We start from the raw sequence: 55455 nt of genomic DNA on the forward strand, positions 1-55455 counted from the left end.
CGACGGCGGTTCGCAGGTCACGTGCGATCATTTCACCCGCTCATCCCGGCGGACGTCGGGATCCAGTGCTTTGGCTTCATCGCGCAACCCTATATTGATCCCGCAGGCTGTAGGGTCAGTGCCTGTGGCTCTCACTGGATCCCGGCGTCCGCCGGGATGAGCGGAAAGATTGATGGCGAAGTCCAAGACGCATTCCTTCCACGCCCCGCGCAGCCACGGCTTCGTGCGCGTCGCCGCCGCGACCCCGGTGGTTCATGTCGCCGACCCGGCCGCCAACGCCGAAGAGCACGAACGGCTGATCCGTCAGGCGGGCGAGAAGGGCGTGGACCTGCTGGTCTTCCCCGAGCTGTCGCTGAGCGCCTACGCCATCGACGACCTGCATATGCAGGCGGCCCTGCTGGAAGAGGTCGAGCGCCAGATCGCGCGGCTGTCCGAGGTCGCGGACGAGGCTGGCGTCATCGCCGTGATCGGCGCGCCGATCCGCAACGGCGACGCCCTGTTCAACTGCGCCGTGGTGCTGGGCGGCGGCGAGGTGCTGGGCGTGGTCCCCAAGACCTATCTGCCCAACTATCGCGAATACTATGAGAAGCGCTGGTTCGCGCCCGCCGCCAGCCGTAGCGAGGACGCTGTCGTCCTGAACGGCGAAAGCATCGATTTCGCGCCGGGCCTGATATTCGAGGCGACCAACCGCCCCGGCTTCGTCTTCGCGGTCGAGATCTGCGAGGACTTCTGGGCGCCGCAGCCGCCGTCGACGCGGGCGGCGCTCGCGGGGGCGCGCATCCTGTGCAACCTGTCGGCCTCCAACATCGTCATCGGCAAGGCGGACGAGCGCGCCCTGCTGTGCGCCAGCCAGTCGGCGCGCACCCTGTCGGCCTATGTCTTCGCCGCCTCGGGCTGGGGCGAAAGCACGACCGATCTGGCATGGGACGGTCAGGCGACGATCCACGAACTGGGCGCCCGTCTGGCCGAGGGCGAGCGCTTCGCCCTGCACAGCCATCTGACGATCGCCGACGTGGACGTGGACCGCATCGGGCTGGATCGACTGCGCAACGGCACCTTCGCTGACTGCGCCCGGCTGGAAGGCGAGGCCGCGACGGTGGTTCCGTTCGAGGCGGGACAGGGGCCGACCGACGCCCTGATCCGTCCGCTGGACCGCTTCCCCTTTGTGCCGGACGATGCGGCACGCCTGGATCAGGACTGTTTTGAGGCCTTCAACATTCAGGTTCAGGGCCTGATGCGGCGGATGACGGCGACCGGGTCGAAGACGCTGGTGATCGGCGTCTCGGGGGGGCTGGATTCGACGCAGGCCCTGCTGGTCGCCTGTCGCGCCTTCGACCGGCTGGAGCTGCCGCGCACCGGCATCCTGGCCTTCACCATGCCGGGGTTCGCCACTTCGGACGGCACCAAGTCGAATGCCTGGGCGCTGATGGATGCGGTGGGCGTCACTGGCGCCGAGATCGACATCCGTCCCGCTGCCGAACAGATGTTGCGCGACATCGGCCACCCCTTTGCCGATGGCCAACCGGTCCACGACATCACCTTCGAGAATGTGCAGGCGGGTCTTCGGACCGACTATCTGTTCCGTCTGGCCAATCAGAACAACGGCTTCGTTCTGGGCACCGGCGACCTGTCGGAACTGGCGCTGGGGTGGTGCACCTATGGCGTCGGCGATCACATGAGCCACTACAACGTCAATGGCGGGGTGGCGAAGACCCTGATCCAGCACCTGATCCGCTGGGTGGCCGGGCGCGGTCTGGTGGGGGAGACGGCGACCCCGACCCTTCACGCCATTCTGGCGACGGAGATTTCGCCCGAACTGGTTCCTGCGGGCGCCGACGGAGCGATCCAGTCGACGCAGAGCATTGTCGGCCCCTATGCGCTGAACGACTTCTTCCTGTTCTACATCAGCCGGTTCGGCCTGAAGCCGTCCAAGGTCGCCTATCTGGCCCATCAGGCCTGGGGCGATGCGGCGACGGGAAGCTGGCCGCAAGGCCTGCCGCAGGGCGAACGGGTCGCCTATGACCTGCCGACCATCAAGGGCTGGTTGCGGAAGTTCCTGATCCGCTTCTTCCAGACCAGCCAGTTCAAACGCTCGGCCGTGCCGAACGGGCCGAAGGTGGTCACGGGCGGGTCGCTGTCGCCGCGCGGCGACTGGCGGGCGCCGTCGGATTCCTCGGCGCGGGTGTGGCTGGACGAACTGGACGCCAATACGCCGGACTGATGCGCGCGAGGGTTGAAACGACTCGCCTGGGGTTTACGCGTCTGCGGGACGCGGGTTAGCGTTTCGACCTCCCCGCCCTCTGTGAGCCTGACACACCCGGTCGTGCGGGAGAGCCCGGATCTGTCCGGGTCAGCCTTGGGCTGAGCGTTCGGGGTTGAAGAAGGATACGCCATGCGTTTTGCAACGGCCGCCGCCCCGACCGCCATTCTGGCCGCCCTGTTCCTGACCGCCGCGCCCGCTCTGGCGCAGGACGCCGCTCCAGCGCCCGCCGCCGCCCCTGCCGCAGCCGGTGAACCGACCGACGCCGAACTGAGCCAGTTCGCCGCCGCCATGAAGACGGTCCAGAGCGTGGCCGCGACCGTCCAGAACGGAACCCCGACCGAGGACCAGCAGGCCCAGATGGCCGCCGCCGTGCAGAACTCGGGTCTGGCCGTTGAACGCTTCAACGCCATTTCGGCGGCCGTTTCGGCTGACCCGGTGCTGCAGGCTCGGGCGGCTGTGGCGGGCGCGACGCCGTCCGCGCCCGGCTCGGTCGGGGCCGGCGTCACCGACGCCGAAGCCGGTCAGTTCGCCGCCGCCATGGGCGAAATCTCGGGCATCGCCCGCGCCCTGAACGGCGCCCAGCCGAACGCCGAACAGCAGGCTCAGATGGCCGCCGCCATCCAGAACTCGGGCCTTGAGATCGAGCGCTTCAACGCTATTTCCGCCGCCACGGCGCAGGACGAGCATCTGCAGGCGCGCATCGCCCTTGCCCAGACGCGTCAGGGCGAATAGGCCCATGGGAGGCGGGCTGTCGCGGAAGCGGCGGCCCTCTCTCTCTTTCAGGCAGGATCGACCATGACCGACGACGTGACCAAGGACTCCAACGGCAACCTCCTGGCCGACGGCGACAGCGTGACCCTGATCAAGGATCTGAAGGTCAAGGGCTCGGGCGGGGTGACGCTGAAGCGTGGAACCCTGGTCAAGAACATCCGTCTGACCGGCGACCCCGACGAGATCGAGGCCAACGTCGAGAAGGTGCGCGGCCTGGTCCTGCGCACGGAGTTCGTGAAGAAGGCTTGATGCTGAGCCTACCGCGCTTCGCGCTGCTTGAGGCTCATTTAAGCGGGCCTATCGCGCTTCACGCTACTTGAGGCCGTGAGCGGGTCGACCGGGCCTTGTGCTGCTTGGGCCCCGGAGGGCTGCCTCAGCCCACGCTCGCCAGGAATTCGAAGATGGCGGCGCGCGCCTCGGGCTCGTCCAGCATGGGGGCGTGGCCGACGCCGGGAACCTCGACATAGGCCATGGCAGGGGCGGCCTTCTTCATCTTGTCGGCGATGGCGGGGCTGAGCAGGTCGGATGTTCCGCCGCGCACCAGCAGGGTCGGCTTCTTCCGCGCCAGCGCCCGGAACGCGGGCCACAGGTTGGGAACCAGGGCCTTGGACCCCGCCGCCTTGATCGGCGCGGAGATATCCGGGTCATAGTCCAGCACCGGCGCGCCCTCGGTCCCCTCGCGGAAGACGCGGCGGGCGAAGGCGGCCCAGTCGGCGTCCGTATAGTCGGGGAAGGCCGCCTCATTGATGCGCCGGGCGTAGGCCGTGGCGTCATCCCAGCTCTCGATCACGACGGGCTGGCCGGTATAGGCGGCGATGCGGGCCAGACCTTCGGTCGCGACCTCGGGGCCGACGTCGTTCAGGATGGCGGCGGCGATGGCCTTGGGCTTGATGGCGGTCAGCGCCAGGGTGATCAGCCCGCCCATGGAGGTGCCGAGGAAGACCGCCTTCTCGATCCCTGCCTGCTCCATCAGGGCCACGACGTCCTTCGCATAGACGTCCGGCGTATAGGTCATGGGGTCGGGCGCACGATCCGACCGGCCGCGCCCGCGCACGTCGATCGCCAGGACGCGGCGACCGCTGTGGGCGATCAGACCCGCGATGACGCCGAAATCGGCGCTGTTGCGCGTCAGGCCGTGGATGGCGATGACCGGCAAGCGCGCCGGCCCCTCGGCCGGGGCGTAGTCGCGGGCGTAGAGGCTGAGGCCGTCCGGCGAGGTCCAGCGCCGCTCGACAAAGCGGTCGGCCAGCGGGGTGGTCATCGGCATGGATCGTCTCCGAACAGCAGTTCCGTTCGAGCGACGTTAATTCATCGATTGCGGAATAGCGATCAGCCGGGCGGCAGATCGCGGATGAATTGATCGAGATCGCCCTGGGTGAAGCGATGGCCCGCCACGCCCGCGCGCCGCGCCGCCTCCATGTCCGAAGGCTGGTCGCCGATCATCAGCGAGCGGGAAAGGTCCAGGTCGTGCTCGGCGGCGGCCCTCAGCAACATGCCGGGGTTGGGCTTGCGGTCGGGGTGGTCGGGGTGGCGATAGCGTTCGTCCGCCGCTTCTGAATGGAAGGGACAGGCGTAGACGGCGTCGATGCGCCCGCCGCCTTCGGCCAGCCGCTCGATCAGCCGACGGTTGAAGGCGTGCATGGTCTCTTCGCTGAACATGCCGCGCGCCACGCCCGACTGGTTGGTGACGATGACGGTCATGTAGCCCGCCTCGTTCAGCCGCTTCACCGCCTCGGCGGCGCCGGGAATCAGCACCAGTTGATCGGGCCGGTGCGGATAGCCGCTGTCGACGATCAGCACGCCGTCGCGGTCGAGGAAGGCGGCGGGGCGCTGGGTCATGCGGGCTCCGTCAGCAGGGCCGAGAAGGCCGTCATCAGATGGTAGAGGCTGGAGGCGGGAACGGCGGCGTCCTGGGGCCGTCCCTCGGCGTCAAAGGCGTCGATCCACAGGCCTTGTGTCTCTGTCGCCAGATGGGTCTCGAACAGGCGCTCGATCAGCCTGGCCGCCCTGACGTGTTCGCCGCGCGCATGCAGGGCGCGCAGAAGCTCGGTCTGGGCCCACAGGCGCACGCCGCCGTCGCGGATCTGGCCGATCCGGTTGATCTCGCGCACGGCCAGTCCATCTGCGCGGACCCCGCAGGTCAGGGCGCTGGTGTAGAGGGCGCGCGCGGGGGAACTCAGGTCCGGCAGGCCTAGGCGGGCGGCTTCGCCCAGCAGCCAGACCCATTCCATGTGGTGTCCCGGCTCGATGCATTGGCCTTCGGAGCCGGGGCGCGGGCTCCAGTCGGTCTCGTAGAACTCGCCCAGCATCAGATGTTCGCGGTCGAAGAAACGTCGGTTGAACAGCTCCAGCACCGACCGGGCCGCCGCCTCGAAGGCCGGGTCGGGCGCCGTCGCCTGCCAGGCCAGCAGGGCCTCCAGCATGTGCATGTGCGGGTTCTGGCGACGCGGCAAGACCGGGGGCAGGGCCTCCTGCCAGCCGCCGTGAACGGGATCGGCCATCTGCGCCTGGATGGCGGCCAGGGTCTCGAGCGCCAGCGGCCGCGCCCGTTCGTCCTTCAGCACGCGGTGCGCGCCGGCCAGGGCGAACAGGACGAAGGCCAGGTCGTAGAGATCAGGCGTGGCGTCGCTCACGGTTCCCGCGTCGTCCGTGGCGCGCACCCACAGGCCGTCGTTCCGGCGGTTGCTGCGGATCAGGGCGTCCAGCGCGGCGCGGGCGACGGGTTCGGCCTCGATCCAGCCCAGCGCGGCGGCCTGGATGAAGACATAGGTCTGTCGCGCCTGCACGCGGGTGCGGCGGGGGACGCCTGTGACTGGCCGTCCATCGAGGTCCAGCTTCTCGAAGAAGCGGCCATCGCCGTCGATTCCCGCCGCCGCCCACAGCGGCAGGGCCTGGCCGAACAGCCAGTCATGGACCCGGTTCCTGGCGGCGGCGTCGAAGCTCATGGGTCCGGCTTAGGCGGCGCTCCGGCCTTTGCCAAGTCGCCGTTTCGTTGCATCCGGCAACGCGAAGTGACTCGGGGGGGTTTGTTCAGCACCCCGCCGCTTTGCTAGGACGCAGACTGACACAGACGACCCGCCTTCGCGTCCGCGCCCCGGAGCCTTGGACTTCCGCCCGCGCCGGCCCCATCGAGAGAGCGACATCGCAATGACCATTCCCTTCATCGACCTTCAGGCTCAGCGCCTGCGCCTCGGCGGCAAGATCGAGGCCGCCGTTCAGGAGGCCGTCGTCGGCGGCGCCTGGGTCATGGGCCCGCAGGTGCGCCAGTTCGAGGCCGACCTGGCCGCGTTCGGCAAGGCCAAGCACGCCCTGGGCTGCGCCAACGGCACCGACGCCCTGGCCCTGCCGCTGATGGCCTGGGGGATCGGGCGCGGCGACGCCGTCTTCGTCCCCAGCTTCACCTTCGCCGCCACCGCCGAGGTCGTGCCTTGGTTCGACGCCGAGCCGGTCTTCGTCGATGTGGACGCGGACACCTACAACATGGACCCGGCCGCGCTGGAGCGCGCCATCGAGGGAATCAAGGCCGAGGGTCGCCTGACCCCGCGCGTGGTCATCGCCGTCGACCTGTTCGGCCAGCCCGCCGACTATCCGGCCATCAAGGCGGTCTGTGACAAACATGGCCTGAAGCTGATCTCGGACTCGGCCCAGGGCTTCGGCTGCACCATCGACGGCGCGCATCCGCTGAAATGGGCCGATGTGACCACCACCAGCTTCTTCCCGGCTAAGCCGCTGGGCTGCTACGGCGATGGCGGGGCGGTGCTGACCAATGACGACGAACTGGCCCAGCTGATGGATTCCATCCGCGTCCACGGCAAGGCGGTCGGCGTCGACCTGAAGGACCGGACCTTCGACCACGACCCCAAATATCTGAATATGCGCGTCGGCCTGAACAGCCGTCTGGACACCATCCAGGCCGCCGTCCTGATCGAGAAGCTGAAGGTCTTTGCGCAGGAGATCGAGTGGCGCAACGCCGCCGCCGCCCGCTATAACGAGGGCCTGAGCCCCCACGTCGCCAAGGTGCCGGACGTCCCGGCGGGCAATGTCTCCAACTGGGCGCAATACACGGTCGAGCATTCGGACCGCGACGCCTTGGCCGCGCATCTGAAGGATCAGGGCGTGCCGACGGCGGTCTATTATCCGATCCCGCTGCACCTTCAGCCCGCCTATGAGCACTATCCGCGCGGCGCGGGCGGCTTGCCCGTCACCGAGCGGCTGAAGGACGTGGTCGTCAGCCTGCCGATGCACGCCGATCTGGACGCCCAGACGCAAGACCGCATCATCGCCGCCGTCGCCAGCTTTAAGGCCTGATCCGCATGACCCTCCAGCAGACCCCTCTCAAGATCGGCGTCGCGGGCGCCGGCGTCATGGGCCGCAACCACGCCCGTGTCCTGGCCGAACTGCGCGACGTCGAGCTGACGACCGTCTTCGATCCCGACGCCGTGACGGCCGAGGGCGTGGCCGCCGCCTATGGCGCGACCGCCGTGACGACCGCCGAGGCCTTCGTCGCCGCCGGCCTGGACGCCGCCGTCATCGCCACGCCGAACCGCTATCACGCCGAACTGGGCGTGGCCCTGCTGAACGCTGGCGTCCATGTGCTGGTTGAGAAGCCGATCGCGGCCACAGTGGCCGACGCTCAGGCCATGATCGACGCCGCCAAGGCCAATGACCGAGTGCTGATGGTCGGCCATGTCGAGCGCTTCAACCCGGCGGTCGAGACGGTCAAGCGCGCCATCGACGGCGACGAGATCATCTCCATCCAGATCACCCGCGTCGGCCCCTTCCCGCCGCGCATGGGCGAGGTCGGGGTGGTCATCGATCTGGCGGTGCACGACATCGACATCATCCGCCATCTGACGGGGTCGGAGATGACCGAGGTCCAGTCGCTGTTAGGCCACACCCACGCCTCGCGCGAGGACTCGGCCCTGCTGCAGTTCCGCATGGACAATGGGGTGATCGCCCACATCACCACCAACTGGGTCACGCCCTACAAGACCCGCGTCCTGCAGGTGGCGACCAAGAACCGCTTCATCGTCGCCGACCTGATCACCCGCCAGGTGACGGAATTCTTCGGCCAGCAGCCGGACGGCTCCTATTCGACGCGGATGCTGAACGCCTGGCCCGCCGAGCCGCTCAAGAAGGAGCACGAGGCCTTCGTCCACGCCATCCGCACCGGCGAGACGGCGGCCGTCAGCGGCGAAGACGGCCTGCGCAATCTGGAAGTGGCGCTGAGGTGTCTGGGGGAGTGAGCGAGAGGCTCTAGGCCTTCACCACCTGCATTGTCAGCCATTCGGCGATCAGGGCGGGCTTGTCGCCGCCTTCGATCTCGACGGTCAGTTCGTGCTTCAGCAGCCACCGGCCGCCACCCTTGTCCTCAGCCGACAACAGCTTGAAGCGGCCGCGCACGCGCGACCCGGACGACGCCGGGGCGAGGAAGCGCAGGCGGTCGAAGCCGTAGTTCACCCCCATGACCAGATCGTCCAGCGGGGCGACGGCGTCCATGCTCATGGCCGAGGCGAGGCTGAGGGTCAGGAAGCCGTGCGCAATGGTTCCGCCGAAGGGCGTCGCCTTGGCGCGCTCGGGATCGACGTGGATGAACTGCTCATCCTCGGTCAGTCCGGTGAAGGCGTCGATGCGCGCCTGGTCCAGCGCAAACCAGCGGCTGACGCCGACCTCCTGACCGATCTGGGACTGTAGTTCGCTGGCCTTGCTCATGTGACGCCCTCCCGTTCGCGCCAGCCTTGCGCGGGGAGGGGGTGGAAGCAAGACCTACCCCTCGAAGCGTCCCTCGATGATGGCGCTGAACAGGCCGGGGTCGACGTTGCCGCCCGACAGGACGATGCCGGTGGTCAGCCCCCTGGCCTCGACCTTGCCTGACAGCAGCGCCGCCAGGGACACGGCGCCGCCCGGCTCGATAACCAGCTTCAGCCAGCGGAAGGCGAAGCGCATGGCCTCGGCCACTTCGGCGTCGGTGACGGTGGCGGCGCCCACCAGACGCCGGTTGATGGGCCAGGTCAGTTCGCCCGGCATGGGCGCCATCAGGGCGTCGCAGATGGAGGGCGCACCCTGCGGATGGCCGATGCGCGCACCTGCTTCCAGCGAGCGGCGGGTGTCGTCGAAGGCGTCCGGCTCGACCACGATGACGCGGGTGGCGGGGCTCTGTTCGGCCATGACCAGATTGATCCCGGCGATCAGCCCGCCGCCCGAGGCGCCGCACAGCAGCTGATCCATCGGCACGCCCGCCTGTTCCAGCATCTCCAGCCCGACGGTGCCTTGGCCCTCGATGATGAAGGGATCGTCGAACGGCGGGACCAGCACCGAGCCGCGCTCGGCCGCAATCTCGGCGCCGATGGCCTCGCGGCTCTCGGTCCAGCGGTCGTAGAAGCGCACCTCGCCGCCGAAGGCGCGCACGCCCTCGACCTTCACCGCCGGGCTGTCGGACGGCATGACGATCAGGGCGGGCGTCCCGACGGCCCTGGCTGCGGCGGCCACCCCCTGCGCGTGGTTGCCGGAGGAATAGGCCACGACGCCGCGCGTCTTCTCTTCGTCCGTCAGGCGGCTGATGCGGTTATAGGCGCCGCGGAACTTGAAGGCGCCCGCCACCTGAAACGTCTCGGCCTTTATCAGCACCCGACCGCCGACAGCCTCGTTCAGGGCCGTATGCTCGATCAGCGGCGTGCGGACGGCGGCGGGGGCGATCTGACGGGTGGCGTCGACGACGCCTTGGAAACTGGGCGTATGCATGGCTTCCCTCTTACGTCGCGGCGCAGGCTCTGCATAACTCACATCATGCAAGCAAATATGATCCTCGCCATCGACCAGGGCACGACCTCGACGCGCGCGATCGCGTTTGAAGTCTCGTCTGAGGGTGATTTCCACGCTGTCGCCGTCAGTCAGATCGAGCTGGCGCAGCACTTCCCGCAGTCGGGCTGGGTCGAGCATGACGCGGCCGAGGTCTGGCGCGCGACGCTGCAGACCTGTCGCGAGGTGGTGCGCAAGGCGGGCGGCGTCGGGCGCTTCGCCGCCATCGGCATCACCAACCAGCGCGAGACCTCGGTGATCTGGGACGCGGCGACCGGCGAGCCGCTGCACCGCGCTATCGTCTGGCAGGACCGGCGCACGGCTGAGGCGACGGGCAAGCTGGCGGCGCAGGGGCATGAGGCGAAGGTTCAGGCGGCGACGGGCCTGATCCTCGATCCCTATTTCTCGGCGTCGAAATACGCCTGGCTGCTGGACGCCGTGCCTGGCGCGCGAGAGCGGGCGGCGCGCGGCGAGGTGAAGCTGGGCACGATCGACGCCTGGCTGATCTGGAAGCTGACGGGCGGCCAAAGCCACGTCACCGACGCCACCAACGCCAGCCGCACCAGTCTGATGGACCTGACGACCCGCGCCTGGCGGCCGGACCTGTGCGACCTGTTCGGCGTGCCGATTGAGGCCCTGCCGGAGATCCGCGACTGCGACGCCCTGCTGGGGACGGCGGATCCGTCGCTGTTGGGGCGCGCCCTGCCCATTCACGGCTCGGCGGGGGATCAGCACGCGGCCCTGGTCGGCCACGGGGCGCTGACGGCGGGGGACGCCAAGATCACCTATGGCACCGGGGCCTTCCTGGTGGCCAATGTCGGTGGGGCGCCGGTGACCTCGACCTCGCGCCTGCTGGGAACGCTGGGCTATGCGGCGGGCGGCGAGGCGGCCTATGCGCTGGAGGGGTCCATCTTCTCGGCCGGGTCGGCGATTCAGTGGCTGCGCGACGGGCTGAAGGTGCTGTCGGATTCGCGCCAGTCCGAGGCCATGGCCCAGACGCTGAAGGACAACGGCGGGGTCTATCTGGTTCCCGGCTTCACCGGACTGGGCGCGCCGTGGTGGGAGCCGGAGGCGCGGGGCACGGTCGTCGGCCTGACCCGCGACAGCGGACCGGCGCACATGGTCCGCGCCGCGCTGGAGAGCTTGGCCTATCAGACCCGCGACCTGCTGGACGCCCTGACGAAGGACGGGGCGCCGCCGCTGAAACGGCTCAAGGTCGATGGCGGCGTCACCGCCAACGCCTTCGCCATGCAGTTCATCGCCGACATCTGCGAGGTCGAGGTCGAACGTCCCGCCTTTCAGGAGATGACCGCCATGGGGGCGGCGCGGCTGGCGGCCTATGGCGTCGGTCTGACCGAGGCCCTGTGGACGGCGCCGGCCGAGGCGCCCGCCGTCTGGACCCCGCGCATGGGGGCCGAGGAGCGGACGCGGCTGCTCAAGGGCTGGCGCGGCGCGGTCAGGGCCGCCATCATCGCCGCTCAGCCGGAGGAGGGGGAATGACCGAGGCCGTGGATTCACAGGCACTGGACGCTCAGGCCGCGTTTTCGGGCACGCGCGAGGTGGACGACCGTCATCGGCTGGATGAGGCGGCGCTGGACGCCTGGCTGGCGGCCAACGTCGAGGGCTACGCCGGGCCGCTGACGATCCGCCAGTTCAAGGGCGGCCAGTCCAACCCGACCTATGAGCTGACCACGCCGGGCCGGACCTATGTGCTGCGCCGCAAGCCGCCGGGCGCGCTGCTGGCCAGCGCCCACGCCGTGGACCGGGAGTTCGCGGTCATCTCGGCCCTGCACGCCGAGGGTTTTCCGGTCGCGCGGCCCTATGCTCTGTGCGCGGACGATAACGTCATCGGTTCGATCTTCTATGTCATGGAGAAGGTCGAGGGCCGCATCTTCTGGGACTTGAAGCTGCCCGGCCTGACGCCGCCGGAGCGCCGCGCCATCTATGACGCCCAGGTCGATACGCTGGCGGCCCTGCACCGGCTGGAGCCGGAGGCCGCAGGCCTGGCCGACTACGGCAAGGCGGGGAACTATTTCGCGCGCCAGGTGGGGCGCTGGAGCAAGCAGTATCGCGCCTCCGAGATCGCGCCGATCGCGGCCATGGACCGGCTGATCGCCTTCCTGCCCGACAGCCTGCCGCCGGAGGGGCCGACGCGGATCGTGCATGGGGACTTCCGCCTCGACAATCTGATCCTCGATCCGGCCGAGGCGAAGGTGCGCGCGGTGCTGGATTGGGAGCTGTCGACCCTGGGCGACCCGATGGCGGACTTTTCCTATCTGCTGATCGCCTGGGTGATCCCGGCGTCCCTGCGCAACGGCCTGGCGGGGGCGGACCTGAAGGCGCTGGGCATTCCCTCGGTCGAGGAGACGGTCGCCCGCTATGCGCAGAAGACCGGCACGGCGGCGCCGGAGAACCTGGACTGGCTGTTCGCCTATAATCTGTTCCGGCTGGCGGCCATCTGTCAGGGCATCGCCGGACGGGTGCGCGACGGCACCGCCGCCAGCGCCCACGCCAAGGCCATGGCGGCCCAGGTCGGTCCGCTTTCGGACGCGGCCTGGAGCTTTGCGTGCAAGGCGGGCGCCTAGCGGAGCTGTACGGAAACAGTTTTTGTTACGGATCGATTTGTGAAACGCTCTCGGAAGGCCTACCTTCCCATCAGGAGCAAGAACCCTGATGTCTGACAGCCAACGTTTCCCCGTCGCCGCCCACGCCCTGGCCTATCTGGCCCACAAGGGCGCCTATGCGGCGACCGAGGCCGAGCCGAGCGCCGTCCTGGCGGCCTCGGTGCCGACCAATCCGGTGGTGATCCGCCGGGTTACGGCCCTGCTGGCCAAGGCGGGCCTGATCGCCACGCGCCCCGGCGCGTCGGGCGGATCGTGGCTGCTGCGGCGGCCCGAGGATATTCGCCTGGATGAGGTGCTGAAGGCCGTGAACGGCTGCGCTCAGCTGGGCTCGCCGCCCGCCGGGGCCAAGGGGTGCCCGGTCGGCGAACACATTCCGCGCCAGGTGGCCAAGGCCCTGACGGCGGCGGATCAGGCGGCGGGTGCGGCCCTGTCGAAGATCACCATCGCCGACCTGCTGGCCGAAGACCCGGAAGTGCTGCGCCCGTTCGCGCCGCATCCGTGCTGCCCCAACGCCGACGCGGCCTGACGAGGCGTCCTTGGGGGAGGGGCGCCGCACCGTTCTGATCACCGGGGCTTCGGCGGGCATCGGCGCCGCCCTGGCGCGCGTCTGCGCGGCGCGAGGCCATGACCTGATCCTGACCGCCCGGCGCGAGGCGCCGCTTCACGCCCTGGCCGAGGCGCTGGCCGCCGCCCACGGCGTCGCCGCGAGCGTCGTCGTGGCCGATCTGGCCGAGCCGGAAGCGCCCGCGCGTCTGGTCGAGGCGATCGCGGCGCGCGATCTGAGCGTCGACGGCCTGATCAACAATGCGGGCTTCAGCCGCACCACGGGCTTTCTGACGACCGATCCGGCCGATCACGCCGCCATGATCCGGGTCATGCTGACGGCGCCGGTCGAGCTGTCGCGCCTGGTGCTGCCGGGCATGGTCGCGCGCGGCTGGGGCCGTGTGCTGAACGTGGCCTCTCTGGCCGGACAGATGCCGGCGACCGGCGGCGACACGCTTTACGGCCCGATCAAGAGCTTCCTGATCAAGGCGTCGCAAGGGTTGTGGCTGGAGACGCAAGGGACCGGCGTGCACGTCACCGCCCTGTGTCCCGGCTACACCTATACCGAGTTCCACGACGTCAACGGTTCGCGCGATCAGGTCTCGGCCGCCTATCCCAAGTGGATGTGGATGGACGCCGACCGCGTGGCCCGCATCGGCTGGGATGCGGTCGAGGCCAATCGGCCGCGCGTGACGCCGGGCGCAGCCAACAATGTGCTGGCGGCGCTGGGCGGACTGCTGCCCGACGCCCTGGCGCTGAAGATGGTCGGCGGCCACGCCAAACGGCTGGACCGCCTCTGAAGCTCTAGTGTCCGCCGGAAGGGTAGGGGGTGGTGACGCCTGCGCTGAACATCCCCGGCAGGGCCTCGCCCAGACCCATCAGGATGAACTGGATCGCCAGGGCGCACAGGATCAGGCCCAGCACGCGGACTACGATGGCCATGCCGACATCGCCCAGGATGCGGCTGATCGGGCCGGTGGCGGCGAAGCACATGAAGGTGACGACGCAGGCGGCGACCATGGCGGTCAGCGACGCCGCCGTGCCCGCCGCGCCCAGTTTCTGGGCCTCGCCCGCCTGGATGATGATGGCCGAGATGGCGCCCGGTCCGATCATCAGGGGAATGGCGAAGGGCACGATCAGGCGCTTGAACCGGCGCTTGGCGTAGCCGCGCACGTCCTGGGCGTCGGTCGCGGCGTCGGCGTCGGCGAAGATCTTGAGGAAGTCCTCGCGCGCCATGTCCAGGCCCAGCAGCAGCAGCAGGATGCCGCCCGCGATGCGGAAAGCGGCCAGAGAAATGCCGAAGAACTGCAGCAGGCCAAGGCCCGTGAAGAAGAAGAAGCCGAGGAAGACCGCCGCGAAGGCGCAGATCATGGCCGAGACGGTGATGCGCTGACGCAGGGAGGCGCCCGCCGTGGCCGCTGCGAAGATCGGCACATTGCCGATGGGGTCCAGCAGGGCGAACAGCGCCACGAACAGGTTGACCCCCAGATCGACCGCGTTCATTGCTTCATCCCGCCCTTAAAACCCGCCGCGCGACCGCGACCCCTTGTCTCACCTATCGGGGCATCCGCGCGCGCCTGCAAGCCGCCGAGAGCCGGAAATGTCGCAAGATCGCCCTAATCGCCCCTTCGACCCGCGCGTCATCTGCGCCCTGGACGTGCCGACGACCGATGAGGCCCGCGCCCTGGTCGCGCGGATCGGCGATGCGGTGGGCTTCTACAAGGTGGGGCTGCAGCTGTTCGCTTCGGACGGCATGGGTCTGGCGCGCGAGTTGAAGGCGTCCGGCGCCCAGGTGTTTCTGGACTGGAAGCTGCACGACATCGGCGCGACGGTGGAGAAGGCGACGGCGGTGCTGGCCAATGCGGGCTGCGACCTGCTGACCGTTCACGCCCGGCCCCAGGTGATGGCGGCGGCGGCGCGCGGCGCGGCGGGCTCGGATCTGAAGATTCTGGGCGTCACCGTCCTGACCAGTCTGACCGACGAGGATCTGAAGGCGGACGATCACAGCCTGTCGGCGGCGGAACTGGTAGAGCAGCGGGTGCGTCAGGCGCTGGAGGCGGGCATCCACGGCGTCGTCTCCAGCCCGCATGAGGCGGGCCGGGCGCGCGAGATCGCGGCGGCGGCGGGACGCGAGGACTTCCTGATCGTGACGCCGGGCGTGCGGCCCGCCGGGGCGGCCCTGGATGATCAGGCGCGCGCTGCGACGCCGGCCAGCGCGCTTGCGGCGGGGGCGACCCATCTGGTCATCGGCCGTCCGATCACCGCCGTCGCCGATCCGCGTGCGGCGGCCCAGGCGATCACCCAGGAGATCGCCCTGGTCTGAGGCCTATGGGCTTGATCCTGAAGGGGATCGTGCTTCACGTGAAACAAGAAGGGCGGCGTCTGCGGGACGCCGCCCTTTTTCGTATTAGCCGCGTTCGCCGCGTTCCTGGCGGTAGGGCCGCTCGGTCGGAGACGGCGGCGCAGGCGGGGCGGGCGGAACGGCGTAATAGCCCTGGTCGAAGTTCACGACCGGCGGGGCGGTTTCGACGCGCGGCGGCTCGACGTAGACGTTGGGGCGGGCCACCTCGACCTGGGCCGGGGCGACGCGCACGTCGGCGGCGGCCACATGGACCGGCGGCGGCGCCACGTGGACGCGGGCCGGTTCGACGTAGACCGGGGCCGGCTGCACATAGACTGGCGGCGATTCCACATAGACGGGCGGCTGCGAGACGTAGACCGGAGGCTGGCTGACGTAGATCGGCTCGGCGCGATAGTGCACCGGCTGCATGGGCGGGGGAGGCGGGCCGCAGCGACCGCAGTCGTATCCGCCCTGGTAATAGCCCTGCTGGTAGCCGCCCTGATACTGACCTTGATATTGGCCGCCGTAGCCGCCATAGCCGGCGCGCGCCCAGGGGTAGCGGCCGTAGCCGTCGACCGGATAGCCGAAGGGCATGGAGCGGGTGACGCCGGAATAGGCGTAGCCGCCATGCTGGATCGGCGGCTGCGACGGGGCGATCACGACCGGCGGACGAACCCCGGCGCCGCCGTAGCCGTAACCATAGCCGTAGCTTTCGATCGGGCCGTAGCCGCCCTGCCAGCCGGTGTCGCTATACCAGGTCTGGGCGCGGGTCTGGACGACGGGGCCGCGGGCGTAGCCGGCGGCGGCGTTATATCGGGCGCCGGCCTGATGGGCCTCGGCCGCTCCGGCGATGAGGACCGCCGCGCCTGCGGCGGCGTAGAATAGAGCCTTCATGGCTGCGCTCCTTGTTTCGGCCGCAAAGGTTAATGCGGATCTCGCCAGAGCGTTCACTATTCTCCCATCAAGGGAACCGGGGCTCTTTCCTCCCCATGCAATGGGGAGGGGGACCGCGTAGCGGTGGAGGGGCTGGGGCGGCGGAGGTCGACTGCATTTCAAGGTCGACGACAGTGGCGCCCAGCGGCCCCTCCGTCTCGTCGGCTACGCCGCCGATCCACCTCCCCACGCTGTGGGAAGGTGGATCGGCGCAGCGAGCGGTAGCGGCGAAACCAGCTCAAGCAGCGAGCCGCCGCGCGGCGAGCGGTAGCGCTCTAAAAGTCCACCGCCAGGCCCTTCTTCTCCCAGTCGCCGAAACGGGTCGGCTCCGGCCCCTTGCGGCCGCCGACCTCGTTCGGAAGCGCAGCGGCTTCCTCGGCGGCGCGGCGTTCGGCGGCTTCCAGCAGGGCGCGACGGGCGGCCTCGTTCAGGGGGCGTTCGGGCGTGGCGTGGGGCACGTCGGCGTTGAAGGCTTCCTCGGGGGAAGGTTCGAGCTGATGTTCGGTCGGGGGGGTGGGCTGTTCGGTCACAGGTCGCCTGCCTTGAGAGCGGGGATACTGCGGCTCAAATAGACGTTCCGGCTGAACACGCCACCCCTTGAAGTCCGATAGCGCGACCGAAACCCCGCATGAACCATCTGAAGACATTCGCCCTGCTGGCCGTGATGACCGCCCTGTTCATGGGGATCGGCTATCTGATCGGCAAAGGGCCCGGCATGGTCATCGCCCTGGTCGTGGCGGCGGGGATGAATCTGTTTTCCTATTGGAACGCGGATAAGATCGTCCTGAAGATGTACCGCGCCGAGCCGGTGGACGAGACCCACCCCAACGCCGTGGTGCGCGCCTATGTCGCCGACGTGAAGCAGATGGCGAAGGATGCGGGGATGCCTCTGCCCAACATCACCATCATCCCGAACGATCAGCCCAACGCCTTCGCCACGGGCCGCAACCCCCAGAACGCGGCGGTGGCGGCGACGACGGGTCTGCTGGACATGCTGACGCGCGAAGAGATTCGCGGCGTGATGGCGCACGAACTGGCCCATGTGAAGAACCGCGACACCCTGACCATGACGGTCACGGCGACGGTGGCGGGCGCCATCGCCATGCTGGCCAACTTCGCCCTATTCTTCGGCGGCGGCGACGACCGCGAACGGCCGGGCGGCATGATCGGAACCATCGCCCTGATGCTGCTGGCGCCGATGGCGGCGGGGCTGGTGCAGATGGTCATCAGCCGCACCCGAGAATACGAAGCCGACCGCGTCGGCGCCGAGATCGCCAACGACCCGCAGGCCCTGGCTTCGGCCCTGCAGAAGATCGAGGCCTATGCGCGCGGGGCGGTCAACGCCCCGGCCGAGCGTAACCCCGCCACGGCCCATATGTTCATCATCAATCCGCTGAACGGGAAGGGGGCGGACAATCTGTTCTCGACCCACCCGGCTACCGGCAACCGCGTGCGCGCCCTGATGGAGCTGGGGGCCAAGATGGGCATGGGCGGGCGCGTGCGGTCTGCGCCGGCCTTTGTCGCGCCTGCGCCCGCTTCGTCCGGCCTTTCCGCCGCGCCGATCCGAGGGACCAGCGTGCCGACGACCGACGACGCCCCCGCCGCGCCGCCGCGCGGGCCGTGGGGCTGAGCTTTCCGCGAAAGCGGCCCTTTGCGTGCGCGGGCTTAAGCCGCTAGAGCGAAATCGGTTCAGTTGGACGAGTGTCCAACTGAACACAGATATTCGCTCCAAGCATAATTCTGGACCATTGTTCTGGGTTCAGTCGATTTCGACTGAACCGAAAATGGTCTAGAGCGCGCGCCATGACCGACGAGACCGACCCCAAACCGTCCGACGCCGATCGTCCCGAATGGGCCAAGGCGCATGGCCCGCTGCGCTCTTTCGGACGCATCAAGTCGCGGCCGATCAAGGCGAAGCAGGCGGCCCTGTTCGACACCCTGATGCCGCGTATCGCCGTGCCGGACCCGGCCAAGGGGCCGATCGACCCGCTGGCCCTGATGCCGGAGGCGAAAGCCGCCTGGCTGGAGATCGGTTTCGGCGGGGGCGAGCATCTGGCGGCCCAGGCGGCGCGTCACCCCGAGGCGGTGATGATCGGCTGCGAGCCCTTTTTGAACGGCGTGGCTTCGGCCCTGCGTCACGTCGAGGAAGGCGGGCTTGAGAACGTGCGCCTGCACGCCGACGACGCCCGCGCGGTGATGGCGGCCCTGCCGGACGCCAGTCTGGACCGGGTGATGATCCTGTTCCCCGATCCCTGGCACAAGGCGCGCCACAACAAGCGCCGCTTTCTGCAGGACGAGACGGCGGTCGAGATCGCCCGCCTGCTCAAGCCGGGGGGCCGCGTGCGCTTCGTCACCGACTGGCTGGACTACGCCGACTGGGCGCTGGAGCGGCTGGCGCGCACGCCGGGCCTGACGCGCGTTGAAATGGGCGCCGACTGGTTCGCCCCGCCCGAAGACCACGTCGTCACCCGCTATGAGGAAAAGAAGTTGGGCGACACCGACCCGATCTTCCTCGAGTTCGTGCGGAACTGAGACGATGGACGAGCGGCGGTCAGTGTCTGAAACGGCCGACCCTCGCTGGCCCCAGCTTCTTCTTTGCGTCGTGCTCGCGCCGGTGTTGTCGGCGATTTTTTACGGCCTGGCGGGGCGTCTGGCTAATGGCTCAGATACATTGATGATGCTGTCGCCGTTCGTGTGGATGTTCGTGCTGTTTTATGGCCTTGTCCCGTCCCTGCTGTTCGGGAGCCTGGGCTGCATTCTGGCCGAGCGCTTCCTGTCGACGGCGTCCGTGACCGCATGGAGCGTGGCGGGCGCTCTGGCCGCTTCGGCCTATGTGGCGGCGTCGCTGGGGGCGACGGGCCTGGGTCTTGAGGCGGTGGGCTTTTTCGCGCCCTGGCAGATTGTCGAAGACGGCAAGGATGCACTGGGCATGGGCGGCTGGGCCGCGCCGCTCTGCATCATCCTGGCGGGGTTCGCCGCCGGGGCGCTCTATCGCCGGCTGTCCAGGCCGCGAACGGCGAGGGCGTCGGCAGGGGGCTGACACGGCCCCTGCTTTGGCCTATATGACCGCTCACATCGTTAGACCGACGTCCAACGGCGTCGTATCAAGCGGCGGCCCGGACGGACCGTCGCTTTTGTTTTTGGAGTAGCCGTTTGCGGGCCAAGACCGCCGAAGACCGTGCTCTGCTTGAGCTGATCGACCCCGTGGCCGAGAGCCTGGGGCTGGCGGTCGTGCGCGTGCGCCTGATGGGCGGCACCCTGCGTCGCCGTCTGCAGATCATGGCTGAGCGCAATCTCGATCACGACATCTCGGTCGAGGAATGCGCCCGCCTGTCGCGCGCCGTGTCCGAGGTGCTGGACGCCGCCGACCCGATCTCGGGCGAATATCTGCTGGAAGTCTCGTCGCCCGGCATCGACCGGCCGCTGACGCGCTTGATCGATTTCAGCCTGTTCGAAGGCCTGGAAGCCCGCCTGGAAACCGACCGCATGGTCGAGGGCCGCAAGCGCTTCAAGGGCATTGTCGCCGGCGTCGAGGGCGAGAACATCGCTATCGATCTGGACGGCGAGGACGAGACCGCCCTGATCCCCTTCGCCTGGCTGGCCGACGCCAAGCTGGTGCTGACCGATGAATTGCTGAAACGCGGCGCGGCCCTGCGCGCGGCGCGCGGCGAACCCGAAGACGACGGCCTGCCTGAGGGTGCGCCCGACGCTGAACAATCCAACTCCGACTCCACTAAGGACGACGCCTGATGGCCGTGACCGGAATCTCCGCCAACCGCCTGGAACTGCTCTCTATCGCTGACGCCGTCGCGCGCGAGAAGAACATCGACCGGGAGATCGTCATCGAGGCGATCGAGGAAGCGATCCAGAAGGGCGCCAAGTCGCGCTATGGCGCTCACCACGACATCCGCGCCAAGATCGACCACAAGACCGGCGAGCTGAGCCTGACCCGTCACGTCACCATCGTCGCCGACGACTGGCAGCCGGAAGACGAGCTGGAAGAGTTCAACGACAGCGCCATGGTGCGTCTGCGCGACGCGCTGAAGCGCGACGCCGAGGCCGAGGTCGGCAAGGAATACGTCGAGATCCTGCCGCCGTTCGAGTTCGGCCGCGTCCAGACGCAGATGGCCCGCCAGGTCGTGACCGGAAAGGTCCGCGAGGCCGAGCGCGCCAATCAGTACGAAGAGTTCAAGGATCGCGTCGGCGAGATCGTCAACGGCACGGTCAAGCGCGTCGAATACGGCAACACCATCGTCGATCTGGGCCGCGGCGAAGGCATCATGCGCCGCGACCAGTCGATCCCGCGCGAAGTGTTCAACGTCGGCGACCGCGTCCGCACCTACATCTATGACGTGCGCCCGGAAGCCAAGGGCCCGCAGGTCATGCTGTCGCGCGCCCATCCGGGCTTCATGGCCAAGCTGTTCGCCCAGGAAGTGCCCGAAGTCTATGACGGCGTGATCGAGATCCGCGCCGCCGCCCGCGACGCCGGTTCGCGCGCCAAGATGGCCGTCCTGTCGAACGACAGCTCGATCGATCCCGTCGGCGCCTGCGTCGGCATGCGCGGCTCGCGCGTTCAGGCGGTCGTCGCCGAACTGCAGGGCGAGAAGATCGACATCATCCAGTGGAACGACGACGAGCCCACCTTCATCGTCAACGCTCTGGCCCCGGCTGAAGTGGCCAAGGTGGTGCTGGACGAAGAAGCCGACCGCGTCGAAGTGGTGGTCCCGGACGAGCAGCTGTCGCTGGCCATCGGCCGTCGCGGCCAGAACGTCCGCCTGGCCTCGCAGCTGACCGGCTGGCAGATCGACATCATCACCGAGTCTCAGGACTCCGAGCGTCGCCAGCGCGAGTTCGCCGAGCGCACCGCCCTGTTCCAGGAAGCCCTGGACGTGGACGAGACCATCGCCCAGCTGCTGGTCACCGAAGGCTTCGCCACGGTCGAGGATCTGGCCTTCGTCGAGCCCTATGAGATCTCCGAGATCGAAGGCTTCGACGAGGATACGGCCGAAGAGCTGCAGACCCGCGCCCGCGAGCACCTGGACCGTCAGGCGGCCGAGCTGGACGCCAAGCGCGTGGCTCTGGGCGTCGAGGACGGCGTGCTGGAAATTCCGGGCGTGACCGCCGCCATCGCCGTCGCCCTGGGCGAAGGCGGGGTGAAGACGGTCGAGGATCTGGCCGACCTGGCCACCGACGAAATCCGCGGCGGCTATGAAGTGCGCGGCGGCGAGCGGGTCAAGGTTCCGGGCGTGCTGGAAAGCTTCAACCTGAGCCAGGAAGACGCCGAAATGCTGATCCTGCAGGCGCGCGTGGCCGCCGGCTGGATCGACGCCTCGGAACTGCCTCAGCCGGAATACGTCGAGGAAGAGACGCTGGAAGGCGACGTCGAGTTCGACGGCGAAGGCGAAGGCCAGGAAGAAACCCCGGCGGATGACGCCGACGCCGACGCTGATGCTGATGCAGAGGTCGTTTCCGACGACCTCGACGATCAGTCCCGCGACATGTGATGGGAGCCGCAGCTGTCCATGAGGTCGTCCGAGACGTTGATCGATAGAGATCGTCAGGACCTGGCGTCACGCCAGGTCCTCGATGAATCTCGCCTGATCCGTTTTGTCGGCGGCCCGGACGGCGCAGTGGCGCCCGATCTGGGGCGTAAGCTTCCGGGGCGCGGCCTGTGGGTCGCGGCCGACCGCGCCTCGCTTGAGGCTGCGATCAAGAAAAACCTGTTCGCGCGGGCCGCCAAGGCGCCGCTGAAGCCCGCCGCCGACCTGCCTGATCTGGTCGAAAGCCTGTTGGTTCGGCGCTGTCTGGACCAGCTGGGGCTTGCCCGGCGCGAAGGCGTGCTTATCTCTGGCTTCGAGAAATGCGCTGCGGCGATCCGCAGCGGCCGCGCCGCCTGGCTGATCGAAGCCGCTGACGGCTCGGCCGATGGGCGCGGCAAGCTTCTGGGCCTCACCAGACACGCCTCGCCCGCCCCCGAAATCTGCGGGGCTTTCAGCGCGGACGATTTGAGTTTGGCCCTTGGGCTGGAAAATGCGATACACGCCGTCCTGCTGCGAGGCGGGCGGGCTGATCGTTGGACCCAGGAGGTTCAGCGGTTGGCGGGATTTCGACCTCTCTGTCCCCAGAGCTGGAACCGGGCGGGGCCCGAAAACGGCGCAGAGGACGACCGGGGCGGCGCCCCGGATGGAGAGCCTTAGGGTTTCGGCGGTTGCGGGCCTGTTTCCGATATGACGGAGGCGGGGCCGCATTCTGCTATGGGTGCACAAGATAGAGACGAAGGCGGAATTCTCCGCCCTGAGTAAAGCGACCGGATGAGCGACGAAAACAACAATTCCAACGACGGCAAGACTCCTGCCAACACGCCTTCGCAAACGGGGCCGCGCGCTCCGTTGAGCCTGAAGCCGCGTGCGGCGGGTTCGGTCTCGACCGGCACGGTGAAACAGAGCTTCAGCCACGGCCGTTCCAAGACCGTCGTCGTCGAGACCAAGCGCCGCGCCGGCCCGCAGGGCGGGCATCAACGTCCGCAGGGCTTCGACGTCGCACGTCCGCGCTCCGAAGGCGGCGCGCCGCGTTCGTCTGCGCCGCGTCAACCGGCCGGCGGCGCCCTGTCGCCCGAGGAACAGGAGGCGCGTCGCCGCGCCATCGCCCTGGCCACGCAACAGGCCGCCGAACGCGAGCGCAACGCTGTCGCCGCCAAGGCCGCGGCCGAAGCCGCCGAGCGCCAACAGGCCGCCGCCGCCGAAGCCGCTGCGGCCAAGGCTGCTGCCGAAGCCGCCGCCGCCAAGGCCGCCGCTGAAGCTGCCCGCGTCGAGGCCGCCAAGCTGAGCGCCACGGCTCCGGCTCCCGCTGCGGCCAAGCCGGTCGCGCCCAAGGCGGAAGCGCCCAAGGTCGAGGCTCCGAAGGTCGAAGCCAAGCCTGAGCCGGCCAAGCCTGCCGCCCCGGCCGCTCCTGCGGCTCCGGCCGCGCCCAAGCGCCCGGCCGTCAACTTCGGCCAACGCGCGCCCAAGATCCCGACCGGCCGCGCGCCGTTGGAGCGTCCCGCCTTTGGCGGCCGTTCGGCGCGCGAACAGGCCATGGGCGACGGCGAGCGTCCGCAGACCCGTGAACAGGCGCCGCGTGAAGGCGGCCGCGAGGGCGCCGAGCGTCCTGCACGTCCGGCCCAGACTGTTCGCTATTCGGCGCTGAACCCGCGTCCGGCGCCCGGCGCCCGCGCCGGCGCGCCCGGCGCGGCGCGTCCTGGCGCCCGCCCGGCTCCGAACCAGCCTCCGGCCCAGCCCGAAGTGGCGCGTCCCAGCCGCGCCGGCGGCGGCTTCGCCCGCCCGGCGACCGGTCGCGAGGACGATCGCGAGAAGCGTTTCGCCGACAATGCGCCCGGCAAGGCCGTCAGCCGCACGCGCGGCGAGCCCAAGCGCCGCGAAGGCCGCCTGACCATCCATTCGGTGGCGGGAGGCGACGAGGACGCCGTCGAGCGCATGCGCTCGCTGGCCTCGGTGCGCCGCGCTCGCGAACGCGAGAAGGAGAAGCGCCGCGGCGGTTCGACCGAAACGCCCAACCGTCCGCGTGAAGTGGTCATTCCCGACACCATCACTGTCGGCGAACTGGCCAACCGGATGGCCGTGCGCGGCGTCGACATCATCAAGTTCCTGATGCGTCAGGGCCTGATGATGAAGATCAACGACGTGATCGATTCCGACACCGCCGAACTGGTGGCCGAGGAATACGGCATGGCCGTCAAGCGCGTGTCCGAATCCGACGTTGAAGAAGGCTTCATCGCCGACGCCGACGACGCCGATGCGGGCGAGATCCGCGCCCCGGTCGTGGCCATCATGGGTCACGTCGACCACGGCAAGACCTCGCTTCTGGACGCGCTGCGCACCACGGACGTGGCGGGCGGCGAGGCCGGCGGCATCACCCAGCACATCGGCGCCTATCAGGTCCGCCTGGGCGACGGTCAGCGCATCACCTTCCTGGACACGCCGGGCCACGCGGCCTTCTCGGCGATGCGGGCGCGCGGCGCCAACGTCACCGACATCGTCGTCCTGGTCGTGGCGGCCGACGACGGCGTCATGCCGCAGACGGTCGAGGCCATCCAGCACGCCAAGGCGGCGGGTTCGCCGATCATCGTGGCGGTCAACAAGATCGACAAGCCGGACGCCAATTCCCAGAAGATCGTCAACGAGCTGCTTCAATATGAAGTCATCTCCGAGAGCCTGGGTGGCGACACGCAGATCATCGAGCTGTCGGCCAAGGAAAAGATCAACCTCAACGGTCTGACCGACGCCATCCTGCTGCAGGCCGAAGTCATGGACCTGCGCGCCAACGCCGATCGTTCGGCCGAGGGCGTGGTCATCGAGGCCAAGCTGGACAAGGGCCGCGGCCCGGTTGCGACCGTCCTGGTCAAGCGCGGCACGCTGAAGCGCGGCGATATCGTCGTGGCCGGTTCGGCCTGGGGCAAGGTTCGCGCCCTGCTGAACGAGCGCAACGAACAGCTGCCTGAAGCCGGTCCGTCGGTTCCGGTCGAGATCCTCGGCCTGGACGAGGCGCCGTCGCCGGGCGACGTCTTCGCCGTGGTGGAAACCGAGGCCCGCGCCCGCGAACTGACGGAATACCGTCAGCGCGTGAAGCGCGAGAAGACCCAGGTCTCGGGCGGTTCGCTGTCGCTGGTCGACATGATGTCCAAGCTGCAGTCCAAGAAGGTCTCGGAACTGCCGGTCCTCATCAAGGCCGACGTGCAGGGCACGGCGGAAGCCATCGTCAGCTCGCTGGACAAGATGGGCAACGACGAAGTCCGCGCCCGCACCGTCTATTCGGGCGCCGGCGGCATCACCGAGAGCGACGTCAATCTGGCCAAGTCGGCCGGCGCGCCGATCCTGGGCTTCAACGTCCGTGCGTCGAAGCAGGCCCGCGATCTGGCCGAGCGTGAAGGCGTCGAGATCCGCTACTACTCGATCATCTACGACCTGCTGGACGACATTAAGGGCGTGCTCTCGGGCATGCTGGCGCCGCTCCAGCGCGAAACCTTCCTCGGCAACGCCAAGGTTCTGCAGGCCTTCGACATCACCAAGGTCGGCCGGGTCGCAGGCTGCCGCGTCACCGAGGGCGTGGTCCGCAAGGGCGCGCGCGTCCGCATCATCCGCGACGACGTGGTGGTGCTGGAACTGGGCGTGCTCAACACGCTCAAGCGCTTCAAGGACGAGGTCAACGAAGTGCCTTCGGGTCAGGAATGCGGCATGCAGTTCGCCGGCTTCCAGGACATCAAGGAAGGCGACTACATCGAGTGCTTCACCGTCGAAGAGATCAAGCGCACCCTGGACTAGGACGCTTGAGCCTCACGGCTTGAAACAGAGAAGGGCGCGGTTTCTACGGAAGCCGCGCCCTTTGTCTTTGGGTGCTGCGGCCAATTTCCGCTCATCCCGGCGGATGCCGGGACCCAGTTCTTTGGCTACGAACGCGCGGTGGACCCCAAGCTTTGGCAAGGGTGAGTGTGCGGCTCTCACTGGATCCCGGCATCCGCCGGGATGAGCGGGGAAAGGGCTCAGCCCTCGACGGCGGACCGCAGCGCGCCGTCGGCGAAGGTCAGGATGAAACGCAGGACCGGCGCGGCGTCGTCGGCCTGAAGCTCGACTTCGAGCCGTTCGCCGCTCAGTTCGGCCGTCAGCTTCACCTCGTCCTCGCCCAGCCAGGCGCGGCCGGAGACCTTCTGATAGGTCTGCTCCAACTCCAGGCGGCACGGCGTTCCATCGGCGCGGGTCCAGTCCCATCGACCCGCGACGGGGGCCGGAACCGTCCATTTGTAGATATAGCCGTCGATAACTTTGACCCGCTCATCAGCCTGCCAGTCGCCCATGTCGAAGGCGTGGGAGACGATGCGGGCGCCGGGCTTCAGCTGGCTGAGCAGGCGCGGACGAAGCTCCACATTGATCGATTGCAGCAGATAGAGGCTGACCACGGTGGCCGGACGGATATCGACGGCGAAGAGGTCTTCCTCGATGAAGTCGACCAGATGCTCGACCCCGGCCCAACCGGCGTACTCTATGGCGTCGGCGATCCGCACCGGGTCGATGTCGACGCCGACGCCGCGCGCGTCGCGATCACGAGCGGCGGCGATGACGATGCGCCCGTCGCCTGAACCGAGGTCGTACAGCCGGTCATTGGGGCCGACGCCCGCCAGGCTCAGCATGGCCTCGACCGTATCCTCCTCGGTCGGGACGAAGGGCACGGCGAGATAGTGGTCCGGGTCCAGGGCGTAGTTGTCGATGTCGAAGGGGTCTCTGAACACGGTCTTGGATCATGCAGCGGGGGAGGGGGCGCCATCATGACGGATCGACCGCCGTCTTTCCACTGGATGGGACCGGGCGGATGGGGCCGGGTGGATGGGATTGGGCCGGTCGTGCGCCTGGGCCGCATTGGAGGCTTCATCTGAAGCCCGCTTGGCCTTAGGGTTCGGCCCAATCGCGTCGGGGGGCGCTAATGAATGGGCCGCCATGCCTCGTCCTAGTCTGTCTATGCTTCTGATCGTCGCCAGCCTGGGCGCCCTCGCGACGCCGGCGCTGGCCGACACCCGGTTCCTGTCCTTCGACGCACGCGACCGCGCCACCCAGACCCTGACGCGCGGGGTGACGCTGGAGGTCGAGCGCGGCTGGTTCGGCGCCACCTCGGTGAAGAACCTGTTCTCCTCGACCTCGCGCGGATCGGCCCGGTTCGCGCGCGGCGGACCGGACCAGGTGCGGCGCGTCCTGCCGCAAGGGGCGGCGGACGGCGGAGTCTACAGCATCACGACCGACGGCGACGGCCGCGCCCTGTCGCGCGCCCTGTGCCCCGGTTCCGAGGAAGCCTTCATCGTCGTCGGACGGGTGCGCGCCGGTCACCCCCTGACGATCGAGACGGTCGGGCGTTGGGCTGACGGCCAGTACCGTCACTGCGTGACCCTGAACTACGACTATCGCGGCGAGTGGGCGACGATGCAGGGCTCTTCGCCGGCTCGCGACGTTCCCGCCGCTTTCGGGACCAACTAGGGGAGCGGCGCAGGGGTGTTGATCCGCTGGAGCCTCGCTGTCCTGATCGGCCTGCTGGCCGGGGTATGGACGGCCGAGCGGCCGGGCGACCCCGCCCTGTTCCCCGCCGGAGCGTCGGAGGCGACGGTCGTCGTCCACCTGCTGGACAACGGATTTCACACCGACCTGGCCGTGCCGCGCGCGGCGCTGGCGGAGGGCGACGACGCCCTGGCGCGGGCGGTGCGCGCCCTGCCGTCGGGCGACTGGGTGCGGGTCGGCTGGGGCGACTCCGTCTTCTATGTCGAGCAGGGACCGATCAGCGCCCGATTGCCCGACGGGGCGCGGGCCTTCTTCAAGCCGGGCGGCAATCCGTCCGTGGTCATGCTGGACCCTGACCCGATCGATCCGGCGCTGTTTCCCGAGCCGGGGCGGGCGACGATGCGCCTGTCGCCCCAGGGCTTCGCCGCCTTGCGGGCGCGAGTGGCGGCGTCGTTGCGGCTGGATGACGGAGGCCAGGCTGTGGTTTCGGCGCAGAGAGACGGCGACGACGCCGTCTTCTACGCCAGCCGCGAGACTTTCTGGGCCGGACATCTGTGCAACCACTGGACGGCCGAGGTGCTGAACGCGGGCGGCCTGTCCATGCCGATGGCCCGCAGCCTGACATCGAGCGCGGTGATGCGGGCGGCGCGCACCGCCGAACAGCGCGCGGCGGAACTGGACTTGAACGACGCAGGCGACTAGACCCCGCCCCTTCGCGTTCAAGAGCCGGCGTCCGATCCCCGGCGGCGCGAGCAGGAGGAGCCTACGATGGCCCGCAAGCAACACACCCGCAACGCCAGCGGCCCGATGGGGCCGTCGCAGCGCCAGCTGCGCGCCGGCGAACTGATCCGCCACGCCCTGGTCGACGTCATGCGCGAGCATGAGATCCACGACGAGGCCCTGGTCGGCGTCTCCGTCACCGTGACCGAGGTGCGGATGAGCCCGGACCTGCGCCACGCCACCTGTTTCGTCGAGCCCCTGGGCGCCGGCGTCGACGCGGCCGAGACGGCCGGGCAGGAGAGCGCCATCATTAAGGCGCTGAACGAACACGCCAAATTCCTGCGCGGTCAGCTGGGCCGCCGCATCGACATGAAGTTCACGCCCGACCTGAAGTTCCGCCACGACGAGAGCTTCGATACGGCCAGCCACATGGACCGGCTGTTCGCCGATCCGCGCGTGCGCGCGGATATCGAACAGGCTGACGATCAGGGCGAAGACTGAGTTATGGCGCGACGCAAGAAGGGCGACCTCGTCAACGGCTGGGTCTGCCTCGACAAGCCCTATGAGATGGGCTCGACCGAGGCGGTGACGAAGATCCGCCGCCTGTTCAACGCCCAGAAGGCGGGCCATGCGGGGACGCTGGACCCGCTGGCCTCGGGCATTCTGCCCATTGCGCTGGGCGAGGCGACCAAGACCGTGCCCTTCATGATGGAGGCGCAGAAGGTCTATCGCTTCACCATCCACTGGGGCATTTCGACCGACAGCATCGACCGCGAGGGCGAGATCATCGCCCGTTCGGAGGTGCGTCCCTCGGTCGAGGCGGTGACGGCGGCACTGCCGTCCTTCGTCGGCGAAATCGACCAGACGCCGCCGGCCTTCTCCGCCGTGCGGGTCAACGGCGAGCGCGCCTATGATCTGGCGCGGGCGGGCGTGGAGGTCGAACTTCAGTCGCGCCGCGTGACCATTCATGAGGCGGCGGTGACGGGCGCGCCCGACGCCGATCATGTCGAGATCACCATGCGGACCGGCAAGGGCGTCTATGTGCGTTCACTGGCGCGCGACCTGGCGATCATGCTGGGTGCGGAAGGGCATGTCTCGGACCTGCGGCGCGAGCGCGTGGGGCCGTTCTCGATCGAGAACGCCGTAACGCTGGATTTTCTGGAAGACTTGGCGCATAAGGGCGCCGCCTTTGAGGGCTTGCTGCCCGTTTCGACCGCTCTGGACGACATCCCGGAGTTGGCCGTGACGGATCAGGACGCCCTCTCTCTGAGGCAGGGACGGCCGATCGTTCTGCTCCCCCGACAGATTGAAACGCTCAAGGCCCGGCTCACCGCCGGCTCGCGGCTGGTTTCGGTCTTCGAGGGCAAGACATTGGTCGCGCTCGGCAATCTCAGGGCCGGTCGGCTTGAACCCGACCGTGTTTTCAACCTCCCCTGACGCAGGCTTACACGCTTGCCGATAGGACACCCAACGCCCTCAAACAGCGAGCCTCCGCGAGGCGAGCGATAGGGCAAGAAAGGACTCTCGATGTCGATTACGGCTGAACGTAAAGCTGAAGTCATCGCCGATAACGCTCGCTCGACGGGCGACACTGGTTCGGCTGAAGTGCAGGTCGCGATCCTGACGGAACGCATCGCCAACCTGACCGAGCACTTCAAGACCCACAAGAAGGACAACCACTCGCGTCGTGGCCTGCTGAAGCAGGTTTCGCAGCGTCGTCGCCTTCTGGACCACCTGAACAAGACCGACAGCGCCCGCTATCAGGCGCTGATCGCCAAGCTGGGTCTGCGTCGCTAAGGCGCGCCCGGTTGCGGATCGGATAATTCCACGAGGCGCGGGCGGACACGTCCGCGCCTCGTTCCGCTCCTAGACTATGCTTTCCCGTGCGCCGCGGGTCTTACCGGCGCAACCGACGCGAGGGCCTGAAATCCGGTCCTCAATCACCCGTCCGGCCGCGATGATGCGGCCTGGCTAATGGGGACCGCAGGACTGAACGGCCTGCCGCTCCGCACACCCCCGACGGGAATACGCCCGCGGGAGACGAAAGAAGAATAATGTTCGACATCAAACGCAAGACGATCGAGTGGGCCGGACGCCCGCTGACGCTGGAAACCGGCCGCATCGCCCGTCAGGCTGACGGCGCCGTGCTGGCGACCTACGGCGAGACCGTGGTTCTGGCCACCGTCGTCTATGGCCGCCAGCCCAAGCCGGGCCTGGATTTCTTCCCGCTGACCGTCAACTACCAAGAGAAGACGTTCGCCGCCGGCAAGATCCCGGGCGGCTACTTCAAGCGTGAAGGCCGCCCGACCGAGAAGGAGACCCTGGTCTCCCGCCTGATCGACCGCCCGATCCGCCCCCTGTTCGTCAAGGGCTTCAAGAACGAGACCCAGGTCATCGTCACCGTGCTGCAGCACGACCTTGAGAACGATCCCGACATCCTGGGCATGGTCGCCGCCTCGGCCGCCCTGACCATTTCGGGCGTGCCCTTCATGGGTCCGATCGGCGCCGCGCGCGTCGGCATGATCGACGGCGAGCTGGTGCTGAACCCCGCCATCGACACCCTGGGCGAAAGCGCCCTGGACCTGGTCGTCGCCGGCACGCAAGACGCCATCATGATGGTCGAATCCGAAGCCAAGGAGCTTTCGGAAGAGAAGATGCTCGAGGCCCTGATGTTCGCGCACGCGGGCATGCAGCCGGTGATCGACGCCATCATCGAACTGGCCGAGCACGCCGCCAAGGAGCCGTTCGACTTCCAGGCTGAAGACCACTCGGACGTCGTCGCCTCGATCAAGAAACTGGTCGGCGAAGACATCAAGGCCGCCTACGCCCATCCGGGCAAGTACGAGCGCCGCTCGGGCGTCGACGCGGCCAAGAAGACCGCCGCCGCCGCCCTGGTGAAGACCGACGAAAACCCCGACGGCGTCGACTCGTCGAAGTTCTCGGCTGCGTTCAAGGAATGTGAAGCCGACGTCCTGCGTCGCGACATCATCGAGAACAGCCACCGCGTCGACGGCCGCGCCCTGGACAAGGTCCGCGCCATCGTCTCGGAAGTCGGCGTCCTGCCGCGCACCCACGGTTCGTCGCTGTTCACGCGCGGCGAAACGCAAGCCCTGGTCGTCGCCACGCTCGGCACCGGCGAGGACGAGCAGTACATCGACAGCCTGACCGGGACCTATAAAGAGTCCTTCCTGCTGCACTACAACTTCCCGCCCTATTCGGTCGGTGAAGCGGGCCGCATGGGCTCGCCGGGCCGTCGCGAAATCGGTCACGGCAAGCTGGCCTGGCGCGCCATCCGTCCGATGCTGCCGACCCGCGAGGACTTCCCCTACACCATCCGTCTGGTGTCGGAGATCACCGAGTCGAACGGCTCGTCCTCGATGGCCACGGTCTGTGGTTCGTCGCTGGCCCTGATGGACGCCGGCGTGCCGCTGGTCCGTCCGGTCTCGGGCATCGCCATGGGTCTGATCCTGGAGCCGTCGGGCGAGTTCGCCATCCTGTCGGACATTCTGGGTGACGAAGATCACCTGGGCGACATGGACTTCAAGGTCGCGGGCACCTCGGAAGGCATCACCAGCCTTCAGATGGACATCAAGGTCGCCGGCATCACCAAGGAGATCATGCAGCAGGCCCTGACGCAGGCTTCGGCCGGTCGTCTGCACATCCTCGACGAAATGTCGAAGGCGATGGAAGCGCCGCGCGCCGAACTGGGCGAGTTCGCGCCCAAGATCGAATCCATCAAGATTGCGGTCGACAAGATCCGTGAAGTGATCGGTTCGGGCGGCAAGGTCATCCGCGAGATCGTCGAGAAGACCGGCGCCAAGGTCGACATCGGCGACGACGGCACCATCAAGATCGCCGCCAACGAGCAAGAGAAGATCGAAGCCGCCAAGGCCTGGATCCAATCGATCGCCTCGGAGCCGGAAGTCGGCACCATCTACACCGGCAAGGTCGTGAAGGTCGTCGACTTCGGCGCCTTCGTGAACTTCTTCGGCGCCAAGGACGGCCTGGTCCACGTGTCCCAGATCGCTCTGGAGCGCGTCGCCAACCCGGCCGACGTCCTGTCGGAAGGCCAAGAGGTCAAGGTCAAGTTCCTGGGCTTCGACGATCGCGGCAAGACCAAGCTGTCGATGAAGGTCGTCGATCAGGAAACCGGCGAGGACATCACCGACAAGATCAACGCCGAGCGCGCTGAACGCGGTGAAGCCCCGCTGTCGGAAGACACCGGCGGCCGTCCCAAGGGCGACCGCAACGGCGGCGACCGCGGCCGTCGCCGTCGCGACTAAGCCTCGACGTCATCGCTGAACTGAAGAAGGCCCCGGCGGAGCGATCCGCCGGGGTTTTCTTTTGGGCGCTATCGCTTGCCGCGGGGCGGCTCGCTGCTGGAGCGTGTCTTCTCCCTCCCCGTCCCGGGGAGGGTGGCCGAGCCCGTCTGGGCGAGGTCGGGTGGGGGCGACGAGGCTGTTCAAACGCTGAGGCCAGGATCGCCAAGCCCTCCCCATCCGGTCTCCGCTTCGCTCCGACCACCCTCCCCGGGACGGGGAGGGAGAGGCGCGGCGTGTCGAGTCAGCCCTGGCACTCTTTCGGCGGGGTTTCGCCGTCGCGGGTCCACATCGCGCAGGAACGGTCGATCTCGCCCTGGATCAGGTCGCAGGGGTTGGAGGCGTGGCAGGGCGGGCGTGTGGCGGGGCTGACGGCGATACAGCGCTGGACAAGACGGGCGGAGGCCGCTTCGCCCAGGGCCTCAACGCAGGGGCGTTCGTCGAGCGGAACCGATTGGGGCGCCATGTCCGGGCCTTCGGGCAGGCGGGCCTCGGGTTCGCGGGCCGGGGAGGGCGCTGGCGTCGGGACCGGCGCGGGGGCTGGCGGTTCAGGCCGCGGCTGGCAGGCGACTAAAAGCCCGCTCAGGATCAGGCAGGCCAGAAGGGACGGTCGGGTCATGTGCGAGCTTTCGGATCGGGGTTCGCCTTAGCAACGACGATGGTCCCGATCCGGCTCCAGCAAAAGCCTTATCGGCGCGCGGCCTCCACGGCGGCGCGCTGTAGGGCGAACAGTTCGGTGCAGCCGATCTCGGCCAGTTCGAACAGGCGGTCGAACTCGGCCCGGCTGAAGCCGCGCTTCTCGCCGGTGGCCTGGATCTCGACGATCTGACCGGCGCCGGTCAGGACGAAGTTGCTGTCGGCCTCTGCGGTGGAGTCTTCCTCATAATCGAGGTCCAGCACCGGCAGATCCTTGAACACGCCGCAGGACACGGCCGCCACCTGGTCCAGAATGGGGTCGGTCGTCAGCACGCCCTCGTCCTTGAGGTAGTTGAGGGCCGAGGCCATCGCCACCCAGGCGCCGGTGATGGAGGCGGTGCGCGTGCCGCCGTCAGCCTGGATCACGTCGCAGTCGATCAGCACCTGGCGCTCGCCCAGCGCCTTCAGGTCGACCACGGCGCGCAAGGAGCGGCCGATCAGGCGCTGGATTTCCTGGGTGCGGCCCGACTGTTTGCCGGCGGCGGCTTCGCGGCGGCCGCGGGTGTGGGTGGCGCGGGGCAGCATGCCGTATTCGGCCGTGACCCAGCCCTGGCCGGTGTTGCGCATCCAGCCCGGCACCTTTTCCTCGATCGAGGCCGTCACCAGCACCTTGGTATGGCCGAAGGACACCAGGCACGAGCCCTCGGCGTAGCGGTTGACGCCGGTTTCCAGCGTGACGGTGCGGAGTTGTTCGGGGGTGCGTTCGGACGGGCGCATGGGAATTCCTTGGAAGCGGGATGGCGCGTGCTTATCCTGAAACCATGAGCCTGTCCCGCCCTGACCCGTTCGTGGTGTGTCTTCGGTCCGTCCTGACGGGGCGGAGGGCGGCGCCATGAGCCTGCTGCACCCTTCGCCGGGCCTGGCGACGCTGGATGCGCGGGCGCGCGACATCTTCCGGCGCGTGGTTGAGACCTATCTGGAGACGGGCGAGCCGGTGGGGTCGCACACCCTGTCGCGCGCCGGACTGGACCTGTCGCCCGCCTCGATCCGCAACACCATGCAGACGCTGACGCAGGCGGGGTTGCTGGCCTCGCCGCATTCCTCGGCCGGGCGGGCGCCGACCCATGCGGGGCTGCGGCTGTTCGTGGACGGCCTCTTGGAAGTCGGGGACATCGGTCAGGAGGAGCGGCGCGAGATCGACGCCCGGCTGGCGGTGCTGGGCGCCAAGGGCGGCGGCCGCAATGTCGAGGAGGCGCTGGATGCGGCCTCGTCCCTGCTGTCGGGTCTGGCGGGCGGGGCGGGCATCGTCGCCAGCCCGGTGCGCGAGGCGGGGGTGCGCCATGTCGAGTTCGTGGCTCTGGGCGGCGGGCAGGCGCTGGCGGTGCTGGTCGCCGACGACGGGGTGGTCGAGAATCGGCTGATGAACCTGGCGCCCGGCGTCACCCCCTCGACCCTGCAGGAAGCGTCCAACTTCCTCAGCGCGCGGCTGAAGGGGCGCCCGCTGGCCGAGGCCCGGCATGAGATGAAGGCCGAGATGGAGGTCGCCCGGCGCGACCTGGACGCCGCCGCCGCGCGCCTGGTCGAGGACGGGCTGGCCGCCTGGAGCGGCGGCGCAGGCGGCGCGGGCCATGACCGCAACCTGATTGTGCGGGGGCGCGGCAATCTGTTGCAGGACGCCCGCGCGGCGGAGGATCTGGAGCGGGTGCGCGTCCTGTTTGACGATCTGGAGCAGAAGGAACAGCTGATCGGCCTGCTGGACGACGTCGGCGCGGCCCAGGGCGTACGCATCTATATCGGCGCGGAAACGCGACTCTTTTCGCTTTCGGGTTCCGCCGTGATCGCGGCGCCCTATATGTCGGGCCGGCAGCGGGTGCTGGGCGCCATCGGCGTCATCGGGCCCGCGCGGTTGAACTACGCCCGTGTCATACCGTTGGTGGACTATACCGCCCGGGTGCTGGGCCGGATTCTGGACGGACAAGAGACGTGAACGACATCAACGACGAGACGCGGGATCAACTCGAGCAGGACATCCACGAGGCTGACCTCGCACCTGAAGGCGACGAGACCGCCGTGGTCGACGCCCTGATCGCCGAGCGCGATCAGTGGAAGGATCGCGCCCTGCGCGCCGTGGCCGAGGCCGAGAACGTCAAGCGCCGCGCCGAGACGCAGCAGAACGACGCCCGCGCCTACGCCATCCAGCGCTTCGCCAAGGATCTGCTGGGCGTGGCCGACACGCTGGAACGCGGCCTGGCGACGGCACCCAAGGACGCCGACGGCCCGGCGGTCGCCATGCTCACGGGGCTGGAGCTGACGCAAAAATCCCTGCTGTCGGCCTTTGAGGCCAACGGCCTGACCCGCGTCGATCCGGCGCCGGGCGACGCCTTCGATCCGCACCTGCATCAGGCGATGATGGAGCAGCCTTCGGACACCGTGCCGGGCGGCGCTGTCATCCAGACGCTGCAGCCGGGCTACGCCCTGTTCGGCCGCACCGTGCGCGCGGCCATGGTGGTGGTCGCGGCTAAGGGTTCGGGCCCGGCGGCGGGCGGCGCCTATGCCGACCCCAATACGACCGGCGGGAATTTCGACGCCAAGGCCTGAGCGGCTTTTACGCGCTGAAACGACGACGGCCCGGCGCAGACGCGCCGGGCCGTTTTCTGTTTGCCTGTATAGACCGCTCGCCGGCCGGGGGTGAGCGGGTGGAGAGGTCAGCCTTTCAATCTCGAGTTGAACAGTTCGAGCAGCCGCCGCCAGCCGTCCTTCGCGTCCGCCTCGCGGTAGGAGGCGCGATAGTCGGCGTGGAAGCCGTGCGGGGCGTCGTCGTAGAGGATGATCTGGCTGTCGGTCCGGCCGGCGGCCTTCAGGGCGTCGTTCATCGCCTTGACCGTATCGTTGGGGATGCCGCTGTCCGCGCCGCCGTAGAGGCCCAGCACGGGGGCCTTCAGCTCGCTCGCCAGGTCGATGGGCCAGGGGCGGCCGGCCGCCTTCTGTTCGTCGGTCGCCGTGGCGGCGGGGGACAGGCGGCCGTACCAGGCGACCCCCGCGTCCAGCGCCGGGAAGCGGGCCATGGCCTGCCACACCACTTTGCCGCCCCAGCAGAAGCCGGTGATCCCGACCCTGTCGGCCTTCGCCCAGGATTGCGCGCCGATCCAGTCCAGCCCGGCGCCGATGTCGCCCATGACCTGGTCGTAACGGGCCGCGCTGACGATGCGCATGATGGCCTGCATGTCGCTGAGCGGGGCTGGGTCCTGGACGCGGACGAAGAAGGCGGGCGCCACGGCCGCATAGCCGGCCTTGGCCAGGCGGCGGCAGACATCGCGGATGTACTCGTGCACGCCGAAAATCTCGGACACCACGATCACGACGGGAAAGGGGCCAGAGCCAGCGGGGCGGGCGACATAGGCGGGCAGGGCGAAGCCGTCGGGCGCGGGATAGGTCACGTCCTGCGTGACCAGGTCCGTCGCATCGGTCGCGATCGGCTGGGCCGACTGGCTGAGGGCGGCGGGGGCGTAGGCGGCGAAGAACAGCCCGCCCGCTGTCGCCACGCCCAGGCTGCGGCGGCTGGGGGCGATCTGGTCGGGGCTCAGGCCCTCGGGCCGGGTGATCAGGGTCATCGCGGGTCTCCGGTCGGCGCTGTGGAAGGCGTGACAGTGCCCCGGCTTTTTGCGCGCCGTCGAGTCTTTCCGCCTAACCTGCGACCCGCAGGGTCAGGTTGACCCGTCCCCCGCCCGGCAGCAGCCGCGACGAGCCCGCCAGAAGCCGGTCGACGCCGTGGCGCGCCAGCCGCGCGGGTCCGGTCAGGGCGCAGATGTCGCCGGAAGCCAGGCGCACGCTGCGGGTCGCGCCGCCTTCGGCCGGGCCGATGCGGAACACCGCCGTGTCGCCCAAGGAGATCGACAGCACGGGCGCTGTCAGATCGCGCTCGTCCCTGTCCTGATGCAGGCCCATCTTCGCTTCGCCCTGATAGAGGTTGACCAGGCAGGCGTCCGGCGGGCTCGGCCAGCCGGTCAGCGCGTCCCACAGGCTCAGAAGCCGGGGCGGGATGGCGGGCCAGGGGGCGCCGGTCGATGGGTGGGTCGGCTGATAGCGATAGCCTGCGCGGTCCGACACCCAGCCCAGGGCGCCGAAATTACTCATCCGCACCGAGAACGGCCGCCCGCCGGGCGTCGTCGGGCGATAGAGGGGCGCCGCCTCCAGCCCCCGCCGCACCTCGGCCAGCAGTTCGGCCTGTTCGGCAGCGTCCAGCAGACCGGGCCACAGGCGAAAGCCGGGCAGGGCGGTCGGCGCCTCCCTCATCTCTTTTCTGGACGGTTGCAGGGGGTTTTGCGGGATCATCGGCCGAATTTAGCGGCGCCGCGCCGCCTTGTCCGCCATAAGGCGCGGAATCGGCCCGGAACCGGGCGGAAGGCCTTGCAGCCCCTGCGGTCTTTCCCATATCCGAGCCAACCCGGCGATAACCCCCAAATCCTTAGGGGCTTGCCCGCCGACCCCATCCACCGCCGAACCGGGCGTCGTCCGGCGCGGCATGATTTCAAAAGCCCATCTGGGGGCGGTCACGCGCGGCGCTTGATCCAAGGCCGCCGCATCGCCCGCCGCAAGGAGTGAAAAGACAAGCCCATGGCCAAGATCATCGGCATCGACCTCGGCACGACCAATTCGTGCGTCGCCGTCATGGACGGCAAGAACCCCAAGGTCATCGAGAACGCCGAAGGCGCCCGCACCACCCCGTCGGTGGTCGCGATCCAGGACGGCGGCGAGATTCTCGTCGGCCAACCCGCGCGCCGCCAGGCGGTGACCAACCCCGCCAACACCTTCTTCGCCATCAAGCGCCTGATCGGCCGCAATTTCGATGACCCGGTGGTGGCCAAGGACAAGGGCATGGTGCCCTTCGAGATCGTCAAGGGCCCGACCGGCGACGCCTGGGTTCAGGCCCACGGCAAGGACTATTCGCCCCAGCAGGTCTCGGCCTACACCCTGGGCAAGATGAAGGAGGCCGCCGAGGCCTATCTGGGCGAGAAGGTCACCCAGGCCGTCATCACCGTTCCCGCCTATTTCAACGACGCCCAGCGTCAGGCGACCAAGGACGCCGGCAAGATCGCCGGCCTGGAAGTCCTGCGCATCATCAACGAGCCGACCGCGGCCGCCCTGGCCTACGGCCTGGAGAAGAACGACGGCCAGAAGATCGCCGTCTACGACCTGGGCGGCGGCACCTTCGACGTCTCCATCCTGGAGATCGGCGACGGCGTGTTCGAGGTGAAGTCGACCAACGGCGACACCTTCCTGGGCGGTGAAGACTTCGACATGCGTCTGGTCGACTACCTGGCCGACGAGTTCAAGAAGGAGCAAGGCGTCGACCTGCGCTCCGACAAGCTGGCCCTGCAGCGCCTGAAGGAAGAGGCCGAAAAGGCCAAGAAGGAGCTGTCCTCGACGACCCAGTACGAGGTCAATCTGCCGTTCATCACCATGAACGCTTCGGGCCCGCTGCACCTGAACATCAAGCTGTCGCGCGCCAAGCTGGAAGCCCTGGTCGACGACCTGGTCCAGCGCACCATCGAGCCCTGCGCCAAGGCGCTGAAGGACGCGGGCCTGAAGGCCTCGGACATCGATGAAGTGGTGCTGGTCGGCGGCATGACCCGGATGCCGATGGTTCAGGAAGCCGTGAAGAAATTTTTCGGCAAGGAGCCGCACAAGGGCGTGAACCCGGACGAGGTCGTGGCTCTGGGCGCCGCCGTTCAGGCCGGCGTGCTGCAAGGCGACGTCAAGGACGTGCTGCTGCTGGACGTGACCCCGCTGACGCTGGGTATCGAAACCCTGGGCGGCGTGTTCACGCCCCTGATCGAGCGCAACACGACCATTCCGACCAAGAAGGCCCAGGTCTTCTCGACCGCTGACGACAACCAGTCGGCCGTGACGATCCGCGTCTTCCAGGGCGAGCGCCCGATGGCCGCCGACAACAAGGTGCTGGGTCAGTTCGACCTGATGGGCATTCCGCCCGCGCCGCGCGGCATGCCGCAGATCGAGGTCGCTTTCGACATCGACGCCAACGGCATCGTCCACGTGACGGCCAAGGACAAGGCGACGAACAAGGAACAGTCGATCCGCATCCAAGCCAACGGCGGCCTGTCGGACGCCGACATCGAGAACATGGTCAAGGAAGCCGAGGCCAACGCCGCGGCGGACAAGGCCCGCAAGGAACTGGTCGAGGCCCAGAACGGCGCCGACAGCCTGGTCCACTCGACCGAGAAGGCCCTGGCCGAGCACGGCGACAAGATCGACGAAGCGACCAAGGCGACCATCCAGTCGGCCCTGGACGATCTGAAGTCGGCCAAGGACGGCACGGACCCCGAGGCCATCCGCGAGAAGACCAACACCCTGGCGCAGGCTTCGATGAAGCTGGGTGAGGCCATGTACGCCGCCCAGCAGGGCGGGGCTGACAGCGCCGCCGAAGGCCAGCCCGCCGACGACGGCGTGGTCGACGCCGAGTTCGAGGAAGTCTCGGACGCGGACGAGAAGAAGGACGCCTAAACCGGCGCCTCGCTGATGTTCGGCCCCGCTTGCCAGACGGCAGGCGGGGCCGTTTCATGAAACTTGCATCATTCGACCGGGCGCCCATGTCATCAGGCAGGCCGTCGGTCATCCGCGAACGGAACGCCTCCAGATCAAGAGAGGCCGAACAGCACCCTGGCGCGGCGGGAAAGTAAGAGGACGAACGCCTGATGGCGCAACGTGACTATTACGAGATTCTGGGAGTCGAGCGGACGGTCGACGCCGTCGTGCTCAAGAGCGCCTATCGCAAGCTGGCGATGGAGCACCATCCGGATCGCAACGGCGGCTCCGAAGAGTCTGTGGCCCGCTTCAAGGAAATCTCCGAGGCCTACACCGTCCTGTCGGACGAGCAGAAGCGTGCGGCCTATGACCGTTTCGGCCGCGCGGGCGTGGGCGGCGGCGCGGGCGGCGGCAATCCCTTCGGCCAGGGCGGCGGCCAGGGCTTCCACGACATCAACGACATCTTCTCCCAGGTCTTCGGCGACGCCTTCGGCGATGCGTTCGGCGGCCGGGGCGGCGGGCGCCAGCAACAGAGCGGCCCGCGTCGCGGTTCGGACCTGCGCTACGATCTCGAGATCACCCTGGAGCAGGCCTACAAGGGCGCCGAGGTCGAGATCGCCATCCCGACCCTGATGAGCTGCGAGGTCTGCGACGGCTCGGGCGCCAAGGCGGGAACCAAGCCGACCATCTGCTCCACCTGCGGCGGCGCCGGGCGCGTGCGCCAGGCCAACGGCTTCTTCCAGGTCGAGCGCACCTGCCCCCGCTGCGGCGGTTCGGGCGAAATGATCGCCGATCCCTGCACCACCTGCCGCGGCCACGGTCAGGTCCGCAAGACCCGCAAGCTCAGCCTGAAGGTTCCGGCGGGCGTGGACGACGGCTCGCGCATCCGCCTGTCGGGCGAGGGCGAGGCGGGCCAGCGCGGCGGGCCGCGCGGCGACCTCTATGTCTTCCTGTCGGTGCTGCCGCACGAACTGTTCGAGCGCGACAACCTGGACCTGCTGGTCACGGTGCCTGTGCCGATGACGGTGGCGGCCCTGGGCGGGGCTGTCGATGCGCCCTGCCTGATCTCCGAAGCCTGCGACGGCAAGTGCAAGGCTCCGGTCGAGGTGCCTGCCGGCGCGCAGACGGGCAAGACCGTCCGCATCAAGGGCAAGGGGATGCCGCATCTGAACGGGCGCGGCCGTGGCGATCTGGTGGTCGAACTGTTCGTCGAGACGCCGACCGACCTGAACGCGCGCCAGAAGGAGCTTCTGGCGGAACTGGCGGCCTCGCTGGGCGAAAGCCAGACCCCTCGCAACACCAGTTTCGCGGGCAAGGCCAAGCGCTTCTGGGCCGACATTCTGGGCGGCGACGCCGATAATCCGAAAGAGACCGCGTGAGCGACATCTTCCACGCCGGCATCTCCGGCGCCCGGGGCCGTATGGGCCGCGCTGTTTCGCAAGTTCTGGACGCCCGTGAGGACGTGGTGGTGGCTGCGCGCTTCGACCGCGGCGAGACTGTCGATCTGAAGCTGTGCGACGTCATCATCGACTTCTCGACGCCCGAGGCCTCGGTCGCCCTGGCCAAGGCCTGCGCTGCGGCGGGGGGACCGGCCCTGGTGGTCGGCTCAACCGGCCTGACGCCGGAACAGGAGGCCGAGATCGAGGCCGCCGCCGACAAGATCGCCATCGTCATGAGCGGCAATTTCTCGCTGGGCGTGAATATCCTGATCGGCCTCGTCGAGCATGCGGCCCTGCGGCTGGATGCGCGCGACTGGGACATCGAGGTGCTGGAGACCCACCACCGGCGCAAGGTCGACGCCCCGTCGGGCACCGCCCTGATGCTGGGCGAGGCGGCCGCCAACGGCCGTGGTCGCGATCTCAAGGATGTGCGCAGCGCCCCTTATGACGGCATCACCGGCGCGCGTGAGCCGGGCAAGATCGGCTTCGCCTCCCTGCGGGCGGGCGGGGTGATCGGCGAGCACACCGTCATGTTCGGTTCGGAAGATGAGATGCTGACCCTGTCGCACTCGGCCATGGACCGCAGCTTGTTCGCCAAGGGCGCCGTGGCCGCCGCCGCGTGGGTGCGCAACCGTCGCCCCGGCCTTTATGACATGCAGGACGTGCTGGGTTTCCGCCAGGCATAATGCCTGGAGGCACTGACGCGCCCGCGCTATCGCTCGCCGCGCGGCGGTTCGCTGCTTGAGCGCGAATCTGCTTTTCGTCAGGCGGGTTCGGCCAGCAGGGCGCCCATCGCGCCGCGCCAGGCGGTCAGGTCGTCGGAGCGCTGCGCGATCAGGCGGCTGAGGACGCCGCACTGAGCTTGCGCCGGGGCGGTCATGCCCCAGGCAGGGAAGGCGCGGCGTTCGATGCGTCCGCGCGCCATGACCTCGATCTCTTCATGCCGCTCGTCGAAATGCAGATGCAGCATGAGGATGTCGAGCGCGGTGGGCGAGCCTTCCAGGCACTGAACGAACACGCCGTCCTGCAGCGCTAGCGCCCCCGTAACGCCGTTGCGGGCGTTCAGAAAGGCGGCGACGTGGACGATGTCGACCATCGCCGCCGCCTCGTCGTCCGGGGCCAGTCGCGAGCGGCTGCAATAGACGAGTTGGTCCAGCGTGTTCATGACGCCACGCTAGGGCCTTATCTCCGAGGATGAAAGTGAGGCTTTCGTCAACGCCCGGTTGAGCCGAAGCCGCCGGCGCCGCGCGTGGTCTCATCCACCGCCTCGACCTCGACCATCCGGGCCTGCTCATAGCGGGCGATGACCATCTGGGCGATGCGGTCGCCGCGCTTGATCTCGAACGGCAGTTCGCCGTGGTTGATCAGGATGACCCCGACCTCGCCGCGATAGTCGCTGTCGATGGTGCCCGGCGAATTGGGCGCCGAGATCCCATGCTTCAGCGCCAGGCCCGAGCGCGGGCGCACCTGGGCCTCATAGCCCGGCTCCAGCGCGATCTTCAGCCCGGTGGGGATCAGCTTGCGCTGACCCGGCTCCAGCACCACGGTCTCGCCTTCGCCGATGGCGGCGCGCAGGTCCATGCCCGCCGAACCGGCGGTCTCATAGGCGGGCAGGGCCAGACCCTCGGCGTGGGGCAGGCGTTCGACGCGGATGGTGGTCATGACGGGGAGGTCTCTTCTAGGCCTTGAAGTGATCGGCGATGCGTTGGGCGAGCTTCCTCGCCACTTCGGTCTTGGACTGGCGCGGCCACGGCTCGTCGCCGTTTTGCGTGAACAGGGTCACGGCGTTGCCGTCCGAGCCGAACACCTCGTCAGACACGTCGTTGCCGACGATCCAGTCGCAACCCTTGCGCGACAGCTTGGCGCGGGCGTTGGCTTCCAGATCGCTGGTCTCGGCGGCGAAGCCGACCACCAGTTTCGGGCGGCGCGGGCCGGGGGCTGAGACGCCCGCCAGGATGTCAGGATTTTCGATCAGGGCCAGAGACGGCGGGCCGCCGGGCGCCTTCTTGATCTTGCCGGAAGCCACGCCGTCCACGCGCCAGTCGGCGACGGCGGCGCTCATCACGGCGATGTCGGCGGGAAGGGCGGCCTCGACGGCGGCCTTCATCTCGGTCGCGGCCTCGACCCAGACGCGGGTCACGCCGACGGGCGCATCCAGCGCCACCGGGCCGGAGATCAGCGTCACCTGCGCCCCCAGCTCGGCCAGGGCGGCGGCGACGGCGTAGCCCTGCTTGCCGCTGGAGCGATTGGTCAGGCCGCGCACGGGGTCGATCGGCTCGAAGGTCGGTCCGGCCGTGACCACGGCGGTCTGGCCTGTGAGCGGCCGTCCGTCCGGTCCGGCCAGCAGGCGGGCGATGGCGTCGAAGATGATCGGCGGCTCGGCCATGCGGCCCGGCCCGAACTCGCCGCAGGCCATGATGCCGTCGTCCGGCCCGACCACGGCCATGCCGTGGAAGCCGTCGAAGCTCTTCAGCCGCTCGACATTGGCCTGCACCGCCGGGTGCAGCCACATGCGGACATTCATCGCCGGGGCCAGCAGCACCTTCTTGTCCGTGGCCAGAAGCGTGGTCGAGGCCAGGTCGTCGGCCATGCCGTTGGCCGCCTTGGCGATCAGCCCGGCCGTGGCGGGCGCCACCACCACCAGATCGGCCCAGCGCGACAGTTCGATATGGCCCATGGCGGTTTCGTCTTCCGGCATGAACAGGTCCTGCCGCACCGGATGGCCGGTCAGGGCCGCCAGCGACATGGGGGTGACGAACTCGGCCCCGGATCTGGTCAGGACGGTCATCACTTCGGCGTCCGCCTTCCTGAGCAGGCGGATCAGCTCCAGCGCCTTATAGGCGGCGATGCCGCCGCCGACGATCAGCAGGACCTTGCGGCCGGAAAGCGAGGGTGCGGTCATGCTGGAATCTGTAGCCGCGTCGCGTGACGGCGTCGAGACAAAGCCGTCTGGCTAGCGTCCGCGCAAATGGAACATTGTCAGAACAAAAATCTTGTGCCTAACTGTGTTCGACGAGATGCGGGGAGGGTTTCCATGCGGATGCGGGTGACGGCGGTGCTGGCCGCGACGGTGCTGGCGCTGGCCGGGTGCGACAACGGCGGCTCGGCGGTTGAGACACGCGAGAGAAGCGCGGCGGAGCCGGTGGGTCTTCTGGCGGCCGAGGCGGTCGAAGATACGGTCGACGCCCCGGTCGAGGCGGCCAAGCCGCCCGTCACCGCCAACCGGCGCGAGACCGCCGACGCCAAGGTGCAGAGGCTTTATGAGCGCAACGGCGCGGCCTTCGGCGCCAAGTCGGCCGACGACTACCTGCAGAAGGTGCGGGCCTTCACCGAGGAAACGCCGAAGGGAACCGAAACGGTCAAACGACCGAACGGCGACACGCTCTTCTATCAGGCCTCGACCAACACCTTCGCCGTGGTGGACCGCAACGGGGTGCCGCGCACCATGTTCAAACCGGACGACGGTCCGACGTATTGGGCCGAACAAAAGGAGCGGGCCCCGACCTTCGGCCAGCGTCGCAACGCGTCACGCTCCGCCGAATAGCGGGGTGGTCTCAGACTTGATCGAACGTCAGGGGCGCGCCCCAGAATTGGGCGACCAGATCCGACTGCGGGCCGGGCGTGCCCGTGGTCAGGAAGTCGCGGCGCGACGAAGAGCCGAGGTCGTATTCCGGGTGGCGGTCGAAATAGCGCTCCAGCGAGTCGGCCACGGCGGCGGGCTGGCTGATGACCTGGACGCCGGGCGGCAGGGCCTGGGCGAACAGGTCGGCCACGATCTCATAGTGGGTGCAGCCCAGGATGGCCTTGTCCGGGTGGCGGCCGATGCGGCGGCGCAGGGCGTCGACGTGGTCGTCGACCACCACCTTCAGCTCCTCCGGCGGGGCGCCCAGCTCGATCAGACCGGCTAGACCGGGGCAGGCCTCGGTGAAGACGGCCAGGTCGTCGCGGCGCTTGTCGATCTCGATCTCATAGACCCGGCTCATGGCCGTGGCGGCGGTGCAGAAGACGCCGGTGATGTCGATCGCCTCCTTCTTCTCGCCTTCCAGCCGCCCGTTGCGCTCGGCCTCAAAGGACCAGGGCAGGCCGGTGGCCGCCTCGATGGTCGGGACAATGATGCCCAAGACGTTGACCGGGCGGCCCAGCTTTTCGCGCATGGCCGGGATCCAGGTCTGCTGCAGGCGGCGCAGGGCGATGGCCGAGGCCGTGTTGCAGGCCAGGACGACCACGGAGGCGCCCGCCTCGAACAGGCGTTCGCAGCCGGCGCGCGTCAGCGCGACGATGTCCTCGCCGTTACGCCCGCCATAGGGAGCGTGGGCCTGGTCGCCCAGATAGATGAAGTCCCGCGTCGGAAAGCGGGTCGTGAGTTCGCGGTGGACCGTCAGGCCCCCCACGCCGGAGTCGAAAACACCTATCGCCATGCAGCGGCCTTTAGCCTCGCGGGGTTTCGCCGTCCAATAGTTAGGACTAAACCGGATTTATGCGACGTCGGGGGCCGCTGCGCCGAAGGACGTCCGAAACAGCTATGGTTGGGAGACCTGGATGCACAGACGCCATCTTCTCATCGGGGGCGCGAGCCTCTTCGCCCTGTCGGGCTGCGCCTCGGCCGGGGCCGTGGAGAGCGCCATGAGCGGCGCTGTCGCCGCCCTGACGACCGCCGATGAGGCCCGCATCGCCCGCGCCGTCCTGCCGGCGACCGCGCCGCGCGCCGAGCTTTTGCAGCCCTGGACCGGCCCCTATGAGGGCGTGCCGCCGTGGGACAAGGTGACGGCGCCCAAGATGCGCGAAGCCATCCTGGAAGGCATCGAACTGCAACGCGCCGACATCGCCGCCGTCGCCAACAACGCCGAAGCTCCGACCTTCGCCAATACCTTGGCGGCGATGGAAATGGTCGGCGAACCGCTGGACCGCGCCCTGAACGTGTTCAGCGTCATGACGTCGAACATCGGCGGCGAGCAGTGGGACGTGCTGGAGACCGAGCTGTCGCCGATCCTGTCGGCCGCCTCGGACGAGATCACCTTCAACGAGAAGCTGTTCGCCCGCATCAAGGCCGTGGCTGACGGCGCTGACGCCGCGGGCCTGAACGCCCAGCAGAAGCGTCTGGCCGAGCGCAGCCGCGACGCCTTCGTACGCAACGGCGCCGCCCTGAACGCCGCCGGCAAGGCCGAACTGGGCCGCATCAACACCGACCTGTCGAACGCCTTCACCGGCTTTGGCCAGAAGGTGGTCGCCGACGAGAACACCTGGACGGTCATCGCCAATGAGGCCGGTCTGAAGGGCCTGCCGGACTCGAACAAGGCCGCAGCAGCCGCCGCCGCGCGCACGCGCAACGTTCAGGGCTGGGTCATCGTCAACACCCGCTCCAGCGTCGATCCCTTCCTGACCTTCGCCGATGATCGCGCCCTGCGTCAGCAGGTCTGGACCAAGTTCGCCAAGCGCGGCGACAACAACGACGCCAACGACACCAAGTCGACCATCGCCCGCATCGTCGCCCTGCGTCAGCAGCGCGCCCGCCTGCTGGGCTTCGGCAACCACGCCGAATGGCGCATGCAAGACACCATGGCCAAGACCCCGGCCGCGGCGATGGACCTGATGCAGCGCGTCTGGGCCCCGGCCAAGGCACGCGTCGCCGAGGAAGTCGCCGACATGAAGGCGATCGCCGGTCACGACATCGAGCCGTGGGACTACCTCTACTACGCCGAGAAGGTGCGTAAGGCGAAGTACGACCTCGATCAGAACGAGCTGAAGCCCTACTTCGAACTGCATGCTGTGCGCGCGGCGTCGTTCTACATGGCGGAGCGCCTGTACGGCTTCGTCTTCAAGCCGCTGCCCAAGGGAACCGTCTCGACCTTCGAGCCGGACGTGACCACCTATGAGGTCACCGACAAGGCCACCGGCAAGCTGATCGGCCTGTTCTACGCCGACGACTTCGCCCGTCCGGGCAAGCGCTCGGGCGCCTGGATGACCACCTACCGCTCGTTCTCGCAGCTGACGGGTTCGAAGCCGATCCTGGCCTCGAACAACAACAACTTCGTCAAGGCGCCGGACGGCCAGCCCCTGCTGATCTCGCTGGACGACGCCGAGACCCTGTTCCACGAGTTCGGCCACGCCCTGCACTACTTCTCGTCGGTGGTGACCTATCCCTCGTTCGGCAACACGCCGCGCGACTTCGTGGAGTATCCGTCGCAGGTGCACGAGCATTGGGTGCTGAGCCGCCCGATCCTCGACGGCTATATGAAGCACGTCGAGACCAAGCAGCCGATGCCGCAGGCGCTGGTAGACAAGATCGAGGCCTCCTCGACCTTCAACCAGGGCTACGCCACGGTCAGCTATCTGTCCTCGGCCCTGGTCGACATGGATCTGCATACGCAAGCCACCCCGCCGACCGATATCGACGCCTTCGAGAAGGCCTCGCTGGGCCGTCTGGGCATGCCCAAGGAGATCGTGATGCGGCACCGCCTGCCGCAGTTCAATCACCTGTTCACCTCGGACGCCTATTCGGCCGGCTACTACTCCTACCTGTGGTCGGAAGTGATGGACGCCGACACCTGGGCCTACTTCGAAGAGTCGGGCGACGTCTTCAACCCGGACATCGGCGGCCGCTTCAAGTCGATCATCCTGGCGCCGGGCAACACCACGGATCGCGGCGACGCCTATCGCCAGTTCCGCGGCCGCAACCCGGACGTGGCGGCCCTGCTGAAGGTGCGCGGCTTCCCGGTTTCCTAGTGGCCTATCGGCCTTCGGCCTCATCTTGAGCGCCCCTAACGCGCTTCGCGCTGCTTGAGGGGCGTTGAGCCCGTTAGGCGCTGAACATGGAAAGGCCCGGTGGAGAAATCCGCCGGGCCTTTTTCTTTCCCGCTCATCCCGGCGGAGGCCGGGATCCAGTGCTTTGGCTTAGAGCGCGATGTGGCGTAAGCCTTGGCTGTGTCACGGGCTGCGTCGGGTCGAGAAGGCTGAGCCTTCTGATCGCGGCCCAGCAAAGAAGGAGCGCTCATGAGCGTCGTCGCCTCCTACGTCTACAAGGACGGCAAGCGGGTGCGCGACGCGCCGCTGACGGATCAGGGCCTGGCCCTGGCCAAGGGCGAATACCTGTGGATCGGCCTGCACGAGCCGTCGGACGAGGAGTTCGACGTCCTGGTGCGTCGCTTTCACCTGCATCCCCTGGCGGTCGAGGACGCCCTGACGGCGCACCAGATCCCCAAGCTGGAGGTCTATGGCTCCGAACTCTTCATCGTCGCCCGCACAGCCCAGGCCAAGGGCGACCGCATTCTGTACGGCGAAACCCACGTCTTCGTCGGCCCCAACTACGTCATCACCATCCGTCACGGCTCGGCCCGCGCCCACACCCAGCTGCGCGCCCAGCTGGAAGCCTCGCCGCACCAGTTGAGTCATGGGCCGGACTTCATCCTGCACGGGGTGCTGGATTTCATCGTCGACGGCTACATCCCCATCATCGACGCCATCGAGGACAAGGTGCTGGAGATGGAGCAGGTCGCCCTCGACAGCTTCCTGTCGCGCGCCGACATCACCCGCCTGTTCCAGCTGCGCCGCGAGCTGCTGAAGTTCAGCCGGGTGCTGGGGCCGATGGAGGAGGTCTGCGTCAAGTTGCAGTCGCTGGATCTGCCCTGCATCGACCGCGAGGTGCGGCCCTATTTCCGCGACGTGGCCGACCATGTGCGGCGTGTGTCCAGCCGGGCGGCGGGTCTGCGCGACATCCTGGCCTCGGTGTTCGAGGTGTCCAATCTGCTGGAGCAGCAGCGTCAGGGCGTCATCACTCGCAAGCTGGCCGCCTGGGCCGCCATCCTGGCGACGCCGACGGCGGTGGCGGGCATCTACGGCATGAATTTCGACTACATGCCCGAGCTGCGCTGGACCTATGGCTATCCGGCGGTCCTGGCGTTGATCGTCGCCATCTGCATCGGCCTGTACGTCACCTTCAAGCGGACCCGGTGGCTGTAGTCAGCCGCTGTTCCTGAGGCCCGCCGCCACGCCGTTGATGGCCAGAAGGATGCCGTTGCTGACGCGCGGGTCGTCGTCGCCCGCCCGACGCCGGCGGATCAGCTCGATCTGCACATGGTTCAGCGGCTCGACATAGGGCATGCGCTGGCGGATCAGCCGATCCAGTTCGGGCTGGCCGCCCAGCAGGGCCTGCTGGCCGGTGATCGACAGGACGGCCGCGACGGTGCGGTCCCATTCGGCGCGGATGGCGGCGTAGATGCGTTCGGCCAGGGCGGGGTCGGGGACCAGTCCGGCGTAGCGGCGCGCGATGGCCATGTCGGCCTTGGCCATCACCATCTCCATGTTCTGGACCACGGTGCGGAAGAAGGGCCACGCCTCGGCCATGGCGCGCAGTTCGGCCGGGTCTTCGCCCTGAACCGCCGAGCCGAAGCCGAACCAGCCGGGGAGCATGACCCGCGACTGCGACCAACTGAACACCCACGGAATGGCGCGCAGATCCTCGATGGCGGGGGAGGTGGTGCGGCTGGCCGGGCGCGAGCCGATCTTCAAGTCGGCGATCTCGGCGATGGGGGTGGCGGCGCGGAAATAGTCGACGAAGCCGGGCGTTTCATAGACGAGGGCGCGATAGGCCTTCATCGAGGCCGCCGACAGGCGCGCGGCCGTGGCCCCGTGCTCGGCGCTGTAGCTCGCGTCGGACTGCGGTCCCAGCGAGGCCAGCAGGGTCCCGCAGGTCAGGGCGTCGAGGTTGCGCTGCGCCACCTCCGGCTCGCCGTATTTGTTGGCGATGACCTCGCCCTGTTCGGTGACGCGGATGCGGCCCGCGACGGTTCCGGCGGGCTGGCCCAGCACGGCCGAGAAGCTGGAGCCGCCGCCGCGCCCGACGGCGCCGCCCCGGCCGTGGAACAGTTGCAGCCGCACCCCCGCCGCGCGCGTGACCTCCAGCAGGGCGCGCGAGGCTTCGTGCAGTTCCCAGCCCGAGGTCAGGTAGGAGCCGTCCTTGTTGCTGTCCGAATAGCCGATCATCACCTCCTGCACTCCGCGCGCTTCGGCCACGGCGAGGGCCGAAGGTTCGGCGAGAACGCGCTCCAGCGTGGCGCGAGCGGCGCGCAGGTCGTCGATGGTCTCGAACAGGGGGGCGGCCTGAATGGGACAGGCGCCGGGGGCGGCCGGGTCGTAGAGGCCGACTTCCTTGAGCAGAAGATAGACCTCCAGCATGTCCGAGGCGGCGTCGGTCTTGGACACGATGTGAGTGCGGATCGCCTGCGGACCGAAGATTGAAAGGGCCTCGGCGGCGGCCTGAAGGATGGCGCGCTCCTTCAGCGTCTCGGCCGCATAGTCGGCGTAGGGCGAGAAGAGGGGGCGGGGGCTGGCCAGTTCGCGCGCCAGCACGGCCAGGCGTTCGGCTTCGTCCAGAGCGGCGTAGTCGGCGCAGACGCCCGCGACCTTCAGCAGGTCGGCGACCACGCGCTGATGCACGTCGGAGTTCTGGCGCAGGTCCAGCGTCGCCATGTGGAAGCCGAACACGTCCGCCGCCGTGATCAGCCGCGCCAGCCGATCGTCGGCGAAGACGGCGCCGTGGGTCTGAACCAGGCTGTCATGCAGGATATTCAGATCGGCGCTGAAGACGCCGGGACCGTCGTAGGGCGGGACGTCGAAGCGGGCCGGGCGCGGCGTCGGCTCGCCGGTCAGCAGCGGATAGGCGGCCGACAGGCGGGCGTAGATCTGGCTGAGCGCCAGACGATAGGGCTCGTCCGCGCGCTGGATGGAGGCGTCGCCGGACCCTTGCGCCAGGGCGGCCAGTTCGGGCGTGACGCGGGTCAGGTCGATGGACAGGCTGAGCTCGGCGCCCAGGGCGTGCACCTCGTCCAGATAGAAGCTCAGCGCCGCGCGGGCCTGGCTGCGGAAGGCGGCGCGCAGGGTCGTGGCGTCGACATTGGGATTGCCGTCGCGGTCGCCGCCGACCCAGGAGCCGATGCGCACGAAGGGCGCCAGGTCCGGCGCGTCCAGCAGGCGACGCCATTCGGCCAGCTGGGCCGGGGCGACACGCAGGAAGATGCGCTGCAGCCAATCGACGATGGTGTCGATTTCGTCCTGCACCACCAGGGCCGAGGCGCGGGTCAGCCGCGTGGCCCACAGGATGACGATCTGGCGGCGCAGGGCCGCCTTCAGCGTCTCGGCGTCGCAGGCGATTCCGTCGCGGTCGCAGCCGTCCAGCAGCTCGCCCACCGCCGTGGTGCGATCGATGACGCTCTTGCGGCGCACCTCGGACGGGTGGGCGGTCAGCACCGGCGAGATCAGGGCCTGAGCCAGCAGGTCGCGCACGGCGTCCCTGTCGACGCCCGCCTCGGCCAGACGCTTGAGCGCGCCTTCGGGGGTGTCGGCCCGTTCGCCCGCCTCCGCCTGGGCCTGGGCGCGGCGCTTGCCCGCCCGGTCCTCGGCGACATTGGCCAGCAGGGAGAAGGCGGCGAAACCATGCGTCAGGCCGATGGCCTGATCCAGCGACAGCTCGCCCAGCAGCCGCTCCAGCTCCGAGGCGTCGTCCGAGGCCGGGTCGCGGTGATAGGCCACCGAGGCCTGCCGCACCGCCTCGATGCGATCGTAGAGATCCTGGCCGCCCTCGTCGCGGATCACTTCGCCCAGCAGGGCGCCCAGAAGCCGGACCTCTGCGCGGAGGCGATCATGGGGAAAGTCGGGAGCCTGGGTCATGGTCGTCTCTCAGCGGGGAGGCCGGACAGGAACCGTATCAGTGGAATCCGAGCGCGCCAGTCCATGCTGCAACGCAGAAACCCTTTGTGTGGTCGCCTTTCGTCGCGAGAAACGGAGTCGACATCACCTTGCTTTTCCGCCATAAGCCGCGACTTCCGGCGCAATTGAACCTGCGCCTCCACCATCACGACCCCTGATTGTCTTCAGGACGAGGATGGAGAGGGCCTCTGTCGACGTGATCGTTCGCAGAGGTCGCCCGCCTATGGGCGTTTCTCACGGAGGCTTAAGGCCCAGGCGCATGAAAGGGTTTGAATGTTCGAGGCTCTGAACGAGCGACTGACAGGCGTCTTCGACCGGATCACCGGGCGCGGCGCCCTGTCCGAAAAGGATGTCGAGGAGGCCCTGCGCGAGGTCCGCGTCGCCCTGCTCGAGGCCGACGTCGCCCTGCCGGTGGTCAAGGACTTCATCGCCCGCGCCAAGACGGCCGCGACCGGCGAAGACGTCATCCGCGCGGTCAAGCCCGCCGATCAGGTCATCAAGATCGTCTATGACGGCCTGGTCGACATGCTGGGCGGCGAAGAGCCGGTTCCGCTGAACACCAATGCGACCCCGCCCGCCGTCGTGCTGATGGCCGGTCTGCAGGGTTCGGGCAAGACGACGACCTCGGCCAAGCTGGCCCTGCGTCTGTCGAAGTTCGACAAGAAGAAGGTCATGATGGCCTCGCTGGACACGCGTCGTCCGGCGGCCATGGAACAGCTGGCCACCCTGGGCCAGCAGATCGAGGTCGCGACCCTGCCCATCGTGGCAGGCGAGAGCGCGGTCCAGATCACCCGCCGCGCGCTTCAGTCGGCCAAGCTTCAGGGCTTCGACGTCCTGATCCTCGACACCGCCGGCCGCATCACCCTGGACGAAGGGCTGATGAATGAGGTGGCCGAGGTCGCCGAGATCGCCCAGCCGGTCGAAACCCTGCTGGTCGCCGACAGCCTGACGGGTCAGGACGCGGTGCGCACCGCCGCCGCCTTCCACGAACGTCTGCCCCTGACGGGTCTGGTGCTGACCCGCGCCGACGGCGACGGGCGCGGCGGCGCCATGCTGTCGATGCGCGCCGTCACCGGCCTGCCGATCAAATATCTGGGCGCGGGCGAAAAGGTCGATGCGCTGGACGTCTTCGACGCCCGCCGCGTCGCCGGCCGCATCCTGGGTCAGGGGGACATCGTCGCCCTGGTCGAGAAGGCCGCGGGCGAGCTGGACCAGGCCAAGGCCGAGAAGATGGCCCGCAAGCTGGCCAAGGGTCAGTTCGATCTGGACGACCTGGCCGGTCAGCTGAACCAGATGAAGAAGATGGGCGGTCTTCAGGGCATCATGGGCCTGCTGCCCGGCGTGGCCAAGATGAAGGCCCAGATGGCCGAGAACAACGTCTCGGACAAGCTGATCGACCGCCAGCTGGCCGTCATCTCCTCGATGACCAAGGCCGAGCGCAAGAAGCCGGACCTGCTGAACGCCAGCCGCAAGAAGCGCGTGGCCAAGGGCGCCGGCGTTGACGTCCAGGACATCAACCGCCTGCTGAAGCAGCATCGGCAGATGGCCGATATGGTCAAGTCGCTGTCCAAGGGCGGCGGCAAGAACCTGCAGAAGATGGCCTCCATGATGGGCGGCCTGCCCGGCATGGGCGGCGGCGGTCCCGACATGAACCGTCTGAAGGCGCTGGGCGGCGGCAAGATGCCGGAGCCCTCGGCCGATGAAATGAAAGCCATTCAGGACCGCCTGGCGGGTCTGGGCGGCGGACAACTTCCGGGAGGCCTTCCGGGTCTGCCGGGCTTCCCCAAAAAGAAATAACGACCTTCTGGAAAGAGACTGAAAATGCTGAAGATTCGTCTGGCCCGCGGCGGCGCCAAGAAGCGCCCCTACTACCACATCGTCATCGCCGACTCGCACAGCCCGCGCGACGGCAAGTTCATCGAGCGCGTCGGCAGCTACAACCCGATGCTGCCGAAGGACAGCGCCACCCCGCGCGTCGTCCTGAAGCAGGAGCGCATCCTGGAATGGCTGGTCAAGGGCGCTCAGCCGACCGACCGCGTCGCCCGCTTCCTGTCGCAGGACGAAGTTCTGGGCGCCAAGGTCAAGTGGACCCAGGGCAACAACCCCAAGAAGGCCGAGCCGGGCAAGAAGGCCCAAGAACGCGCCGCCGAGCGCGCGCAGCGCGAAGCCGACCGCCTGGAAGCCGAAGCCGCCGCCAAGGCCGAGGCCGCTGAAGCCGCCGCCGCCGCCGCTGCTGCTCCGGCCGTGGAAGAAGCGCCTGCTGAAGAAGCTCCTGCGGCTGAAGCGGCTGCTGAAGTCGCCGCTGAGACGACCGAAGAGCAGGCCTGAGCCTTATCTCTTCATCCGGCCATGGCCGGTTGAAACGGGAAAGCAGCGTCCTTTCGGGGCGCTGCTTTTCTGCTATCTGGACCCATCGCATCGGCAAACGGAGCCTGGTCATGAGCAGCGAAGACAGACTGATCCTGGTCGGCCAGATCGGCGGCGCCTTCGGGGTGAAGGGCGAGGTGCGGATCAGCGCCTATACCGCCGACGCCATGGCCCTGGTCGGCTATTCGCCGCTGCTAGGCGCCGACGGAAAGCCCGTGCTGACGTTGATTTCCGCGCGGCCGGACAAGGCGGGCGTGGTGGCGCGGGTCAAGGAGATCGCCACCAAGGAAGAGGCTGACGCCCGGCGCGGACAGAAGCTGTTCGTCACCCGCGACGCCCTGCCTGAGCCGGACGAGGACGAGTTCTACCTGACCGACCTGGTCGGTCTGGAGGCGCGCGATCCGGCCGATGTGGTGCTGGGCAAGGTGAAGTCGGTCCAGAATTTCGGCGCCGACGACATGCTGGAGATCGCCCCGGCCGAGGGCGGCCCGACCTGGTATCTGCCCTTCACCCGCGAGGCGGCGCCGGAACTGCACATCAGCGAGGGCTGGCTGCGCATCGTCCGCCCGACCGAAGTGAGCGACCGCGACGAAGACTGAGGCGTAGACATTCGCCGCATCAACGGTTGCGGATTGCGGCGACGTTTCCAACATGAATGGGGTCACACCAGCCGGAGCGCCCCATGGCCGACCTGTCCGCCTTTCCCGTCACCCGTCAGTTTCCGCCGCAGCATCCCGACCGGCTGCAACTTTATTCGCTGGCGACGCCCAATGGGGTGAAGGTCTCCATCCTGTTGGAGGAGCTGGGCCTGCCCTATGAGGCGCACCTGGTCGATATCAGCAAGGACGAGACCTGGACGCCCGAGTTCCTGTCGTTGAACCCCAACGGCAAGATTCCCGCCATCATCGACCCCGACGGTCCGGGCGGAAAGCCGTTGGCCCTGTTCGAGTCGGGGGCCATCCTGGTCTATCTGGCGGAGAAGGCGGGACGCTTCCTGCCGACCGATCCGGCGGCGCGCTATGAGACGCTGCAGTGGGTCTTCTTCCAGATGGCGGCCATCGGTCCGATGTTCGGCCAGGTCGGCTTCTTCCACAAATATGCGGGTCGCGAATTCGAGGACAAGCGGCCGCGTGATCGCTACGTCGCGGAATCGCGCCGTCTGCTGGGGGTTCTGGAAGGGCGGCTCGCCAATAAAGGGGGAGAGCCCCGGACCTGGATCATGGGCGACGACTACACCATCGCCGACATCGCCATCTTGGGCTGGGTGCGGAACCTGGTCGAGCATTATGGCGCTGGCGAACTGGTTGGCTATGCGGACTTTCCGCGCGTGGCGGCCTGGCTGGCGCGCGGGCTAGCCCGACCGGCTGTGCAGCGGGGCCTGAGCGTCCCGGCATAGCCGTAAGACGAGATTGCGGGGGCGGGCG

At 68.4% G+C, this 55455-nt stretch carries 53 protein-coding genes; 35 read left to right on the forward strand and 18 right to left on the reverse strand.

The annotated features are described in order from the left end of the window. The first annotated feature begins 172 nt into the window (after positions 1-172). From FM111_RS05100 to FM111_RS05110, 3 genes are all read left to right on the forward strand, one after another. On the forward strand, positions 173-2221 hold the full coding sequence (locus FM111_RS05100) for an NAD(+) synthase (protein WP_087139658.1): 2049 nt from the start codon (positions 173-175) through the stop codon (positions 2219-2221). Between the two features lie 171 nt (positions 2222-2392). Next, positions 2393-2995, forward strand: a complete 603-nt coding sequence (locus FM111_RS05105; RefSeq protein ID WP_087139660.1) for a DUF4168 domain-containing protein — start codon at positions 2393-2395, stop codon at positions 2993-2995. A 63-nt stretch (positions 2996-3058) separates the two neighbouring features. After that, positions 3059-3283, forward strand: coding sequence for an alkylphosphonate utilization protein (locus tag FM111_RS05110; protein ID WP_039245979.1), 225 nt, complete (start codon positions 3059-3061; stop codon positions 3281-3283). Between the two features lie 124 nt (positions 3284-3407). On the opposite strand, the gene FM111_RS05115 is transcribed toward FM111_RS05110, so the two are convergent. From FM111_RS05115 to FM111_RS05125, 3 genes are all read right to left on the reverse strand, one after another. Then, positions 3408-4301 (reverse strand): alpha/beta fold hydrolase, encoded by an 894-nt coding sequence (locus FM111_RS05115; RefSeq protein WP_087139662.1) that lies wholly within the window; start codon positions 4299-4301, stop codon positions 3408-3410. A 62-nt stretch (positions 4302-4363) separates the two neighbouring features. Beyond that, positions 4364-4873, reverse strand: coding sequence for a D-glycero-alpha-D-manno-heptose-1,7-bisphosphate 7-phosphatase (locus tag FM111_RS05120; RefSeq protein ID WP_087139664.1), 510 nt, complete (start codon positions 4871-4873; stop codon positions 4364-4366). Further along, entirely contained in the window at positions 4870-5979 is a 1110-nt protein-coding gene (locus FM111_RS05125) for an AGE family epimerase/isomerase (RefSeq protein ID WP_087139666.1), read from the reverse strand. Before FM111_RS05125 ends, FM111_RS05120 begins: the two co-directional genes overlap by 4 nt. 202 nt (positions 5980-6181) lie before the next feature. Here FM111_RS05125 and FM111_RS05130 point away from each other — a divergent pair, with 202 nt between their 5' ends. Continuing rightward, positions 6182-7342, forward strand: coding sequence for a DegT/DnrJ/EryC1/StrS family aminotransferase (locus FM111_RS05130; RefSeq protein WP_087139667.1), 1161 nt, complete (start codon positions 6182-6184; stop codon positions 7340-7342). Positions 7343-7347: 5 nt separating this feature from the next. Then, positions 7348-8280, forward strand: coding sequence for a Gfo/Idh/MocA family protein (locus tag FM111_RS05135; protein ID WP_087139669.1), 933 nt, complete (start codon positions 7348-7350; stop codon positions 8278-8280). Positions 8281-8290: 10 nt separating this feature from the next. Here the strand turns inward: FM111_RS05135 and FM111_RS05140 are convergent, their stop codons facing one another. Continuing rightward, a complete protein-coding gene (locus tag FM111_RS05140) occupies positions 8291-8746 on the reverse strand; it encodes a MaoC family dehydratase (protein WP_087139671.1) in 456 nt (151 codons plus the stop codon). Positions 8747-8800: 54 nt separating this feature from the next. After that, entirely contained in the window at positions 8801-9775 is a 975-nt protein-coding gene (locus FM111_RS05145) for a threonine ammonia-lyase (protein WP_087139673.1), read from the reverse strand. Positions 9776-9832: 57 nt separating this feature from the next. Between FM111_RS05145 and glpK the strand changes: the two genes are divergently transcribed. The 4 genes from glpK to FM111_RS05165 all read left to right on the forward strand — a co-directional run bounded on the left by glpK (position 9833) and on the right by FM111_RS05165 (position 13799). After that, positions 9833-11332: a glycerol kinase GlpK gene (glpK, locus tag FM111_RS05150; RefSeq protein ID WP_087139675.1), complete on the forward strand. Its 1500-nt coding sequence runs from the start codon at positions 9833-9835 to the stop codon at positions 11330-11332. Continuing rightward, entirely contained in the window at positions 11329-12417 is a 1089-nt protein-coding gene (locus FM111_RS05155; protein ID WP_087139677.1) for a phosphotransferase family protein, read from the forward strand. Before glpK ends, FM111_RS05155 begins: the two co-directional genes overlap by 4 nt. 88 nt (positions 12418-12505) lie before the next feature. Further along, positions 12506-12982 carry an Rrf2 family transcriptional regulator gene (locus tag FM111_RS05160; protein WP_087139679.1) on the forward strand — a complete coding sequence of 159 codons (477 nt, stop codon included), beginning with the start codon at positions 12506-12508 and terminating at the stop codon, positions 12980-12982. A 10-nt stretch (positions 12983-12992) separates the two neighbouring features. Then, a complete protein-coding gene (locus tag FM111_RS05165) occupies positions 12993-13799 on the forward strand; it encodes an SDR family NAD(P)-dependent oxidoreductase (RefSeq protein ID WP_087139681.1) in 807 nt (268 codons plus the stop codon). 4 nt (positions 13800-13803) lie between these two features. Here the strand turns inward: FM111_RS05165 and FM111_RS05170 are convergent, their stop codons facing one another. Then, on the reverse strand, positions 13804-14502 hold the full coding sequence (locus tag FM111_RS05170; protein ID WP_087139683.1) for a MarC family protein: 699 nt from the start codon (positions 14500-14502) through the stop codon (positions 13804-13806). Between the two features lie 97 nt (positions 14503-14599). On the opposite strand from FM111_RS05170, the gene pyrF reads away from it, so the two are divergent. After that, complete coding sequence (gene pyrF / locus FM111_RS05175) at positions 14600-15322, forward strand: orotidine-5'-phosphate decarboxylase (RefSeq protein ID WP_087139685.1); 723 nt, start codon at positions 14600-14602, stop codon at positions 15320-15322. 84 nt (positions 15323-15406) lie between these two features. On the opposite strand, the gene FM111_RS05180 is transcribed toward pyrF, so the two are convergent. Both FM111_RS05180 and FM111_RS05185 read right to left on the reverse strand, forming a co-directional pair. Continuing rightward, entirely contained in the window at positions 15407-16234 is an 828-nt protein-coding gene (locus tag FM111_RS05180) for a hypothetical protein (protein WP_087139687.1), read from the reverse strand. A 314-nt stretch (positions 16235-16548) separates the two neighbouring features. Beyond that, a complete protein-coding gene (locus FM111_RS05185; RefSeq protein WP_087139689.1) occupies positions 16549-16803 on the reverse strand; it encodes a DUF1674 domain-containing protein in 255 nt (84 codons plus the stop codon). A 98-nt stretch (positions 16804-16901) separates the two neighbouring features. Between FM111_RS05185 and htpX the strand changes: the two genes are divergently transcribed. From htpX to infB, 7 genes are all read left to right on the forward strand, one after another. Next, positions 16902-17903: a zinc metalloprotease HtpX gene (gene htpX / locus FM111_RS05190; RefSeq protein WP_087139690.1), complete on the forward strand. Its 1002-nt coding sequence runs from the start codon at positions 16902-16904 to the stop codon at positions 17901-17903. 173 nt (positions 17904-18076) lie between these two features. Beyond that, positions 18077-18805, forward strand: a complete 729-nt coding sequence (gene trmB, locus FM111_RS05195; protein WP_087139693.1) for a tRNA (guanosine(46)-N7)-methyltransferase TrmB — start codon at positions 18077-18079, stop codon at positions 18803-18805. Positions 18806-18947: 142 nt separating this feature from the next. Continuing rightward, positions 18948-19313, forward strand: a complete 366-nt coding sequence (locus FM111_RS05200) for a hypothetical protein (protein WP_087139695.1) — start codon at positions 18948-18950, stop codon at positions 19311-19313. A gap of 113 nt (positions 19314-19426) precedes the next feature. Continuing rightward, positions 19427-20023, forward strand: coding sequence for a ribosome maturation factor RimP (rimP, locus tag FM111_RS05205; protein WP_087139697.1), 597 nt, complete (start codon positions 19427-19429; stop codon positions 20021-20023). After that, on the forward strand, positions 20023-21777 hold the full coding sequence (gene nusA, locus FM111_RS05210) for a transcription termination factor NusA (RefSeq protein WP_087139699.1): 1755 nt from the start codon (positions 20023-20025) through the stop codon (positions 21775-21777). Before rimP ends, nusA begins: the two co-directional genes overlap by 1 nt. 18 nt (positions 21778-21795) lie before the next feature. Then, positions 21796-22470, forward strand: coding sequence for an RNA-binding protein (locus tag FM111_RS05215; RefSeq protein ID WP_087139700.1), 675 nt, complete (start codon positions 21796-21798; stop codon positions 22468-22470). 114 nt (positions 22471-22584) lie between these two features. Continuing rightward, on the forward strand, positions 22585-25590 hold the full coding sequence (gene infB, locus FM111_RS05220) for a translation initiation factor IF-2 (RefSeq protein WP_087139702.1): 3006 nt from the start codon (positions 22585-22587) through the stop codon (positions 25588-25590). A gap of 218 nt (positions 25591-25808) precedes the next feature. Here the strand turns inward: infB and FM111_RS05225 are convergent, their stop codons facing one another. Beyond that, positions 25809-26552 carry an SAM-dependent methyltransferase gene (locus FM111_RS05225; protein ID WP_087139704.1) on the reverse strand — a complete coding sequence of 248 codons (744 nt, stop codon included), beginning with the start codon at positions 26550-26552 and terminating at the stop codon, positions 25809-25811. A 205-nt stretch (positions 26553-26757) separates the two neighbouring features. On the opposite strand from FM111_RS05225, the gene FM111_RS05230 reads away from it, so the two are divergent. From FM111_RS05230 to pnp, 6 genes are all read left to right on the forward strand, one after another. After that, a complete protein-coding gene (locus FM111_RS05230; protein ID WP_087139706.1) occupies positions 26758-27288 on the forward strand; it encodes a hypothetical protein in 531 nt (176 codons plus the stop codon). A gap of 18 nt (positions 27289-27306) precedes the next feature. Then, positions 27307-28008: a DUF2459 domain-containing protein gene (locus FM111_RS05235; RefSeq protein ID WP_256968101.1), complete on the forward strand. Its 702-nt coding sequence runs from the start codon at positions 27307-27309 to the stop codon at positions 28006-28008. A gap of 66 nt (positions 28009-28074) precedes the next feature. Continuing rightward, positions 28075-28527 carry a 30S ribosome-binding factor RbfA gene (gene rbfA, locus FM111_RS05240; protein ID WP_087139708.1) on the forward strand — a complete coding sequence of 151 codons (453 nt, stop codon included), beginning with the start codon at positions 28075-28077 and terminating at the stop codon, positions 28525-28527. A 3-nt stretch (positions 28528-28530) separates the two neighbouring features. Then, complete coding sequence (gene truB / locus FM111_RS05245) at positions 28531-29463, forward strand: tRNA pseudouridine(55) synthase TruB (protein ID WP_087139710.1); 933 nt, start codon at positions 28531-28533, stop codon at positions 29461-29463. Between the two features lie 90 nt (positions 29464-29553). Continuing rightward, complete coding sequence (gene rpsO / locus FM111_RS05250) at positions 29554-29823, forward strand: 30S ribosomal protein S15 (protein WP_024354282.1); 270 nt, start codon at positions 29554-29556, stop codon at positions 29821-29823. A 257-nt stretch (positions 29824-30080) separates the two neighbouring features. Beyond that, positions 30081-32309: a polyribonucleotide nucleotidyltransferase gene (gene pnp, locus FM111_RS05255; RefSeq protein ID WP_087139712.1), complete on the forward strand. Its 2229-nt coding sequence runs from the start codon at positions 30081-30083 to the stop codon at positions 32307-32309. A 280-nt stretch (positions 32310-32589) separates the two neighbouring features. On the opposite strand, the gene FM111_RS05260 is transcribed toward pnp, so the two are convergent. Next, positions 32590-32964, reverse strand: a complete 375-nt coding sequence (locus FM111_RS05260; protein WP_087139714.1) for a hypothetical protein — start codon at positions 32962-32964, stop codon at positions 32590-32592. 68 nt (positions 32965-33032) lie between these two features. Beyond that, positions 33033-33758, reverse strand: coding sequence for a ribonuclease PH (rph, locus tag FM111_RS05265; RefSeq protein ID WP_087139716.1), 726 nt, complete (start codon positions 33756-33758; stop codon positions 33033-33035). Between the two features lie 115 nt (positions 33759-33873). Here rph and hrcA point away from each other — a divergent pair, with 115 nt between their 5' ends. After that, entirely contained in the window at positions 33874-34968 is a 1095-nt protein-coding gene (gene hrcA / locus FM111_RS05270; protein ID WP_087139718.1) for a heat-inducible transcriptional repressor HrcA, read from the forward strand. A 41-nt stretch (positions 34969-35009) separates the two neighbouring features. Next, on the forward strand, positions 35010-35579 hold the full coding sequence (gene grpE / locus FM111_RS05275) for a nucleotide exchange factor GrpE (protein ID WP_373407955.1): 570 nt from the start codon (positions 35010-35012) through the stop codon (positions 35577-35579). Between the two features lie 107 nt (positions 35580-35686). Here grpE and FM111_RS05280 read toward each other — a convergent pair whose 3' ends face one another. Next, complete coding sequence (locus FM111_RS05280) at positions 35687-36592, reverse strand: dienelactone hydrolase family protein (RefSeq protein ID WP_087139722.1); 906 nt, start codon at positions 36590-36592, stop codon at positions 35687-35689. Positions 36593-36665: 73 nt separating this feature from the next. Then, complete coding sequence (locus tag FM111_RS05285) at positions 36666-37274, reverse strand: alpha-ketoglutarate-dependent dioxygenase AlkB (RefSeq protein WP_087139723.1); 609 nt, start codon at positions 37272-37274, stop codon at positions 36666-36668. A gap of 321 nt (positions 37275-37595) precedes the next feature. On the opposite strand from FM111_RS05285, the gene dnaK reads away from it, so the two are divergent. The 3 genes from dnaK (at position 37596) to dapB (ending at position 41649) form a co-directional block, all read left to right on the forward strand. After that, entirely contained in the window at positions 37596-39503 is a 1908-nt protein-coding gene (gene dnaK, locus FM111_RS05290) for a molecular chaperone DnaK (protein WP_087139724.1), read from the forward strand. Between the two features lie 191 nt (positions 39504-39694). Next, a complete protein-coding gene (dnaJ, locus tag FM111_RS05295; protein ID WP_087139726.1) occupies positions 39695-40903 on the forward strand; it encodes a molecular chaperone DnaJ in 1209 nt (402 codons plus the stop codon). Beyond that, complete coding sequence (dapB, locus tag FM111_RS05300) at positions 40900-41649, forward strand: 4-hydroxy-tetrahydrodipicolinate reductase (RefSeq protein WP_087139728.1); 750 nt, start codon at positions 40900-40902, stop codon at positions 41647-41649. Before dnaJ ends, dapB begins: the two co-directional genes overlap by 4 nt. A gap of 77 nt (positions 41650-41726) precedes the next feature. Here the strand turns inward: dapB and FM111_RS05305 are convergent, their stop codons facing one another. From FM111_RS05305 to coaBC, 3 genes are read right to left on the reverse strand one after another with little or no spacing between them, the layout of a single operon-like run. Continuing rightward, positions 41727-42128 carry a BLUF domain-containing protein gene (locus tag FM111_RS05305; RefSeq protein ID WP_087139729.1) on the reverse strand — a complete coding sequence of 134 codons (402 nt, stop codon included), beginning with the start codon at positions 42126-42128 and terminating at the stop codon, positions 41727-41729. Positions 42129-42175: 47 nt separating this feature from the next. Continuing rightward, positions 42176-42625 (reverse strand): dUTP diphosphatase, encoded by a 450-nt coding sequence (gene dut / locus FM111_RS05310; RefSeq protein WP_087139730.1) that lies wholly within the window; start codon positions 42623-42625, stop codon positions 42176-42178. Positions 42626-42641: 16 nt separating this feature from the next. Continuing rightward, positions 42642-43865, reverse strand: coding sequence for a bifunctional phosphopantothenoylcysteine decarboxylase/phosphopantothenate--cysteine ligase CoaBC (coaBC, locus tag FM111_RS05315; protein WP_087139731.1), 1224 nt, complete (start codon positions 43863-43865; stop codon positions 42642-42644). A 132-nt stretch (positions 43866-43997) separates the two neighbouring features. Between coaBC and FM111_RS05320 the strand changes: the two genes are divergently transcribed. Continuing rightward, positions 43998-44507: an S-type pyocin family protein gene (locus FM111_RS05320; protein WP_087139733.1), complete on the forward strand. Its 510-nt coding sequence runs from the start codon at positions 43998-44000 to the stop codon at positions 44505-44507. A gap of 10 nt (positions 44508-44517) precedes the next feature. Here FM111_RS05320 and FM111_RS05325 read toward each other — a convergent pair whose 3' ends face one another. After that, positions 44518-45381 carry a glutamate racemase gene (locus FM111_RS05325; protein WP_087139734.1) on the reverse strand — a complete coding sequence of 288 codons (864 nt, stop codon included), beginning with the start codon at positions 45379-45381 and terminating at the stop codon, positions 44518-44520. Positions 45382-45502: 121 nt separating this feature from the next. On the opposite strand from FM111_RS05325, the gene FM111_RS05330 reads away from it, so the two are divergent. Both FM111_RS05330 and FM111_RS05335 read left to right on the forward strand, forming a co-directional pair. Then, the gene (locus tag FM111_RS05330; RefSeq protein ID WP_087139736.1) at positions 45503-47686 is read left to right on the forward strand and encodes a M3 family metallopeptidase; all 2184 of its coding nucleotides are present in this window, start codon (positions 45503-45505) and stop codon (positions 47684-47686) included. Between the two features lie 267 nt (positions 47687-47953). Continuing rightward, the gene (locus FM111_RS05335) at positions 47954-48919 is read left to right on the forward strand and encodes a magnesium and cobalt transport protein CorA (RefSeq protein ID WP_087139738.1); all 966 of its coding nucleotides are present in this window, start codon (positions 47954-47956) and stop codon (positions 48917-48919) included. Here the strand turns inward: FM111_RS05335 and ppc are convergent, their stop codons facing one another. Continuing rightward, positions 48920-51625, reverse strand: a complete 2706-nt coding sequence (gene ppc, locus FM111_RS05340; RefSeq protein ID WP_087139740.1) for a phosphoenolpyruvate carboxylase — start codon at positions 51623-51625, stop codon at positions 48920-48922. Positions 51626-51937: 312 nt separating this feature from the next. Here ppc and ffh point away from each other — a divergent pair, with 312 nt between their 5' ends. The 4 genes from ffh to FM111_RS05360 all read left to right on the forward strand — a co-directional run bounded on the left by ffh (position 51938) and on the right by FM111_RS05360 (position 55427). After that, positions 51938-53461 (forward strand): signal recognition particle protein, encoded by a 1524-nt coding sequence (ffh, locus tag FM111_RS05345; protein ID WP_087139742.1) that lies wholly within the window; start codon positions 51938-51940, stop codon positions 53459-53461. A 24-nt stretch (positions 53462-53485) separates the two neighbouring features. After that, positions 53486-53992 (forward strand): 30S ribosomal protein S16, encoded by a 507-nt coding sequence (rpsP, locus tag FM111_RS05350; protein WP_087139744.1) that lies wholly within the window; start codon positions 53486-53488, stop codon positions 53990-53992. Between the two features lie 104 nt (positions 53993-54096). Beyond that, a complete protein-coding gene (gene rimM / locus FM111_RS05355) occupies positions 54097-54630 on the forward strand; it encodes a ribosome maturation factor RimM (RefSeq protein WP_256968102.1) in 534 nt (177 codons plus the stop codon). A gap of 83 nt (positions 54631-54713) precedes the next feature. After that, complete coding sequence (locus FM111_RS05360) at positions 54714-55427, forward strand: glutathione S-transferase N-terminal domain-containing protein (RefSeq protein WP_087139747.1); 714 nt, start codon at positions 54714-54716, stop codon at positions 55425-55427. The last annotated feature ends 28 nt before the right edge of the window (positions 55428-55455 follow it).

It is taken from the genome of Brevundimonas diminuta 3F5N, from assembly GCF_900163625.1.
In the GTDB taxonomy this organism is placed as follows: domain Bacteria; phylum Pseudomonadota; class Alphaproteobacteria; order Caulobacterales; family Caulobacteraceae; genus Brevundimonas; species Brevundimonas diminuta_A.

What these genes read in the sequence shown, in the direction of transcription:
- FM111_RS05100 (WP_087139658.1), top strand. Translation starts at nt 173, where the DNA reads ATGGCGAAGTCCAAGACGCATTCCTTCCACGCCCCGCGCAGCCACGGC.
- FM111_RS05105 (WP_087139660.1), top strand. Translation starts at nt 2,393, where the DNA reads ATGCGTTTTGCAACGGCCGCCGCCCCGACCGCCATTCTGGCCGCCCTG.
- FM111_RS05110 (WP_039245979.1), top strand. Translation starts at nt 3,059, where the DNA reads ATGACCGACGACGTGACCAAGGACTCCAACGGCAACCTCCTGGCCGAC.
- FM111_RS05115 (WP_087139662.1), bottom strand. Translation starts at nt 4,301, where the DNA reads ATGCCGATGACCACCCCGCTGGCCGACCGCTTTGTCGAGCGGCGCTGG.
- FM111_RS05120 (WP_087139664.1), bottom strand. Translation starts at nt 4,873, where the DNA reads ATGACCCAGCGCCCCGCCGCCTTCCTCGACCGCGACGGCGTGCTGATC.
- FM111_RS05125 (WP_087139666.1), bottom strand. Translation starts at nt 5,979, where the DNA reads ATGAGCTTCGACGCCGCCGCCAGGAACCGGGTCCATGACTGGCTGTTC.
- FM111_RS05130 (WP_087139667.1), top strand. Translation starts at nt 6,182, where the DNA reads ATGACCATTCCCTTCATCGACCTTCAGGCTCAGCGCCTGCGCCTCGGC.
- FM111_RS05135 (WP_087139669.1), top strand. Translation starts at nt 7,348, where the DNA reads ATGACCCTCCAGCAGACCCCTCTCAAGATCGGCGTCGCGGGCGCCGGC.
- FM111_RS05140 (WP_087139671.1), bottom strand. Translation starts at nt 8,746, where the DNA reads ATGAGCAAGGCCAGCGAACTACAGTCCCAGATCGGTCAGGAGGTCGGC.
- FM111_RS05145 (WP_087139673.1), bottom strand. Translation starts at nt 9,775, where the DNA reads ATGCATACGCCCAGTTTCCAAGGCGTCGTCGACGCCACCCGTCAGATC.
- glpK (WP_087139675.1), top strand. Translation starts at nt 9,833, where the DNA reads ATGATCCTCGCCATCGACCAGGGCACGACCTCGACGCGCGCGATCGCG.
- FM111_RS05155 (WP_087139677.1), top strand. Translation starts at nt 11,329, where the DNA reads ATGACCGAGGCCGTGGATTCACAGGCACTGGACGCTCAGGCCGCGTTT.
- FM111_RS05160 (WP_087139679.1), top strand. Translation starts at nt 12,506, where the DNA reads ATGTCTGACAGCCAACGTTTCCCCGTCGCCGCCCACGCCCTGGCCTAT.
- FM111_RS05170 (WP_087139683.1), bottom strand. Translation starts at nt 14,502, where the DNA reads ATGAACGCGGTCGATCTGGGGGTCAACCTGTTCGTGGCGCTGTTCGCC.
- pyrF (WP_087139685.1), top strand. Translation starts at nt 14,600, where the DNA reads ATGTCGCAAGATCGCCCTAATCGCCCCTTCGACCCGCGCGTCATCTGC.
- FM111_RS05180 (WP_087139687.1), bottom strand. Translation starts at nt 16,234, where the DNA reads ATGAAGGCTCTATTCTACGCCGCCGCAGGCGCGGCGGTCCTCATCGCC.
- htpX (WP_087139690.1), top strand. Translation starts at nt 16,902, where the DNA reads ATGAACCATCTGAAGACATTCGCCCTGCTGGCCGTGATGACCGCCCTG.
- trmB (WP_087139693.1), top strand. Translation starts at nt 18,077, where the DNA reads ATGACCGACGAGACCGACCCCAAACCGTCCGACGCCGATCGTCCCGAA.
- FM111_RS05200 (WP_087139695.1), top strand. Translation starts at nt 18,948, where the DNA reads ATGATGCTGTCGCCGTTCGTGTGGATGTTCGTGCTGTTTTATGGCCTT.
- nusA (WP_087139699.1), top strand. Translation starts at nt 20,023, where the DNA reads ATGGCCGTGACCGGAATCTCCGCCAACCGCCTGGAACTGCTCTCTATC.
- FM111_RS05215 (WP_087139700.1), top strand. Translation starts at nt 21,796, where the DNA reads ATGAGGTCGTCCGAGACGTTGATCGATAGAGATCGTCAGGACCTGGCG.
- infB (WP_087139702.1), top strand. Translation starts at nt 22,585, where the DNA reads ATGAGCGACGAAAACAACAATTCCAACGACGGCAAGACTCCTGCCAAC.
- FM111_RS05230 (WP_087139706.1), top strand. Translation starts at nt 26,758, where the DNA reads ATGCCTCGTCCTAGTCTGTCTATGCTTCTGATCGTCGCCAGCCTGGGC.
- rbfA (WP_087139708.1), top strand. Translation starts at nt 28,075, where the DNA reads ATGGCCCGCAAGCAACACACCCGCAACGCCAGCGGCCCGATGGGGCCG.
- truB (WP_087139710.1), top strand. Translation starts at nt 28,531, where the DNA reads ATGGCGCGACGCAAGAAGGGCGACCTCGTCAACGGCTGGGTCTGCCTC.
- rpsO (WP_024354282.1), top strand. Translation starts at nt 29,554, where the DNA reads ATGTCGATTACGGCTGAACGTAAAGCTGAAGTCATCGCCGATAACGCT.
- pnp (WP_087139712.1), top strand. Translation starts at nt 30,081, where the DNA reads ATGTTCGACATCAAACGCAAGACGATCGAGTGGGCCGGACGCCCGCTG.
- FM111_RS05260 (WP_087139714.1), bottom strand. Translation starts at nt 32,964, where the DNA reads ATGACCCGACCGTCCCTTCTGGCCTGCCTGATCCTGAGCGGGCTTTTA.
- rph (WP_087139716.1), bottom strand. Translation starts at nt 33,758, where the DNA reads ATGCGCCCGTCCGAACGCACCCCCGAACAACTCCGCACCGTCACGCTG.
- hrcA (WP_087139718.1), top strand. Translation starts at nt 33,874, where the DNA reads ATGAGCCTGCTGCACCCTTCGCCGGGCCTGGCGACGCTGGATGCGCGG.
- FM111_RS05280 (WP_087139722.1), bottom strand. Translation starts at nt 36,592, where the DNA reads ATGACCCTGATCACCCGGCCCGAGGGCCTGAGCCCCGACCAGATCGCC.
- FM111_RS05285 (WP_087139723.1), bottom strand. Translation starts at nt 37,274, where the DNA reads ATGAGGGAGGCGCCGACCGCCCTGCCCGGCTTTCGCCTGTGGCCCGGT.
- dnaK (WP_087139724.1), top strand. Translation starts at nt 37,596, where the DNA reads ATGGCCAAGATCATCGGCATCGACCTCGGCACGACCAATTCGTGCGTC.
- dnaJ (WP_087139726.1), top strand. Translation starts at nt 39,695, where the DNA reads ATGGCGCAACGTGACTATTACGAGATTCTGGGAGTCGAGCGGACGGTC.
- FM111_RS05305 (WP_087139729.1), bottom strand. Translation starts at nt 42,128, where the DNA reads ATGAACACGCTGGACCAACTCGTCTATTGCAGCCGCTCGCGACTGGCC.
- dut (WP_087139730.1), bottom strand. Translation starts at nt 42,625, where the DNA reads ATGACCACCATCCGCGTCGAACGCCTGCCCCACGCCGAGGGTCTGGCC.
- coaBC (WP_087139731.1), bottom strand. Translation starts at nt 43,865, where the DNA reads ATGACCGCACCCTCGCTTTCCGGCCGCAAGGTCCTGCTGATCGTCGGC.
- FM111_RS05320 (WP_087139733.1), top strand. Translation starts at nt 43,998, where the DNA reads ATGCGGATGCGGGTGACGGCGGTGCTGGCCGCGACGGTGCTGGCGCTG.
- FM111_RS05325 (WP_087139734.1), bottom strand. Translation starts at nt 45,381, where the DNA reads ATGGCGATAGGTGTTTTCGACTCCGGCGTGGGGGGCCTGACGGTCCAC.
- FM111_RS05330 (WP_087139736.1), top strand. Translation starts at nt 45,503, where the DNA reads ATGCACAGACGCCATCTTCTCATCGGGGGCGCGAGCCTCTTCGCCCTG.
- FM111_RS05335 (WP_087139738.1), top strand. Translation starts at nt 47,954, where the DNA reads ATGAGCGTCGTCGCCTCCTACGTCTACAAGGACGGCAAGCGGGTGCGC.
- ppc (WP_087139740.1), bottom strand. Translation starts at nt 51,625, where the DNA reads ATGACCCAGGCTCCCGACTTTCCCCATGATCGCCTCCGCGCAGAGGTC.
- ffh (WP_087139742.1), top strand. Translation starts at nt 51,938, where the DNA reads ATGTTCGAGGCTCTGAACGAGCGACTGACAGGCGTCTTCGACCGGATC.
- rpsP (WP_087139744.1), top strand. Translation starts at nt 53,486, where the DNA reads ATGCTGAAGATTCGTCTGGCCCGCGGCGGCGCCAAGAAGCGCCCCTAC.
- FM111_RS05360 (WP_087139747.1), top strand. Translation starts at nt 54,714, where the DNA reads ATGGCCGACCTGTCCGCCTTTCCCGTCACCCGTCAGTTTCCGCCGCAG.